This is a genomic window from Streptomyces sp. NPDC057950 (assembly GCF_042887295.1).
GTDB classification, from domain to species: domain Bacteria; phylum Actinomycetota; class Actinomycetes; order Streptomycetales; family Streptomycetaceae; genus Streptomyces; species Streptomyces kaempferi.
This window is the reverse complement of record NZ_JBHVPP010000011.1, coordinates 1-55,573: the sequence shown is the minus strand read 5'-3', so window position 1 is coordinate 55,573 and position 55,573 is coordinate 1. Positions and strand designations below refer to the sequence as shown.

Sequence of the window (55,573 nt, the reverse complement as noted above, 5' to 3'; positions counted from 1 at the left end):
AAGCTCATCACGATGCCGATCACCATCGGCACCAGATGGACGAGGAGTTCGAGGAGCAGGGCGGGCAGGAGCAGCAGGTAGGGCAGTCCGATGCGACGGATCCGCCCGGTGCGGCGCGGGCCGCGCGCCGCACCGGGGGAGTCCTTGCGCACCGTCCGCTCGCCGGAGTCGGCAGAGGCGGCGGTCGTGGTGGTCATGAGGGTGTCCGCACTCACTTCTTCGGCATCTGCTGCTGGGCCTTCTCGAGCTCGGCCTTCACCGAGGCCGTGGTGACCGGGTGTCCCGCCGCGGCGGCCGCGAACAGCTCCTTCACGGCGGTTCCGACCGCGGTCTCGAACTGGGACTCGTCGGCGACCTGCGGAAGCGCGGCGGCGCTCTTGGCCAGGGTGTCCTTGAGGACCACGTTCGAGGGGGAGTTGAAGGCGCTGTCGCCCTGGGCGGTCTTGACCGGCGGGATCGAGCTGTACGCCGTGTTGAGGATCTTCTGCTCCGCGTCGCTGGTCATGAACTTCACGAACTTGGCGGCGCCGTCGAGGTTCTTGGAGTTCTTGAAGACGGCGAGGTTGATGCCCGCGACCATCGAGTTGACGTTCGTGCCCGTGCCGGGGGTGCCGGACTGCACGGGGACCGGCGCGATGCCGTACGCGTCCTCGCTCATGCCCTGCGACTTGAGGTTGGCGGACGCGGACTGCCACAGCAGCATGGCGTTCTTGCCCTTGGCGAAGTCGCTGACGGACTGGTTCTGCGCGTACTCGGCGTTGCCCGGCGCGATGATCTTGTCCGTCGCCATCAGCCCGACGTACTGCTGGACCGCCGCGACCACGCCGTCGTTGGTGAAGTCGGCCTTGCCGTCGGCGGTGAAGAAGTCGGCCCCGTGCTGCTTGGCGAAGACGAAGACGTGGTGGATGTTCTCCGACACGTTCGAGCCCTCGGCGCCCAGGCCCCACTTGCCGCCCTTGGAGAGCTTCTTGCCGTCGGCGACGAGCTCGTCCCAGGTGGCCGGCGGCTTCGCGATGCCGGCGTCGGCGAACGACTTCTTGTTGTAGTACAGCGCGTACGCCATCGAGTACAGCGGCACCGCGGCCGGGTCCTTGCCCTCGGCCCCGGTCGAGCCGAGCGCCGAGTCGACGAAGCGGTCCTTGCCGCCGATCTTGGCGAAGTTCTTCGCGTCCCACGGCAGCAGCGCGCCGGTGGCCTGCAGGGAGGCGCTCCAGGTGTTGCCGATGTTGAGGACGTCCGGGCCCTGACCCGAGGTGGTCGCGGTGAGGATCCGGTTCAGCAGGTCGGACCAGGGCACGACCTCGACCTTGACCTTGACCCCGCTCTGCTTCTCGAACTTGTCGAGCTCGGGCTGGAGGACCTTCTTGTCGATCTCGATGCTGGCGCCCTGGTTGGACGCCCAGTACGTGAGCGTTTTCGGCGAGTCGTTGGACCCGCCGTTCGACGAGCCGCCGCCACAGGCGGTCGCGGCGGTCAGCAGGGAGATGGTGACCGCACCGGCGGCCGCGGCTCGGATTCTGCGCATGGCTGCGTATGTCCCTTTCCCGGAGGGAGCCAGGAGGGTCGGGTCCGTTCACTTCTCGAACGACCCTCATGGCTTAATTTAGGACGTGAGTTAAGACCCGGAAGAAAGTCGCGTCAAGGGATCGCGCAGCTGTATCTTGCAGGTCGGGCAGGCCGGAAGGGATTCACATGGCGGGGCGCAACGGTCGGACAGTGCGTGACCTGCGGCGGGGCAATCGCACCGCCGTACTGCAACGTTTGTATTTCGATGGCCCGATGAGCCGCTACGAACTGGGCCCGGCCACCGGGCTGAGTTCCGGTTCCATCAGCAACGTGGTCGCCGAACTCGTCGCCGACGGACTGGTGGAGGAGGCCGGAAGCGTCGAGTCCGACGGCGGTCGGCCGCGCACCCTGCTGCGGGTGGCGCCCGGCAGCGGCCACATGATCGGCGTCGATGTCGGCGAGACCCGGGTCCGCGTCGAGCTGTTCGACCTCACCCTCACCGAACTGGCCCGCACGGAACGGCCGTTGGAGCGCCAGGGGTTCGAGGTCGACCGGCCCTCGCAGCGCCGGGAGTACGACGTCGACGTCATCGTCGGGCACATCCGCGACGGCATCGCCGAGGTGCTCGCCGAGGCGGGGATCGACCCGGAGCAGCTCCTCGGCGTCGGCATCGGCGTCCCCGGCATCGTGGCCCGCACCCCCGAGCGTGGCGCGGTGGTGCACGGTCAGACGATCGGCTGGGACGCCGTACCGCTGGAGTCCCTGCTCCGCTCGACCTGCCGACTCCCCGACTCCGTCCCGTACTTCGCGGACAACGGCGCCCGGACCCTCGGCCAGGCCGAGATGTGGTTCGGCGCCGGACGCGGCGCGCGCAACGCGGTCGTCGTCCTCTTCGGCTCCGGTGTCGGCGCCTGCCTGGTCACGGAGGACGTGGAGAACGGCCGGTCCGTCGAATGGGGGCACCTCACCGTACGGGTCAGGGGGCGCCGCTGCCGCTGCGGTTCCCTGGGTTGCCTGGAGGCATACGCCGGTGCGGAGGCGCTGCTCGACCGCTGGCGCGAGGAGGGCGGACGCCCGCCGGAGGGCACCGATGAGGAGACCGCGCTCACCGCGATGCTCGCCGCCGCGTACCCCGACGGGGACGCCGAGCACGATCCGGTGGCGCTCTCCGTTCTGGAGGAGACCGCCGAGTACCTGGGCGCGGGCCTGTCCGACCTGATCAATCTGTTCCAGCCCGAGCGCATCCTCATCGGCGGCTGGGCCGGACTCCAGCTCGGCACCCGCTTCCTGCCCGCCGTACGCCGGTACGCCACCTCGTACGCCCTGCGGTATCCCGCCGAACGTGTCTCCATCGACCTCGGCCGGCTCGGACCGGACGCGGTGACCGTCGGCGCCGCGATCCTTCCTCTGGCCGACTTCTTCGCCCGGGGCGGCAGGCGCGCCGAGCCGGTGAACGAGGGGCCCTCGCCGGCCTGGCGCGCGGCCCTGGAGGAGCGCGCGCCGCACTGACGTACCGGGGTGCGCGTCGAGCCGGCGCGCGCACCGGCTCACCGGCCCGCGCGCCTTCATGACGTCCGGGGTGATCGACCGGGCAGCCGCCTCCCGGAACCACGAAGGACGTGCCCGGACGCAACCCCGCGTCGTGACCGGATCCCGGGAGGCTTCCCATGCCGTACCGAGAGCGCGGGGGCGGCCCTCAGGGAACTGGCCACCACCCCGGACCTCCCCCTTGAACTGCCGAGGACCGATCTTCCCGCGCTCGTCGTGCACGGCACCCACGACGACACGTCCGCGTCGGGCGGGCCGGTGACCGGGCCGGCCCGCGCTGCGGCCGCCGCGAACACGCGTCGGCCCGAACACGCGTCGGCCAGAGGTCAGGTCAGGCGAACGCGTTCACCCCGGTCAGCTCGGCCGACAGCTGCCACAGCCGGGCGGCCTGCTCGGGGTCGATCGCGTACTCCCGTACGCCGGTCCGCTCGCCGTCCACGGGAGTGACCTCGGCGATGTCGCAGTCCTCGCAGTACACCCCGCCCAGACCGGCCAGTTGCGGCGAGGTCGCGGCCCATACCTGGGTCGCGGCGCCCTGGGCGGGCGACTTGAAGGCGTCCGGGTTCAGCGGCACGCCGTTCTCGTCGATCCAGCCGCGCTCCATCATCTCCTCCTTGGCGAGGTGACGCTGGAGCGGAGTGAGGATGCCGCCGGGGTGGAGGGCGAAGGCGCGCACGCCGGAGTCCCGGCCGAGCCGGTCGAGTTGGACGGCGAACAGGACGTTCGCGGTCTTCGCCTGTCCGTACGCCTCCCACTTGTCGTAGCCCTCGCGCCAGTGCACGTCGTCCCAGCGGATGCCCGAGTTGTGGTGGCCGGTGGAGGACACCGAGACGACCCGCGCGCCACCGGGCGCGATCGCGGGCCAGAGCCGGTTGACGAGCGCGAAGTGGCCGAGGTGGTTGGTGGCGAACTGGGCTTCCCAGCCGGGCCCGACCCGGGTCTCCGGGCAGGCCATGATCCCGGCGTTGTCGATCACGATGTCGACGGTCCGGCCCGAGGCGAGGAACCGCTCGGCGAAGGCGCGGACGCTGTCGAGGTCGCCGAGGTCGAGCTCGTCCACCTCGACACCGTCGATGCCCGCCACCGCTTCCCGGGCGACGTCGGGACGCCGTGCGGGGACGACGACGTGGGCGCCGGCCCCGGTGAGCGCGCGCGTCGTCTCCAGGCCGAGCCCAGAGTATCCGCCGGTGACGATCGCGAGCTTCCCGGTGAGGTCGAGGCCCTGGAGGACGTCGTCGGCGGTGCTGCGGGCGCCGAACCCCGAGCCGATCTTGTGCTGTGCAGTGGTCATGCGACGACGGTACGGATTGGAGAGCACTCGAAGTCAAACGTGCGCCGCCGCCGTGCCGGGGGCCGGTGCGGGTGCCGGCGGCCCGCCCCGCGGCGCCCGCCATGGGCAGGGGAAAGGCCCCGACCGGACGGGGGAATCGCGGTCGGGGCCGTCTGTGGTGGGCACGGATGGCGGTCGCCTCTCGGCGGAAGGCTCCACAGGGCATCAGCCGAACGATCATCCCTGTGGGCTATAGGTGAGGCCCGGGGACACTGTCCCATCCATACCCACGGTTGGTTCAACGGGGAACTACCGGTGGGTGTTCCCCCGATGGCAGGGCGGGGGCGGTGATGTGGGTCACCCAGAAGGGGAGACGGCGGGACCGGTGGCGCCGGCCACCGTGCCCCACGACCACCGGCGTCAGGCACCTGTCGCGCGCGACGGGGGCGTCCGGTCCCGGGTCCAGGTCAGCAGCTCGTCCGCGGTCCAGGTGGTGATCACCCGCCCGGCGGGCACTCCGCACTCCTGCGCCCGCGCGCAGCCGCGGATCTGCCAGTCGAGCTGACCGGGGGCGTGCGCGTCGGTGTCGACGCAGAAGAGCACGCCCGCGTCGACCGCCCGCCGCACCAGTCGGCGCGGTGGGTCGAGCCGCTCGGGGCGGCTGTTGATCTCCACGGCCGTACCGGATTCGGCGCAGGCCGTGAAGACGGCGTCCGCGTCGAACTCCGACTCGGGCCGTCGGCGCTCGGTGAGCAGACGGCCCGTGCAGTGTCCCAGCACGTCCGCGAGCGGATTGCGCACGGCGGCGATCATGCGGCGGGTCATCGAACGCGCGTCCATGCGCAGTTTGGAGTGCACCGACACCACCACGACATCCAGTTGGTCCAGCAGCTCGGGCTCCTGGTCCAGCGCCCCGTCGTCGAGGATGTCGCACTCGATCCCCGTGAGCAGCCGGAACGGAGCCCACCGCCGGTTGAGTTCCCCGACCACCGTCAGCTGTTCGCGCAGGCGCTCGGGGGACAGGCCCCGCGCCACGGTGAGTCGCGGCGAGTGGTCCGTGAGCACCGCCCACTCGTGTCCGAGCCGGGCCGCGGTCCGGCCCATCGCCTCGATCGGGCTGCCGCCGTCCGACCAGTCTGAGTGGAGGTGGCAGTCGCCGCGCAGCAGCGCCCGCAGCGCCTCACCACCCTGGGCGAGCGGCTCCCCGGCCGTCCGTTCCAGCTCTTCCAGATAGCCGGGCACCCGGTCGTCGAGCGCCTCCCGTACGACCTGTGCCGTCTTCGGACCGATGCCCTTCAGCGACTCCAGGGTCCCGTCGGCCGCGCGTCGCCCGACCTCGTCACCCGGGAGCCCGGCCAGCAGGGACTCGGCGGTGCGGAAGGCCCGTACACGATAGGTGGGGGCCTGGGACCGCTCCAGCAGGAACGCGATCCGGTCCAGGGCCTCGACGGGATCCATCGGCGCCACCTTCCCCCGTCTCCACGGGCCCTTCCAGCCTCGCCCAGGCGCCGTGCGCGCGCACGGCGGGAGGCTCACCCGGCTGGACGCGCGCCCCCGCCCACGTGCGCGAATCGATCTACGCTCTACTCATGACCGAAATCGCGAGCCCCCACATCTCCCAACCACGAATCCTGGTGCTCGGGGTGCAGCCGGGCACGCCGCCGTTCCGGATCATGGAGATCGACGGCGAAGTGGTCTGCGAGGCGAGGGCGATCACCGACGTACTCGTGACGGCCGCCGCCTACGGGATCACCGTCCACGATCTCGACGATCCGGACGTGGTCCGCTGGGTGGGCGGCGACAAGTTCACGTGGCTGCCGCGCCATTAGCAGCGGTGCGGTACCGGCACGGGCGCCGGTACTGACAACGGCACCGGCGGCGCCACCGGTCGAGGGCGTGGGGGAGCGCGCGGACCTGCGGGTTCCGCGCCGGTGCGAGCTGTTTCAGGAGGAACGGCCCCGCACCCCGTAAAGATCATCAGCGGTCCGGAACCGGGCATCCGCCCGCGGTCACGAGGGCACGGTCGATCTTGCCGGGCGAGCAGCAGCCGCTCCGGGGAACCCGTTCGTCTCCTCGGGAGTCCTCGTGTTCGGTGGCTGCCGACCGGCCGCCGACCCGCGCGGTCCGCCCCAGGTACGAGGCCATGGGCGGACCGCCGGCGGCGCGTACGCCCCGGACGCCGAGCGTGCGGAAATGTACGTGGGGCATGCAGGGGGGCGTCTGCCGGGTCTTGGGGGGACATGTACGGGGGGTCCGGCCGGGGTGCGAACCCCCACCGGACCCCCCGTCCCCCCGTCCCCCGAGGTGGAATCTCAGCCCACGGCCCACTTCTGGTTGGCGCCGCCCGAGCACGTCCAGATCTGCAGCCGGGTGCCGTTGGCCGAGCTGTTGCCCGTAACGTCCAGACACTTGTTGGCCTGCGGGTTCACGATGTCGTGGGCCGCGCTGACGGCCCACTTCTGGTTGGGCCCGCCCGTGCAGTCCCACAGTTGGACGGTCGAGCCGTCCGCCGTGCCACCGCCGGTGACGTCCAGGCACTTGCCCAGCGCGCGGATCGTCCCGTCGGACGAGACCGACCACTGCTGGGCCGCGGTGCCGTTGCAGTCGTAGAGCTGTACGGGCGTGCCATTGGCCGAGCCGGCCCCTGCCACGTCCACGCACTTGCCGGCCAGGCCGGTGATCCGGCCGCCGGTGGGCCCCGAACCGTCGCTCGTCGTCACCTTGACCTCGTCCACCACCAACTGCTGCGGGAAGGCGGTGGAACCGTCGGGGTCGCCCGGCCAGTAGCCGCCGACCGCGAGGTTGAGGATCATGAAGAACGGCTTGTTGAACACCCAGGTCCTGCCGCCCAGGTCGGCGGGCGTGCGCCGCTGGTAGACGTTGCCGTCGACCGACCAGGTGATCGAGTCGGGGGCCCAGTCGATGGCGAAGGTGTGGAAGGCGTCGGCGAAGGCCTGGCCGCCCGGCAGGGTGTAGCCGGCGCCGATGCCCCCGGAGCCGGAGTACCCCGGCCCGTGGATCGTGCCGTGCACGGTCGAGGGCTCGAAGCCGACGTTCTCCATGATGTCGATCTCGCCCGAGTCCGGCCAGTTGACCGGTGTGCCGAGCATCCAGAAGGCGGGCCACATGCCCTGCCCGCGCGGGATCTTCATCCGCGCCTCGACATGGCCGTAGGTGCCCGTGAACTTCCCGGACGTGTTCATCCGGGCCGAGGTGTACTCACAACGGCCGTACCAGCACTGGTAGTTGCCCGGGTTCTCCCGACGGGCGGTGATCACCAGATGGCCCTGGCCGTCCAGCTTCGCGTTGTTGTTGCCGGCCGTGTAGTACTGGCGCTCGTGGTTGTTGACGTTGTCGCCGGTCTCGACCTGCCACTTCGAGGAGTCGACGCCGGCGCCGGAGGCACCGTCGAACGTGTCCGAGAAGGTGGTGACGGCCGCGACCGCCGTCGGGGGATCCGCCTGGGCGGGAACGACGGCGGCCGCGGTGACGAGCGCTGCGGACAGCACTGCCAAGAGGCATCTGCGGAGCAGGCGTGGGGAGTTCAAGACTCTCCCTTCCGTACGGTGCCCCGGGGAAGGGGGCGCCGACTGAGGTGGGGGGTGCGTGCTTCGCCTCTTGATTTAAGGAGTGAGGTAAGGGGGTGTCAATACTTTGGTCCGGACCAGCACTTCGGGTTCGGCTCAGGCCTCCCGGGAATCGCGCCGGTTGCGGAAGCGACGGCGTGGATGCACGGCCCGGCCCATCCGCCGCCCGAGCAGCAGATAACCCACCAGCGCGCCGGTGGTGTTGAGGATGACGTCGTCGATGTCGAAGGCGCGCCCTGTGATGAACGCACCCTGGGCCAGTTCCACGAGCAGCATCACCGTCGCGGTGAGCAGCACCACCCGCAGGATCCCGCGGGTGCGGGGGACGAGGACCGGCAGCAGCACGCCGAAAGGCACACCGAGCAGGACGTTCCCGCCGATCTGTTTCACGGCGTCACGCAGCGCCGGCTGGTCGAGGTAGGCGCGCAGGGACCGCCCGGGGTGCAGATTGGTGTGGATCAGAGCCTTCGACGCCGGAGACGGCTCCAGCGTCAGCCGGGCCAGTGCGACCGCGAACGCCACCATGGCCACGAAGGCCAGCAGCATGACCAGCAGCCGGACCAGCAGCGGGAGCGACCTGCGCTGCTCCTTGGCCGGTGCCGTGCGCGTGTCCCTGGCCGTCTTCCCCGGACGGCGGCGGAAGGCCTTCGCCTTGTCCCCGGACGGTGTCTTGCGCTTGCCCTGTGCGGACGTCTTTGCCTTGTCCTGTGGGCGGCCGGATTTCCCGGCACGCGTGCCCAACGCCGTACGGATCACTCGATCCTCCACGATTCAACATTTCCCTGGTCGAAGGCTGTTACCCGCAATGCCGTGCACCACTCGTGTCAGGTGCCGTAGGTGACGGTCACATCGGTGAAGCCGAGAGAGCGCAGCAGGCCGTCGAGCATGCTGGTGGTGTTCCGCTCGGCCCGTGCCGTCAGACGGCTGTCCTTCGCGGCGTCGCCGATGTGCTTCGCCGCGAGTTTCTGCACGGACCGCTCGCTGTTCGGGTTGTCGGAGAAGAAGTCGCCGAGCCGGTCCAGCAGACCGCGCTGTTTGGAGACGGCGTACGAGCGGTTGGGGTCGAGGGCGGGTTTGCCGAGCACCGCGTGCGGCAGCCGCAGGGTGGCCGAGGTGCGGTCGGAGTTGACCGTCACGTCGTTCTTCGCGAGCGACCCGAGGTCGACGTACGCGTCGACCGTCCCGGCGCCCACGTAGAGCGTGCGGGAGCCGCGGATGGCGTCGGGCAGGAACTTCGCGTCCTTCTCCAGGTCCACCACCACCTGGAAGTTGCCCGACGCGGCGTCGTAGCGGCTCATGTCCTGGATCGACTGCAGGAGCGCGGGCCCGGAGCGGTCGTGCGTCTCCGTGCCGAACAGATCGCGCAGCCCCGGGAGAACGGCCAGCCGCAGCCCGGCGAACAGCACCACGAGCACCAGTACCACGGCGGTGATCACCTTGGCCCACACGGGCATGCGCTTGATGGACGTCGTCATGTCGACGGCCCTCCTTCCTGCTCCTCGGATGCCCGCCAATCCCGTTGCTAGACCCTCCGGTTGGCGGCCCAATATCGGTGCGGGGGGCACGGGTTTCCGTGACGGGGCGGACGCCGGGGCAGGAAGGGCGAGCTCCCCGCCTCGCGGCGAGCTCCCCGCCCCGCGGCGACCGCCTGACTACACGCGCCGGTCGCCCGACGGGCGCGACCACCAGACGCCTTCTCCGTGGGTGAGCCCCGGCAGCCGCAGTTCCATGTCACGCACCCGCCGGGCCGGCAACTCGCCGGTGACCAGCCAGGAGACGCGCCCACCGGTGGTCTCCCCGAACTCGGCACCCAGCGAGGCGAGTTGCGCGCTCACCGGGGCCAGTGCGTCGAGCGGCACCTCCACCTCGAAGGTGTGACAGGGCTCGTACACGCGCGTTCCCGCCCGCGCCAGCGCCCGCCGCAGCACGAGCGGGGTGAGGCCCCGGAAGTCGGCGGCCGTACTGAGCGGTGCGACGAATCCGGAGCGGATCAGGGTGACGCGGTAGTCCGTCACCGGCCGGTCGTGCGTACCGGCGAGCAGGGTCGCGTGGACGGTGTCCTCGATCGCCTGGTGGAAGGCGCGCGGAAGAGCGCCGAGTTCGGTCTCGTAGGTGAAGACGCCGCCCGAACCGAGCGGTCCCGGCCCGATGCGCAGGCCCACGGTCGCCCAGTACCCGAGGTGGCCGTGTCGCTGGATCTCCTCGCACGCCTCCCCGGTGCCGTCCGGCCGCTCCACGAACCGCACCCGGCTCGGTTCGAACTCCGCCTCGATGCCGAAGTCCTGGGCGAGCGTGGCCGCGAGGACTTCCAGCTGGACCTCACCGTAGAGGAGCAGCGAGGTGGCGCCGGAGGGGGCGGGGCGGGTCCGCAGCAACGGGTCCTGGTCGGCCAGGGCGAGCAGTGCCGAGCGCAGCGGGGCGGCCTGGTGCGGGTGCTTCGCCCGGACCACCGTCTCCAGCGTCGGCGCGGCGAACTGCGGCGTACGGTCGGTGACGTCGCCGAGCCGGTCGCCCACGCGGACACCGCTCACGCCGCGGATCGCGGCGATGTCGCCCGCGGTGAGGGCGGCCGCCCCGGGCCGCCCGACGACTTCCAGTTCACGTGCGCGGCCTGGCACCGTGCGGGTGCGTCCGTCGGCCTCGCGTCGCACGAACGTGAGCCGCTGACGACGTGTCACTTCTCCGCCGTACAGGCGCAGATACGCGGTGCGCTCACCGCCGGGGCCGGGCCGTACGGCGAAGACGGTGCCGCGGGGCTGTCCGGAGTCGGGAGCCGGCGGCCGTGGCACCGTCCGCACCAGCGCCTCGACGAGCTCGGGAACACCCTGGCCGCCCAGGGCGGATCCGAAGAGGACCGGATGGAGGGAGCCGTCGGCGGTGCGGGCGGTGAGGGCGGCGTCCAGCGCCTGCGGGGTCGGCGCGGGACCGTCCACGACCCCGGCGAGCACGTCGGCGTCCACCTCCGCGAGTGTGCCGATCGCCGACTCGTCGAGCGGACGCGGTACGACACGGGCGTGGGGCCCGCCGATGTCCCGCACACGGGTGAGCGGGACGACGTACGGGGTGAGGCGGCGCCGGACGTCGTCGAGCAGTGCCTCCTCCCGCGCTCCCGTCCGGTCGATCTTGTTGACGAAGACGAGCGTGGGCAGCCGGAGCCGTCGCAGGGTCCGCATGAGCACGCGGGTCTGCGCCTGCACGCCCTCCACGGCGGAGAGCAGCAGTACGGCGCCGTCCAGGACCTCCAGGGCCCGCTCGACCTCGGCGATGAAGTCGGAGTGCCCGGGGGTGTCGATCAGGTTGATCTGGACGTCACCGACGGTGAAGGCGGCGACGGCCGAGCGGATGGTGATGCCGCGCAGGCGCTCGATCTCGCCGTCGTCGGTGCGGGTGTCGCCCGCGTCGACGCTGCCGAGCCGGTCGAGGGCGCCGCCGTCGAACAACAGCCGCTCGGTGAGGCTGGTCTTACCGGCGTCGACGTGGGCCAGAATGCCGATGTTCAGGGTGTGCATGCGTGGTGAAGTCCTCGGGAATGGTCGTCCGGCAGGGGTGCTGAGACGTTCCGAGGAATCGGCGCATGTCGTTCTCCCGAGGGTGAGCAGTGCGGGGCGGGGCCATCATGGCGTGCGGACGGTGACCGTGCGCAACCGGTTTTCCCCGGTGGGGCACCCGGCCGGGGCCCAGTACGATGAAGTACGCATCCCGGCGATCATGCCAGCCGGCGGCGCACCCGGTTCGATCTTGCGAGGAGCGGTCGTGCGTGACATCGCCGTGTTCAGCGGTAGTGCCCATCCCGAGCTGGCGGCAGAGGTCTGCGCGCATCTCGGCGTGCCCCTCAGTCCGACCCGGGTCAGCCGGTTCGCCAACGACTGCCTGGAGGTGCAGCTCCAGGCCAATTGTCGTGAGCGTGACGTGTTCCTCGTGCAGCCGCTCGTCACCCCGGTGCAGGAACACCTGGTGGAGCTGCTGATGATGTGCGACGCGGCCAGGGGGGCGTCCGCCGGGCGGATCACGGTGGTGATGCCGCACTACTCGTACGCGCGTTCGGACAAGAAGGACATGCCGCGGATCTCCATGGGCGGGCGGCTGGTGGCCGACCTGCTGGTGGCGGCCGGGGCGAGCCGGGTGCTGGCCATGACGTTGCACTCCCCGCAGGTCCACGGATTCTTCTCGGTGCCGGTCGACCACCTGCACGCGCTGCGCGAGCTGGCCGCGCACTTCCGCAGACACGACCTGTCCCGTACTACGGTGGTGTCGCCCGATCTTGGCAATGCCAAGGAGGCGGCTGCCTTCGCGAGGCTGATCGGCGCGCAGGTGGCTGCCGGTGCCAAACAGCGGTTCGCCGACGACCGGGTGAGCATCAGCTCCGTCATCGGTGAGATCGCCGGACGCGATGTCATCGTGCTCGACGACGAGATCGCCAAGGGCAGCACCGTTCTCGAACTGCTCGAGCGCCTGCGGGAGTTGGGGCCGCGCTCGATCCGGGTCGCCTGTACCCACGGGCTGTTCGCGGCGGGCGCGCTCAAGCGGCTCAGCGAGCAGGAGGACGTGCTGGAGATCGTGTGCACGAACACCGTGCCCGTGCCGCGCGAGGAGCACACCGAGAAGCTGAGCATCCTGTCCATCGCCCCGGCACTCGCGGAGGCCGTGCGGCGCATTCACAACGGCGAGTCCGTCAGCGCCCTGTTCGACGCGCCTCAGAGCGAATAGGCGCGAGAGAGCGGGACTTGGCAATCGAGCCTGTCTCTCTGGCACACATCAGCCGGGGTGGCGCGTGATCTTGAGGGACGGGCAGTCCGGCGGGCGGCGCGGCCCGGCGTGCGGTTCGCCGTCATGACCGGCCTGCTCCGGGCGCCTCGCCCGGCACACCTGCTCGCGTCGCGGCTTGCCGCGCGCAAGGGGAGCTGAGGCGGGACCGTCGCCCGGGCCGTGGTGGAACGGCGACGGCGGCCGCGGGGTGGTGTTGAATATGGCGCCATGAGCGGGAGCGGGCGGGCGGCGAGCCGGACGGCGGTGCTGGTCTGCCAGGGGCGGGCGGCCGCGAACGGGAGGGCCGCTACGGGCCGGTTCGCGGATCCGGTGGCCGTACGGCTGCTGCGCGTCGCGGAACGCAAGCCCGTGGACGAGGTGCGCGCGAACACTCCGCCGCAGGGCTGGCGGGAGCGCACCGTGTACGAGAGTGTGCGGGCGTGCGCCGAGGTGCTCGTGGAGCGGACGGTCGCGATCGACGACGCCCTGCGCGCCCACGTGACCGGCCAGCTCGTGATCCTCGGAGCCGGTCTGGACACGCGCGCGTGGCGTCTGACCGAGCTCGCGCGGACAGATGTGTGGGAGGTCGACCATCCGGCGTCCCAGCAGGACAAGCGCGCCCGCCTCGCCGAGGCCACGTCAGCCAGCGGGGAACCGGATGAGAGCGGTGGCCCCGCCGCCGAGCTGTCGGCCGTCGCCCGTTCCGTGCGGTTCACGCCGGTCGATTTCGCCGTCGATGACCTCGGTGCGGCGTTGGATGCCGCCGGGCACGACCCCTCCTCGCCGACGACCTGGCTGTGGGAGGGCGTCGTCCCCTACCTCACGCGCGACGAGGTGCGCGCCACGGTCGCCGCACTCGCCGCCCGGACGGTCCCGGGCAGCGCACTCGTCGTCAACTATCAGGCGCCGTCGGCGAGGGCGGCCGCAGGCCGGCTGCTGACCCGCGTGCTCGGCGGTTCCGTCACGTCGGGCGAGCCGTGGCGCTCGCTGTGGAGGCCGCAGCGGATGGCCGCACTGCTCGCGGAGCACGGCCTGCGGGTGGTGTCGGACGACAACCTGCTCGCCCTCGCACACGCCCTCGACAGCCCGGCACGCGGCCGGAGATCCTTGCGGTCGGGTCGCGTAGCCGTCGCGGAGAGCCACTGACGTCGGTTCGATCCGACCCGCCACCACGGCCAGGAGGCAGCCTCTGGAGGCGTGTTCGGCCTCTTCCCCCCGGACGGCCGCCGACGCGTGCGGCCCGGGGCCGGCGGTGGCCGCCGTCATACGGTGCCCGACGCCGCCTCAGGCTGCCCCAGTGCCTCGTCGAGCGACGCGGAGGGCGGCAGGAGGCGGTCCAGGCCGGTCACCCTCAGCATGCGCAGCGTGAGTGGACGGTCGCAGACCAGGTGCAGCCGTCCGCCCCGGGCCAGCACCCGGCTCCTGGCCCGGTACAGCAGGCGCAGCCCCGAGCAGTCGAAGAACTCGACGGGCCGCAGGTCGATCACGACCTGTGGCTCCGGTCGACCGGTGGCCGAGTCCAGGTACGGCGTGATCGCCAGGGCGGTGAGGATGTCGATCTCCCCGTGGAGTTCCAGCACGGTGTGGCCGCGGTCCCGGCGGACGCGCAGATGCCGGTGCGGCGGCGCGGGGTCGTGGGTCACGACGACATCGCCTCCAACCGGCTGCTGAACAGTTCTTGATGGCCGGGGACCCACAACTCCGGCCCCTGCTCTGCAAGTTACTCTCGTTGGAGTGAATTTCAGCATGTTCGATTGACATATGTCTTCGATTTGGGCGACGAGTCGTCCGTCCGGTGCGCACGTCGGGCGGTGGGGGACCGGCTGACGCGGTGGAACCACGGGGCGTGGGCACGGGCGGGATGATCGCGCCCGTGCCCACGTTCCGCGTCAGTCGGCCAGCAGGACCAGCTTGCCCACGGTCCGGCCGGTGTCACCCAGCGCGTGCGCCTCGGCGGCATCGGCCAGGGGGAACGCACCGGCGATCGTCGCGTGCAGCAGGCCCTTGTCGACGAGATCCGCGATCGCCCGCATGCCCGCCTGGTCGGCCTCCACCAGCATCCGCGCCGCCCGTACGCCCAGCCGCGCGGCCTCCTCGTACAGCTCCTCCGGGCCCACCGGCAGGATCGACACCACGATCCCGCCCTCGCGCAGCACCCGCAGTGACTTGAAGGTGTTGTCGTCGCCGATCGTGTCGAGGACCACGTCGACGTCCCGGACGACCTCGGTGAAGTCGGTCTCCCGGTAGTCGATCAGCTCGTCCGCGCCCAGCTTGCGCAGGAAGTCGTGCTTGCCCGCGCTCGCGGTGCCGATCACGTACGCGCCCCGCGCCTTGGCGATCTGCACGGCCACATGTCCGACTCCGCCGGCGGCCGCGTGGATCAGTACGCGCTGGCCAGGCCGTACATCGGCCGTCTCGACGAGTGCCTGCCAGGCGGTGAGCGAGACCAGCGGCAGGGCGCCGGCCTCCGCGTGGTCGATGCCGGCCGGCTTGCGCACGAAGGAACGCGCGGGAGCGGTCACGTACTCGGCGTGCGAGCCGTGCCCGAACGGGTACGGCAGCATGCCGAAGACCTCGTCGCCCGGCGCGTGGACGGTGACGCCGATACCGACGGCCTCCACCACGCCGGACACGTCCCAGCCCAGGACGAAGGGCGGCTCGCCCAGGAACAGGCCCGTCGCCCGGTGCTTCCAGTCGGTCGGGTTGAGCCCGGCCGCCCGCACCCGCACCAGCACCTCGCTGGGCCCGGGAACCGGTCGCTCCACTTCTACTTCCTTGAGGACCTCGGGTCCGCCGAGAACGTCCTGACTGATCGCGCGCATCGTGTTCTTGTCACTCATGGCTCCCAGCCTGCCGGGGCCGGACGCTCCGTGAAATGGCACGATTGCCAATCTCCGATAGGATCGTGCCATGCGGCATGTGGAGAGAGTGGTCGTCCTGGCGCTCGACGGCGTCTACCCCTTCGAGCTCGGCATCCCCAGCCGGATCCTCGGTGCGGCAGACGGCCGGTACGAGGTGCTGACCTGCACGGTCGACGGACAGCCGGTGCGCAGCAACGCGGACTTCTCGATCACCGTCGAGCACGGCCCCGAGGTGCTGCGCACGGCGGACACGGTGGTGATCCCGGCCATCACGCCCTCGAGCGTCACCGCGGAGCTGCCCGCCGAGGTCGCCGCGGCGCTCGCGCTCATCCGGCCGGGCACCCGTCTCGTCTCCATCTGCACCGGCGCGTTCGTGCTGGCGGCGGCCGGGCTCCTGGAAGGCCGGCGGGCGACCACGCACTGGCAGCTCGCCGACGAGTTCCGCCGCACGTATCCCGGGGTGGACCTGGATCCGGACGTCCTCTTCGTGGACGACGGCACGGTCCTCACGTCCGCCGGTGCCGCCTCCGGGGTCGACATCTGCCTGCACATCCTGCGCAAGGACCACGGCAGCGAGCTGGCCAACAGCGTGGCCCGGCGCTGTGTGGTGCCGCCCTGGCGCGACGGCGGTCAGGCCCAGTACATCGAGCAGCCCGTTCCCGACCCCGTGGCGACCAGCACGGCCGCGACCCGTGTGTGGGCACTGGCCCGCCTGGGTGATCCGCTGTCCCTGGCCGACCTCGCCGGTCACGCCCGGATGAGCCTGCGCACCTTCGCCCGGCGTTTCCAGGACGAGGTGGGCCTCAGTCCCGGCCGCTGGCTGATCCAGCAGCGTGTCACCCGGGCCCGCCATCTGCTGGAGGCCAGCGACCTCTCGGTCGACCAGATCGCCGGCGAGGTCGGCTTCGCGACCGGCACCTCCCTGCGTCAGCACCTGCACGCGGCGATCGGTGTCTCGCCGCAGGCCTATCGACGTACCTTCCACGCGGCCCGTTGACCTGACCGCCGAACGGCCCTTCGCCGTACGAGCCACGCGCGCGGCTCGTACGACGAAGGGCCGTTCGGCGTGTCCTGACGCGATTTCCTGCCGATGTTCCCTCTTCGCGTCCGAGTCGACGCCCTCCTCGTCGGTGAGCCGCCCGTGCCGGCCCAGTCATGTGTGGAGCCACGCGGCACGGTCCGGCGATTCCGGATGATGCGCATCACGCTCCCTGGGTGACGCGCGTCATGCGCCCCTCTCCCGGGGCGGACCCTTCCGCGATCTTCGGTTGACTTTCACGGCGACAGGCGTCATTTTGATTTCTGGATGTTAAGCATCATCCACAATGGAGTGGAAATCCTCGTCGCCCAACGCATGCGCCGCCCTGGAGACAGGTCTGCCGGCTGCCCTCCTCGAGGGCGAGGCCCGTACGGACCGCGGGGGTGTCGCGCACCGCCGGCCGCGGCGGAGCGCCTCTTCGGCGGGCAGCCGCGGTCCGCCTGTCAGCGATCGCGTCTCCGCCTGTCACAGCAGTGAATCCCGCACATGAGGACCAACCCCATGACCAGTGCAGCCACCCGCCCGGACGTGAAGCGGGGGACCATCCCCGTCTTCGCCACGGCGACCGCCATCACCGTTTCCAACATCTACTTCACCCAGCCGCTCCTCGACGAGATCGCCCGGGGCTTCCACACATCGCCCTCGACCGCCGCGCTGGTGGCCACGACCGGGCAGATCGGCTACGCGCTGGGCATCATCGCCATCGTGCCGCTCGCGGACGGCGTGCGGCTTCGCCGCCTGTCGACCCTGCTGCTGGCCGTCACCGCCGCGGCCCTCCTCGCGGGCGCCGCCGCCCCGTCGATCGCCCTGCTGAGCATGGCCACCCTCGTACTCTCCGCCAGCACCGTCCTCCCGCAGGTCATCATGCCGACCATCGTCTCCATGGCGACTCCGGGCCATGCGGGCCGGGTCCTCGGGGCGGTGGGGACCGGCCTGACGATGGGAGCCCTGCTCTCGCGCACAGCGGCCGGCCTCATCGCCGAGGCCACCGGGACCTGGCGGGCCGGCTTCGCCGTCGCCGCCGTGGCCACCAGCGCCTTGCTCCTGATCCTCCCGCGCTACATGCCCGCCGAGCCGCCGGCCCCGGCCGGACCACGGCAGAGCTATCTCCGCCTGCTGGCCTCGCTTCCCGGGCTGGTCACCGAGCACGCGCCGCTGCGGCTTTCGGCCGCGTTGGGAGCGACGGTCTTCGCGGCCTTCTCCGCCTTCTGGTCGTCACTCGCCTTCCACCTCACCGAGGCCCCGATCGCGCTGGGACCCGCGGCGATCGGCCTCTTCGGCCTGTTCAGCGTCCCCGGAGCGCTGGCCGCCCGCTACTCGGGGCGGCTCACCGACCGTTGGGGCGCTCGAAGAGTCAACGCCCTGGCGCTCACGTCGACGCTGCTCGCCTTCGCCCTGTTCGGGTTCGCCGGCCAGTCGCTGGTCGCCCTCGCCGTCGGCTGCAACCTGCTCGGCTACGGGACCACCAGCGGCCAGATCGCCAACCAGGCGCGCATCTTCGGCGCGCGGCCCGCGATCAGGGCCCGCCTCAACACCGTCTACATCTTCGCGGTGTTCGCGGGAGGCGCCCTCGGATCCGCCGTCGCCGGGGTGATGTTCTCCGCTTTCGGGTGGGGCGGCGTGGTGGGCAGCGGACTGGGCTTCGTCCTGCTCGCCGGAATCGTCCTCGTCCGGCACGCCCTGCACGTCCGTCGAGACGCCGACGGTACGGCCGTGGTCGCCGGTGCCGTACCGGAGGAGGACATCCGCAACCAGCGGGTTGTCAGGGCGAGTTGGGAATGAATCCGCGGTGGCCGCACGTTGACCACCGCCGACCGACTCTCCTCCCCAGGGAAGAAGGCAGGCCCGTGACGTACGCGCCGACCACCATGCGCGCTCTCCAGCTCTCCGCCCCCGGCCCCGTGGACAATCTGCGTCTGATCACACTCCCGCTCCCGCCCCGTCGGGACGGCTGGGTACGCATCCGCGTCGAGGCGTTCGGCCTCAACCGCTCGGAGCTGAAGCTTCGACTGGGTCTGAGCGTGGGCGTCGGCTTTCCCCGGGTGCCGGGTATCGAGGCCGTCGGCACCGTCGACGCGGCTCCGGCCGGCAGCGGGCTGACCGTGGGGCAGAAGGTCGTCGCGATGATGGGCGACATGGGGCGCACCTATGACGGCGGCTACGCCGAATACACGTCCGTGCCGCTGTCCCAGGTCATCCCCGTCGACACCGACCTGCGATGGGAGTCGCTGGGCGCCCTGCCGGAGATGGTGCAGACCGCGTACGGCTCACTCACGGTCGGTCTGGACCTGCGGCCCGGTCAGTCCGTGCTGATCCGCGGCGGCACCTCCTCGGTGGGCCTGGCGGCCGCCGCGCTGGCCGCCTGGCGCGGCGCCACGGTGCTGGCCACCACCCGGCGGCCCGGCCGCCTGGCCTCGCTGAAGCGGCACGGTGTCGACCACCCGCTGCTCGACACCGGCGAGGTCGCGCCCGCGGTGCGCGAACTGTATCCGGACGGCGTCGACGCCGCCCTCGATCTCGTCGGCACTCCGACCCTGCCCGACACCCTGCGCGCGGTGCGCGTGCACGGCACGGCCTGCTTCGGCGGCAGCCTCTCCAACCAGTGGACGGTGCGCGACTTCTCCCCGAACGAGTACCTGCCGAGGGGGGTGCGCCTGGCGGGTTACTTCGGCGACGCCGCCGACCTGCCCCGGGAAGCCTTCCAGGAGATCCTCGACGCGGTCGCGGCGGGCCGGCTGGCCTTCCCCGTGGACCGCGTCTACGACGGCCTGGAGCAGGTGCCGCGGGCCCACGACGACATGGAGCACGACCGCGCCACCGGCAAACTCGTCGTCCGGGTCCGGCACGAGCGTCCCTCTCCCCACCTCTGACGACCCGGACCGGAGCTCCCTTTCCACGGCCGCCGGGGCGTCCACCGGTCCCGGATCCTGCTCCACGGTGAGGTGGCGTCGTCCATGTACGGGGGGCGTCTCCGGCTTGGGGAGCCAGTCCACCGCGAGAGTGGCAGCGGCGAGGTGGTGGTGGACGTCGCGGTCAGGATTCCGTGGGCCGAGCGGCCAGGATTCCGCTGAGCAGACCCGTGGACTGGCCCACCTCGACGAGGTAGCCGTCCGGGTCGCGCAGGTAGCAGCGGAGTTCCGACGCCCGGTCGAGGGGCTCGGTCAGGAAGCGCGCGCCGTGCGCGACGGCGTGCGCGTGGAAGGCCGGCATGTCGGCCACGCGCACGTTCAGGAATCCGGACACCCGCTCGGTGCTCCGCGGCACTTCCAGCGTGACGTCCGGCTTGTCCGGGGTGGGGCCGCCGCCGGGGTTCATGATGATCCAGCTGTTCGCCACCTTGACGATCGCCGGGTTCTCCTCCATCACGACCTCACCGCCGAAGACATCGGCGTAGAAACGTCGCGAGACCGCGACGTCGCTCACCGTCAGGAAGTGGGTGAGGAGAAGACCGTGCTCAGGTACGGGGAGGTCACCGTGAGAGGTCATCGGTTCCCCACCTCCAGGCAGGGGGGCGGCTTCCCCGCGCCTTTCAGCCGCTCCTCCGCCCCCGTGTGACCGCAGCTCTCGCGGGCGTTCTGAATCCCTTTCGGACACCGTGTCGCACCTTCCCGTAGGTCCACCACGTCACAGGGCGGGCGCGCCACCTTCATCGGTGGAGTCGCACGTCCGGTCCTGTGACCGTCGTACGCGATGACCGGGTAGGCCGTGGATCTGTGACGACCGGACATCGGGGCCCGCTCGGCGGCCCGGCCGAGCAGGCCCCGGCGGCAACCGGCCGAGTCCTACGGCGTGATGGGCCGCGGCAGACGTGTGCCGTCGACGTACAGGTCGACGTGTTCGTTGTAGAACGCCGTCATGCCCGCGACGCGGCTGGCCTGGATCGTGGGGAAGTCGTACATCCAGGCGATGTCGTCATGGGTGGCGACGTCGCCGTCGAACGACCAGTAACTGCTGGTGGTTCCCTTGTACGGGCAGTGGGTCACGGTGTCGGAACGGCGCAGCAGGGTCCAGTCGACATGCTCGCGGTCGAGGTAGTACCGGGTCGGCAGGCCGGTCTCGAACAGCTTCACACAGTTCGGCGCGTCCGCCAGCACGACGCCGTCCAGCTCCACGCGGACACCGCTGGACGAGCGCAGGGCGTCCATCCGGGAGTAGGGACTGCGCGGGTGGACGAAGACCGGCTCGTCCTCCTCGAACCAGGAGTCCAGCGCCTTCCATTCGAAACGGACGGTGCCGCGCAGGGGCCGCGGAGCGTCCTCGCCCCAGACCCACGCCGCGCCCGCGCGGACCTCGGACCCGATACGCAGCGAGTGGCGTCGCGCGGGCCCGGCGCCCAGCACTTCGACGTGGTCGTCGTCCGTCAGCACACCCTCGGCCATGTCCTCGACCGGGATGCTGAACTGGGGATAGGCAGGCCACTCCCACACGTACAGTGCACGCCGGGTGTCGAAGACGGTGCGGCCACCGATCAGCCCGCGGATGCGCCGCGGTACGGGCTCCACGTGTCCGATCGGGGCGAGCGGGCGAGGGTAGGACACGCTTTCTTCAGCCATCGGCTTTCTCCTCGGGTCAGTTGATACGGGGTACGCCCTCGGCGCGGGGTGTCACCGGTCTCCGCCGGCACGGACGCGGGTGTGCGTCGCAGCCCTGGCGGACGCGGCCGTCCACGGCGTGGTGACGGGTCGCCCCCGAGGCGAAGGCCGCCGCCGCATCCGCCGTGCGGCGCGGAAGCGGCCTTCGTGGGAGGCAGGGGCCTGGCGGTGGGCCATTGCGGGGCGGGACTACTGCTGCTGGGCGACCCAGTCGGCGAAACGCACCTTGCCGATACGGACGTCGGGGCCGGGGAGCAGGGTGGTCTCCCGCAGCTGGGCACCGAAGTAGGGAGCCCTGGGATCCGCGACGACCGTACGGGGGTCGTTCTTGGCGGCGAGGCCCTTGCCGATCAGCTCGTCCAGCTGGAACGTGTCGGGACCGGCCACCTCGACCACGCCGTTGACCGGTGTGCCGACGGCGGTGGCGCCCACGGTGGCGGCGACGTCGTCGGAGTGGACGGGCCGGATTCCGACCGGGGCGAGATGCACGGTGTCGCCCCGGGTGCCCGCCTCCGCGATGCCCTTCATGAACTCGAAGAACTGCGTGGCGTGAACGATGGAGTAGGGAATCCCGGACTCCTCGATCAGCTCCTCCTGCACCTGCTTGGCACGGAAGTAGCCGCTCTCCTGCAGGCGTTCGGTACCGACCACGGACAGCGCGACATGGTGGGTCACGCCGGCCTCCCGCTCGGCCTTCAGGAGGTTGGTGGTGGAGGTACGGAAGAACTCCATGACGTCGTCGTCCGCGAACGAGGGGGAGTTGGAGACGTCCACCACCACCTGGGCGCCGCGCAGGACTTCGGCCACGCCCTCACCCGTCAGTGTGTTCACACCGCTGTTGGGAGAGGCCGGCACCGTCTCGTGGCCGTGTTCGGCGAGTCTGCCCACCAGCTTCGATCCGATGAGTCCGGTTCCGCCGATGACTACAACCTTCATGATGGGGTCCTCTCGGATAGGTGCCCCTGTGCGGCGCGCCGCAACCGGCGACGCGGTTCCCCCGGACACGGGGTCGTTCGCACAGGTCGGCAGTGTCTGTACGAACAGAGACAGGGCAACGGCGGTCCGTGTGGCACCGCACTCGCAGCGCTCGCTCGGTGGAGTGGGGCCGGCACGCCGCGGCGCCGCGTCACGCGCTCGACCACACGGACCCGGACACCACCGGGCCCCGACCCATGTCACAGATGCGCGACTCACCCGGACATCACGAGGAGACGGTCATGGCGACCGGACGCGGGGCCTCACGGCCGGCGGACGGTGTGCCGCCCATGGCCATGTGGATGATCTACGGAAGGCGCGGCACGATGTCGGACAAGGACTCAGCGCACGACCACGGACACGGCGGGCACGGACACGGGAACGGCGGGCACGGACACAGGAACGGTGAGGACGGGCCGAGTTGGACGCGGGCCGCGAAGATGCTGCAGGACGCGTCACCGATCACCGTCCCCGAGGGAGCCTCGGCGATGACGATCCACGTGGAATGGGAGCCCGGCGACCCGGGAACCCCTCCGCACCGCCACTCGGGCCCGGCGTTCGGGTACGTCGTGGAGGGGGCGGTCCGCTTCGAGCTCGAAGGTGAGCCGGAGCGCGTGATCGAGGCCGGCGGTACGTTCTGGGAGCCAGGCGGCGACGTCGTCCACTACCAGGACGGCAACGCGCTGGCCGACGCCCGCACCCGCTTCGTGGTGACCATGCTGTGCGCGCCCGGCAGGCCCATGCTCGACCTGGTCGACGAGGCGGAACTCGCCCGGCGTGCCCATCTGCGCGCCCCGCGCCCCACCGCCTGACCCCGTGCCCTCCTGACACGGACCGAGGGACCCGTCCGCTCGTGGGAGGGCGCGGCGGAGATGCCTTCACGAGGGCATCACTTGTCGAGTGATGCCACGTAGGGGTGTAGTTTGTCGGGGTTCATGACCCACATGATGCGTTCGATGCCGTGTTCCGACGCGTCCACGGTGAGCAGGACCATCGGGTTTCCGTGGGACGAGACGAGGACGGCCGGGCCGCCGTTGCTCTCGACCCAGCGGATGTCGGTCTGGGGCCAGAAGCGCGGTGCGAAGGCGACGAGGTATTTGGACACGTGGGGACGGCCGACGACCGGGATCTTCGATGCGCCGCGGATGCCTCCGCCGTCGGTGTAGCTGACCACGTCGGCGCTGAGGACGTCCTCGAGTGCCGACAGGCTGCCTGTCTGGGCCGCGACGAGGAAGACCTCCAGGAGTCTGCGGTGGGCGTCGGGGCTGGCGGGTTCCCTGCGCTCCGCCGAGAGGTGTTTGCGGGCGCGGCTCACGAGCTGGCGTGTATTGGGTTCGCTGGTCTCGAGGATGTCCGCGATTTGTGCGTAGGGGTAGTCGAAGGCTTCCCGCAGGACGTAGGCGGCCCGTTCGACGGGGTTGAGCTTCTCCAGGAGGAAGAGGACGGCCATGTCGAGTGCCTCGGCCCGTTCCGCGCCCAGTTGGGGGTCGACGCTGGTGTCGACGGGTTCCGGGAGCCAGGGTCCGATGTAGGTCTCACGCCGTACCCGGGCGGACTGGGCGAGGTTGATGGCGAGGCGGGCGGTGATCGTGGCCAGGAACGCGGCGGGTTCGCGGATGTCGGTGCGGTCGGTGTTCTGCCACCGCAGCCAGGCTTCCTGGACGATGTCCTCGGCTTCCACGGCGCTGCCGAGCACGCGGTACGCGATGCCGAAGAGCTGGGGACGGGCCGCGACGAAATCCCTCGTTGCCCGGTCGAGGGCGTCTGCGTCATCCCCGGCGGACATGGATCTCCCTCAGTCAGTTCGCGGCTGCCACGACGCAAATGTTCTCACGGATAAAAGATGTCCGAGTAAGGGGGGTGGGCTCTTCCGGTCCGCGGCGCTCACCGGAGCCGGCGCCGCCCCATGGCGGGGGGAGTCGGGTCCGTCCCGTGCCGTCCGCGTCGGCCGGGCGGCACGGGACGCATCTCGCGGCGAGCGGCGTCAGTCGAAGAGGGCTACGAGTCCGTTCACCCAGATCGCGAGGAACGCGAGGACCGCCACCAGGCATCCGGCCCCTGCCAGGAATCCGGCGAAGCCACTTCGCCCGCTGTCCGCCTTCGAGCCGGACGGCACCGTGTCCCAGTCGACAGGGCGTCCCATGTCGTCGGAGCAGGCCGCCCGCACCGCCGCCAGTTGCTCCATCGCAAACGTCGATCGGGCAAGCGACTCGGGGCCGCGCCAGGCGAGAGCGCGCATCCGCTGCGGAGCCGTGCGGTGTCTCGCCTCGAAGGCGGAGGTCTCAGCGGCGTCCCGGTCCTGCTCGAGATACATCCAGCGGCCCGCTTCCGCGGGGTCCCCGTACAGGCGGTACACCTCGGCCAGACGGCGGCGAAGCTTCAGGTCGTGCGGAAACGACGACACCAGCCCGCGCAGGCGCTGGCGCGCTACCGGAACCCGGCCGGCGGCGAGGTCCGCGTCGACCTGGGCAAGGGTGTCTCTCAGAGGCATACGCGCATGATCGTGTACCACGCCGACCGCCGGCGACCTGTTTTCCCCGCTCAGCACCTGCCCGCGCGCCCCCGTCGGTCACATCGCGTGGCCACGGGCTTCGTACGGGTGAGGGGCCCGGCCCGACGGCGTGCCGCCGGGCCGGGCCCCTCAAGGAGCGGGCGGGGGCGGTCAGTTCGCGCCGTCCTCCCAGTGGTGGACGGCGGTGGTGGCGGTGACGTCGTCGGCGTAGACGAGTGCCACGCGGTGGTTGTACTGGATGGTGTACATCTTCTTGGCGCCGATGACGACCGCTCCGGAGGTGAAGTAGTCGTCGGTGGCGGCCGGGGGCCGGGTGGCGACGTAGGCCTGGCCTGCCGGGACGGTGTACATGCTGAGGGGTGCCTGGGTGGAGGCGCCGAGGCCGGCGGGGTATTCCGACTTGTCGGGGTAGCTGGAGCCGTAGACGGCCGCCGGGGTGGCGCCCGCGGCCTTGATGATCTTCACGCCGTAGGCGCACTTGGTGTTCTGGCCGCCGGGGTTGTGGAACCACACCTCCGCGCCGCCGTACCAGATCGCGGTCCAGTCGCCCTGGACGTCGGCGACGACGAACTGCTGGCCGGTCTGTGCGGTGCTGCCCCAGTCGTTGATCCGGTCGGTGCCCGCGCCGGTGGGGTGGATGGCCTGGTCACCGAAGAGCGGGGCGGTGGCGTCGGGGGCGGTGCGCAGGTACACGAAGTTCGACGCCTGCTGTTTGTCGGTGCAGGCCGGGGTGGAACCGGTGGGGTCGTCGGCGGGGCAGACGTTGACGCTCTGCACGTTGTCGGCGAAGGACGGGTCGATGGTCACGACCGAGCCGACGGAGGGGACGGCGTGCACGCCGCTGAGGGGATGGCCGAGCAGGCGCATGAAGTGGTCCCAGTCCCAGCCGTTGCCCGGGTCCCAGTGCATGCCGGAGACCAGGGAGGAGTTGGGTCCGGCAACGTTGTCGTGCCCGATGATGTGCTGACGGTCCAGGGGTATCTGGAACCGGCCGGCGAGGTACTTGACGAGGTCGGCGGTGGCCTCGTACTGGGCCTCGGTGTACCAGGTGGCGCCCTCGGCCGCGTAGCCCTCGTGCTCGATGCCGATGGAGTGCAGGTTCGTGGAGTAGTTCCCGGCCTGGAAGGCGATGTCCTTGGTGGGCACCATCTGGGTCACCGCACCGTCCGAGGACCGCATCACGTAGTGCGTGGAGGCGGCGTTCTTCGGGTCGGCGAGGGTGTTGATCCCGGCCTGGTAGGTGGACTCCAGGTCGTGGATGACGATGGTGTCGATCCTGATGCCGTTGGCGGGCCGGTTGGAGACCTGGCCGCCGGCCGCGGAGCCGGGCACGAACGTGCAGTCCACGGTCGGCGGGCACTCGGTGTCGGCGGTGGCCACGGTCTTCAGGTGCAGCCGGTCCACCTGCGCGTCCTCGGGACGCACCTGCGGGGTGGCGGCCAGCCGGAGCCGCCGGCCGTTCTCCGTGACACCGGCCGCGCCGTCGCGGATGGTGTCGAAGACCCGGTCGGCGAAGCGAACCGCCGCCTGCTTCTGCGTCGACTGGCTGTAGCGGGCCACGGCCCCGTACCACTGGGAGGCGTCCGACGGCGTGCTGCCGGTCAACTTCGCCTGGTAGGAGGCGAGAAGTGCCGCGCCGCCGCGGATGTTCGCGGCCGGATCCTTGCGCAGCGTCTCCGCGGACAGGCCGGTCAGCTTCGCGGCGGCCTGCAGGGTGTGCAGGGCCGGCTGTGCGGCGAGCGCGGCGAGGTCGTCGCGTCCGGCGGCGCCGGCGTCGCCGCCGGCCATCATGGCGGGGGTGACGTCGGTGAGGTGCATGGGCCCGAAGCCGCCGTCGGCGCTGGGCAGTTCGCCGTGCGACCGCCACCCCGACTCCTGGTAGGCCACGCCGAGAAGGACGTTGAGGGGGATGTGGTACTGCGCGGCGGCGGACGCGAAGTCCTGCTGCCGGGAGGCGTCGGCCGCGTCGCCGGTGGTGTCGGCCAGCGCGGTGAACGGCAGGGTGGCCAGGCCGCCCGCGGCCAGTGCGCTGACGGCGATCACGGTCGAGAGCCGCAGCCGCTTCTTCCTCTGATGCAAGATGCTGTTCCTTACGGAAAATCGAGATGAGTGGTCGTCAAGTAGGCCACGACCAGGCGATCGAGCAGGAGGACAGATGTCGCCGACTCGATGCGCCGACAACTCTATGACCGGCGGACTGGGCCGGTTGTGACATCTGCGGTAGTCGATCCGGAGGTTCAGGACGTGCTGTGAATGGTCGTCGGTTCCACGTCCGGCGGTCGGACGTGCGGGTCCGGCCCGATCCGTGATGCGGGTGGTGCCGCGACGCCGTCCGCGCGGCAGGCGTCCGGGCTTCGAGAGCGGCGTCGGCCTGCTCGCCGACGGCTGGGGGACCGGGTGATGCCGCTCGGCGCTCGACCACACCGACTGGGAAGGGTTCGAGATCCCGCGCCGCCACCAGGGGTTCGCTGTCCGGGCAGTCCCCGTCGCGCGGTTCAACGCGCCACCCATTGATGTGACGGCTGTCACAAATCAGCGTGCCGTCCAGTCATTCAGGTATACGCAGAAAATCGAGTCAGCCCGATGTGCAACCGCAACTTGGACTGAACGCCGTGACACCCCCGGTGCCGCGAGAACCCCAGGACGGGAGGCGAGACGCCATGTTGATCGAGGCCGACACATGCATCTGTCGAGGTGCGTATGTGACTGTTTCCTCCGCATCGGAGCATCCACGGGATGTCGGTGGCTCCCTCTCCGACGCCGGGTGCTCCGTCGACGGCCGGGCCGCCGAGGAGTGGCCCCCGCCGCCTCCCCCCGAGATGTGGCTGGTAGGTCTTGAGACACGCACCACGGATGGTCCGCCTGTCTGGCGGTACTACGTCGTGGATCACGCCCGCAGTTCCTGCCAGGCGTCCCGGGCGGCACTTCAGCGCGCCGACAGCGCTCCGGAGAGGGCTGCCTGGGGACGGCCCGGTGAGACCGGTCGGATCGAGCGTGTCGAAGTCCAGCGGATACTGCAGGACGTACTGGGGAACGTCACGCTCGCACGCCGCTCCTGAATTCCCCGACTCCCCGACTCCCCGGCGAGAGCCTTCTCCGCGAGGACGTGCTGTCGGGGGTGGGAGGGGGCCCGGAATCCGCGTAGGGCCCTGAGCCCGGCGGTGCTCGGGGCATCCGGATGGCCCGATCCGTGGCCCCGATGTCCTGGACGCACCGGGCGGGCGCCGAGGCCGCCCCGCATGATGGACGAGAGCCGGTCGGAGAGGTCTTCCTCGAAGGGCCCGAAGCGTCCGAAGCGGCCGGCTCGGTCTCGCGGACGGCGTACGCCGGTCCTCCCCCGCACGGCAGCGCGCGGAGGAGGGAGCGGGGGAAGGCGGATGGCGGAGGCGGGATCCGTGCGGCACGCGGTCGGGGGAGTTCCCTGGCACGCACGGCAAGCGCGTGGTCGGACGGGGAACGAATCGCTGGTCCTCGGAACGGCCCGGGTCCGGAACGGCGCGCGGATCAGGAGGAATCCGTGGTGGTGGACGATTCCAGGCACCGGGACGGGACGCCGAAGTCGGGGAATGCCGCTCGTCCCGCGGTCCTGGGCACGCCGGCCGGGCGCGTGGTGCGGAAGCGGTCCCGGTAGATGCCGGGGCTCACCCCGAGTTGACTGCGGAAGGTCCGCCGCATGGTTTCCTCCGTGCGGAATCCGCTGCGTCGCGCGACGGTGTCGAGCGGTTCGTCGCCGCCTTCGAGGAGCGCTTGGGCCGCTTCCAGACGGATGCGTTTCACGTACTCGCCGGCCGTGGTGCCGATCTCCGTACGGAACAGCCGGGTCAGGTGCCGCGAGCTCAAGGCCGCTCTGTCCGCCAGCGCCCGCAGGCTGTGGTCACCCTGAGGGTCGGCGGCCACACGGTCCAGGACGTCACGCAACGGCGAGTTCTCGGGGCGAGGGGATTGCTGACGCACGCTGAACTGGGACTGTCCGCCGGGCCGGGCCATGAAGACCACCAGGTACTTGGCGACCGCGCGGGCGACGTCCGGACCCAGGTCGGACTCGACGAGCGACAGCGTCAGATCGATGCCGGCGGTGATCCCGGCAGAGGTGATGAACCTGCCGTCCCTGACGAAGATCGCCTCGGAGTCCACCTGGACGTGCGGGTAGCGGGCGGCGAGGTCCGCCGCGAGCTTCCAGTGGGTGGCGGCCCGGCGCCCGTCCAGGAGCCCGGTTTCGGCCAGGGGGAACGTGCCGGCGCAGACGGCCGCGACCGTGGCGTCGCCGGACCTGTCGGCGAGCCGGGTGATGCCCTCGACGAGCGGTGTGTCGGCGACCGCGTTCCACCACTGGGGACCTCCGGGGACGACCAGCGTGTCGAAGCCGGAATCGAAGTCGCCGAGCGCCATGTCCGGTACGAGCCGGAGCCCGGCGGTGGTGCGCACCGGCTGCCCGTCGGGGGAGACGGTGGTCAGCCGGTAGTCGCCGCCGTACTCGTTGGCCGCCGCGTACACGTCCAAGGGCCCGGTGACGTCGAGCGACTGCACACCGTCGAACATCAGGACAACGACGCGATGGCGCGCCGCGTGCCGGGCGGCCCCCGTGGACCGATCATCGGACGGCTGGGCGGGAACCGTGTGTCCATTCCTCATGTGTCTCTCCGTCGTCGCGGGTGTGGGCAGGGCCCGCGGTGAGCGGGGAGCGGGGTCGCCACGGTCGTCCGCACGTGCCTGGGCCGGTGTTCCGGCTCCTTCCGGTTCACGTACCGGGGGCGTCGTGGAGCCGGGGGCTCGCTGGAGGGCGATCATGGCGGCGTCGTCGCCCAAGGGACCGCCGGTGTGCTCGGAGAGGTCGCCTTGGACGTACCGGAGGAGTTGCTCCGGGCCGGCGCCGCCCCAGGAGGCGACCCGCTCCCTCAGGGGGTAGAAGGTGCCTGCCCCGTCGCGGGCCTCGGTGATGCCGTCGGTGTACAGCATCAGGACGTCCTCGGCGGCGAAAGGGAAGGTGTCCTGGTGGTGGTCGCGAGCGGAGAAGCTCCCCAGGCCCAGGGGCGGGCTGCATCGCTGAGGCTTGAGGAGGGTGGTGCGGCCCCCGCCCGAGAGCAGGGGCGCGGGATGGCCGCAGCTGACCGCGTGGACCACCCGGTGGTCGTCGGGGATCTCCAGCAGCAGAGCGGTGACGAAGCGCTCGCCGGCCTCGTGGTCGTTTTCGATGGCCTCGTCCAGGTGGCTGCGGATACTGGCCTCGAGGTGGGCGGCCACTTCGGGGAGGGTGGGGTAGCAGCGGGCGGCTTCCCGGAACGCGCCGAGCGCGGCCGCCACCTCGTGGATGCCCTGGAGCCCCTTGCCGCGGACGTCGCCGATCAGGACGCGCGTGGCACCGGGGATGCGGACGGCCCCGTACAGGTCGCTGCCGACCATGGCATGCGCGTCGGACGCCTGATAGGTGGCCGCGATACGCAGCGGGCCGAGCTGATCGGGAAGGGGGCGCAGAACGACCCCTTGAGCGATCTCCGAGACGGCGCGCAGGGCGTTCACCTCCACGCGGTGACGCTGTCGCAGGGCGCAGAAGACGATGACGACCGCGCAGACGGCGAGCATGGTCACGGACTGCGAGGCGGTGGCGAACAGCAGCCGAGGGCAGCCGAGGCCGAGGCCGATTCTCACCGCGCCCGACACGAGGACGACTCCTGAGGTGAGCGTGGGGCCGGCGAACGTCGCTGCCGCCGCCGAGACCGCGGCGAACAGGGTCGCCCAGCCCATGGCGGGGACGTACGCCCCGTCGAGCACGATGACGCCCACCAGGACCAGGAGTACGGCGACCAGCCGCAGACGCGGCCGCGGGGAGCCGTGGGGGACGCCGGCCCGGCCTGCGCCGGGGACGGTGGCCCGCCGGAAGGCCGCGGAGGGGTGGGGGAGAGTCGGAGAAGTGATCACGCACTGTTCCTAACGGAGTCGGGGACCACTGCCCGGCATGTCGAGCGCGCGGGGCGGTCGACGGGCAGTCTCTGCGGATCCCGTGCGAGGTCCCCGGGCGTGGGAACGGCGTTCCTGCCGGGAGAAGCGGGCTCCGCTCGCGAACCGATCAGAGGAAGCGCCGCACATCGCCGCCATGTGGTGTCCGTGTGCGCTCCGAGCAGGTCACAGTCGCGGCCTTTCCAGGTATGACCGCTTATGCTCCTAATTCGTGACATCGGTGACGGGTCGATCGGATGAGGTCCGGCGACTCGGGGCCCGTCGACCGCTCCCTCGGCAGCCCCCCGGGGGTGGCCGCTGGCGCGAGCCGGGACATCGCGATCTCCGGGTCCCCACTGTCATGTGCTTGCACGGCGTCCAGTGGGGTGGGAGCCCGTGGGCCGGGGTGTCACCGGCTCATGTGCAGGGTCACCAGCAACTGCCACACCTGGTGGGCGACTTCCTCCGGGGTGCCCTCCAGCAGACCGTGCAGCCAGTCCGCGAGCACCCCCGCGAAGGTGGCGGCGACCGCGGAGGCGACGAGGGCGGCGTCCGGGGCGCCCGCGAGAGTCCGCTCGGTCAGGCTGCGGGCGCGCAGATCCCGGTGCAGGACGTGGCCGAGCGGGCCGCCGCCGCCGGGACTCAGGAGGGCCCGGTAGAGGCCGGCGTGCGGTGCGAGGCCGGTGAAGAACGACCGGAGCGCGGGCGGCGCCGACACCGGGTCGGGCCGCCCGCGCCACGCGTGCAGCGCGTCCACGGCCTCTCGTACGACATCGGCGCAGGCGTCCACCGCGAGCGCCTCCAGGTCGGCGTAGTGCACGTAGAACGTGGCCCGGCCGACCCCGGCGCGCCGCACCAGCGTGGCGACGCCGACCTCCTCCAGCGGGCGCTCCGCGCACTCCGCGAGGAGAGCCTGCCGCAGCCTCTCCCGGGTGCGGGCCGCCCGGGGATCCTCCGTCGTCACCGGGCGACGAGGACGGCGGCCAGGGCGAGCGCGCCGGGCAGCGCCTGCGCGAAGAGGATGCGCCGGTTCGCCGTGACCGCTCCGTACACCCCGGCGACCACGACGCACACGAGGAAGAAGACCTGCACGCGGAAGCCGGTCGGATCGGCGGCGAGCAGCCCCCACACCAGGCCCGCGGCGAGGAAGCCGTTGTAGAGCCCCTGGTTGGCGGCCATCGGCGCGGTCGCCCGGGCCATCTCCGGATCGAAGCCGTGCAGCCCCCGCCCCGGCTTTTTCTCCCACAGGAACATCTCCATCACCAGGATGTACGCGTGCAGCGCGGCCACCAGGCCCACCAGTACGTTCGCGACCGTCTCCATCGTCAGCATGCTCCCTCGTACGAACGGAATTCCTGGACAGGTGTCCACTATAACTGGACACCTGTCCAGGAAGTCTGGGGGTACCCCTGGTTGCCCCGTGCGCCCCCTGGGTAGAGCGATGCAGCGGTTTCCTTTGCCGGAGGGGGAGTTCACGTGTCGGGCAGCCTCGCGCCAGGGGGATGGAGCGGGAGTGAGCGGGGAATGTGGGCCGCCTTCCGGAGGGGCGAGTGGTACGCGGACGGGGGAGAGGTACGGGCCGCGGTCGTCCGCAGGCTGCTGCTCGCGCCGCCGCCGGCGGAACCGGGCCACCTGCCCCGGCTGCGGATCAGGGACGTACGGATCACCGGACGGCTCGACCTCGCCGAGGCCGTCGTCGCCGGGACCCTGCGGCTGCGCAACTGCCGTTTCGAGCAGGTCCCGTGTCTCGACGGCGCGGCACTGGGCGCCCTCGAACTGCGCGACTGCGTGCTGCCCGGACTCTCCGGGGTGGGCGTCACCATCGGCGGGAAGTGCGAGATCACGGGGTGCCGGGTGGAAGGGCCCACGGATCTCTACGGCGCCTCGATCGGCGGCACCCTGCACCTGGAGAACAGCCGTCTGACCGGGCACGGTGAGCGACGCGGCGAACGCGCCCTGCATCTCCTGTGTGCCACGGTCGGAGGCGACATCCAGGCCGGTTCGGGCTTCGCCGTCGACGGCCGCACCGACCTGCGCGACACCTCCGTACGCGGCAGCGTCGTGCTCACGGGCGCCGAGCTGCGCAACCCGTCGGGCACGGCGCTCAAGGCCAACCGGCTGCACATAGGCGGGAACCTGAACTGCCGCGGCGGGTTCGTCGCCGAGGGCACCGTCGACCTGTGCGACGCCAGGGTGGGCGGCGGTGCGCTCTTCGAGGACGCCTCGCTCCGCGCCGGGCACGGGCCGGCCCTGCGTGCCCACGGCATAGACGTCGGGGCCGAGTTCAACCTCTGTGACGGGTTCACCGCGCTCGGCAGGCTCTCCATGAGCAGCATCACGGTGCGCAGCCGGTTCTGCTTCAAGGACGGCCTCATCGACGCCCCCGCGGGACAGCCGGCCCTCATCAGCCGGCGCTCCACCGCCTCCGAACTCGACCTGCGCTTCCGGGAACCCGTCAAGGGCTGGGTCTCCCTCAGCCACACCCGGGTCACCGTACTGAACGCCACCCCGGAGACCTGGCCCGCAGCAGTGCGCATGGACGGCATGGTCTACGACAGCCTGCTGCCCCAACTGCCCGCCCGGCAGAGGCTTCCGCTGCTCGCCCGGGACCCCGAGGGGTTCACCCCGCAGCCGTACGAACAGCTGGCGGCCACCTACCGGCAGCACGGCCACGACCGTGACGCCCGCACGGTGCTGCTCGCCCAGCAGCGCAGGCTGCGTGGCACACTGCCGTGGCCGGGACGGGTGTGGAGCGGCTTCCAGGATCTCACCGTCGGCTACGGATACCGGCCGATGCGCGCCGTGTGGTGGCTGTGCGCGATCATGCTCAGCGGGATCCTGCTGTTCACGCGCTGGCCGCCGCAGGCGGTCGACCCGGGCAAGCCGCCCCGCTTCCAGGCGGCCATCTACACCTTCGACCTGGTGCTGCCGCTCGTCGACTTCGGGCAGGAGCAGGCGTTCAGCCCACGGGGTGGCCTGCAGTGGGCTGCCGTGGTCCTCGTCTGCCTGGGCTGGCTGCTCGCGACGACGGCCGCCGCGGGCGCCAACCGCGTCCTCCGCAGGAACTGACACACCCCCGAGGCGGGTCCGGGCCGGGGCCGGGGTGACGGGGCAGACCGGCAGGATGCGGTGCGCGCCGGACGCGGCGGGCTCGCGATCGGCTCCCGGACGGCCTCCGCTCGGCTCGCCGGCCCCCGCCCCCGCGGACGTACGATCGCGGACGGCGCTCGGCAGCCCGAACCGTGCGCACCGCCCACCGTGCGCACCGCCCACCGCGACCGCCGTGGCCCGCCGCCGTCAGGCGTCCGGTGCCTCGTGGACGCGCTCACCGCCCACATAGGTCAGCGCGACCCCCGTCGCGCCGATCTCCTCGGGCGGCCCGGCGTACGGGTCGCGGTCCAGCACCACGAGATCGGCCAGCGCTCCCGCGATCACGCTGCCGGTGTCGTCGAGATGGTTGGCGTACGCGGACCCCGCGGTGTACGCCGTGAACGCGGCCGTCAGCCCGAGGCGTTCGGCCGGCAGGAACACCGGCTCCGTCCCGTCCGGGGCCGTCCGGTTGACCGCGACATGGATGCCCTGGAGAGGGTCGGGACTGCTGACCGGCCAGTCGCTGCCCGCCGCGAGTCGCGCCCCGGACCGCAGCAGCGAGCCGAACGGGTACTGCCGGCCGGCCCGTTCGGGCCCGAGGAAGGGAATGGTCAGCTCGTCCATCTGCGGTTCGTGCGCGGCCCACAGGGGCTGGATGTTGGCCGTGGCGCCGAGCCGCGCGAAGCGGGGTACGTCGTCGGGGTGCACGACCTGGAGGTGGGCCAGGTGCGGACGCGTGTCGCTCGGGCCGTTCGCCTTCCGTGCCGCCTCGACCGCGTCCAGGGCGTCCCGTACGGCCCGGTCGCCCAGCGCGTGGAAGTGGCACTGGAAACCGAGGGCGTCCAACTCGGTCACGTACGCGGGAAGCCGGGCCGGATCGATGAAACTGGTGCCCCGGTTGGCGGTGGCGCAGCCGCACGTGTCGAGATAGGGGTCCAGCAAGGCGGCGCTGCCGTTCTCGGCGACCCCGTCCAGCATCAGTTTGACGCTGGTGGCGCGGAACCGGCCATGGTTCAACGCGGCCCGGCGCTCCACGAGTTCGGGGATCTGCTCGGCCCCGCGTTCCCGGTCCCACCACAGCGCGCCGACGACCCGCGCGGTCAGCGAGCCCTCGCGGGCCGCCGTCAGATACGCGTCCGACGGGTCCTCCATCCCGAGGAAGGCGCCGACGAGCGCGTCCTGCCAGGCGGTGACGCCGAGCGCGTGCAGATGCCGCTGCGCGTACAGCAGTGCGGCGAGCCGGTCCGCCGGGGTGGCCGGGGGAGTGAGCCGGCCGACGTACCGCATGGCTCCTTCCTGGAGCATCCCGGTGGGCTCGCCCGAGGCGTCCCGCTCGAAGCGCCCGTCGGCCGGGTCCGGGGTGTCGCGGGTGACACCCGCGAGCTCCAGGGCGCGGCTGTTGGCCCAGGCGCCGTGGTGGTCCCGGTTCGGCAGGTACACCGGCCGGTCGGGGACGACCGCGTCCAGTGCCTCCTTCGTCGGTGTACCGCCCTCGAACGCCTCCATGGACCAGCCACCTCCCGTGATCCACTCCCGGCCGGGGTGTGCGTCGGCGTACGCCCGGACGGCGCGTACGGTCTCCTCGGCGGTCCGCGCGCCCGTGAGATCGCACTGGGCGAGTTCCAGTCCCGCCGGGACCGGGTGGAGGTGCGCGTCCTGGAAGCCGGGCAGCAGCAGCCGTCCCGCGAGGTCGACGACCTGGGTCCGGGGGCCGGTCAGATCGCGCGCCGCGGCCCCGACGGCGGTGATGCGGTCGCCGGTGACGGCGACCTCGGTGGCAGTGGGGCCCTCGGGGGTGAGGACCGGTCCACCGGTGAACAGCAGGTCAGCGTGCATGAGTCCGTTCCTTGGTCGGGGGTCGGGGATCGGGTCGGCAGTGCGGGGGAGGGGTCAGCGTGGTGCGGTCAGCAGCCGGGGCGCGTCGGCGTCGGTGCCGCGGCCGGTGCGGAAGTACGGGGATCTGCGTACCCACTTGGCCCAGGCGGCCGCCAGGCATCCGGAGGCGATCATCAGGGCGGGCACGAGCAGCAGGAACCACCCGTTGTCCGCGCTGACTTCGAGATGGTCGGTGGAGGTGTAGAAGGACCAGGCGAGGTAGCCGCCGAGGCCGAGCAGGGCCGCGGCGCTCAGGGAGGGGAGCACCACGGCCCGTATCCCCTGCCGCCAGTCCTCGCGCAGCAGACCGCGGAAGCGCGCCGCGGCCGCGAGAGCGGTGAGCGCGTAGGACAGGGCGACGACGATCCCGACCGCGTTCACCGTCGCCATGATCATGTCGGCGAGCCGGGGGATGACCAGGGCGAGCGCCGCCACCGCCGCCGCCAGCGCGCCGATCAGCAGGGTTCCGGCCGCCGGAGTCCCGTACCGGGAGCTGACCTTGGACCACACCGGACCCAGCGTGCGGTCCCGGCTCATCGCGAACATCCCGCGAGCCGTCGGGATCACCCCCGCCTGGAGTGAGGCGACGGCCGAGAACATCAGCGCCACCAGAGGCAGCGCGGCGAGCGGCCGAGAGGCGAGACGGTCACCGAAGTACGCCAGCCCCTGGGCGCCGTGACCCGCCAACTCGTCCACGGACAGCACGCGTTGGAAGGCGACCGAGCCGAGGAGGAAGAGTCCGAGCATCGTGACCAGCGTGATGGTCCCGGCCCGTGAGGCGTCCTTGGGGTCGCGTACCTCCTCGTTCACGGTGAACGCCGCCTCGAACCCCCAGTAGCAGAACACCGACAGCAGCATGCCCTGCGCCAGGGCCGAGGCCGAGGGGATGGCGAACGGGTCGAACCAGCTCAGGCGGAAGGCGTGCGGACCGGTGACGATGCCGTATCCGCAGAAGCCCAGCAGGACGACGTACTCGAAGACCAGCAGCCCGCCCTGCAACCGGGCGGCGGTTCTGACCCCGGTGACGGCCGTGAGGGTGACGGCGACGAGGACCACGACGCCCATCGCGGTCGTCTGGGCGGTGGAGCCCGGGTCCAGCGCGAACCCGGCCACCTCGTGCACGCCCGCCTCACCGGCGAGTTGCAGCATCGCCGAACCGGTCACGGCGGTGGTGTAGGCGAGAAAGGCCACCGTGGCCACGATGTTCACCCAGCCGACCAGGAAACCGAGCCAGGGAGTGAGTGAACGGCCCACCCAGACATAGCCGTTGCCCGCGTTCGGCTCGACCCGGTTCAGCCGGGAGTAGGCGCCCGCGATCCCCAGGACCGGGAGGAAGGCCAGCAGCATGATGGCGGGCAGATGCAGACCGACCACCCCCGCCGTCACGCCCAGCCCGATGCCGATGCTGGTCGTCGCCGCCGTACTGGACGCGGCGATCGCGATGCCGTCCACGACACCGAGGGACTTGCGCAGGGACGGGGGATCCACACCGTACGGCTTCTGCGTCATGGCCTGCTCCGATCGCACCCGGGGCCTGGTTCCGGCCCGATGAGCGGAAATGAAACTGCCCGGGGCCTTAACAGGTCAACGCCGTTGACATAAGGTGCCCGCACCGGAGGGAGAGCCCATGGCCGAACGAGTCGTCCCGCCCGCCGCCCGGCGGCGCCGACGCCCCACCAAGACGGGTGTCGTCCTCTCCGAGGGCCTCATCGTCGAGACGGCGCTGCGGCTGCTCAAGGAGCACGGCGCCGACGCCCTCACCGTCCGCCGCCTGGGCCTCGCCCTCGGTGCCGATCCCACTGCTCTCTACCGGTACTTCCGCGACACCGACGACCTGCTGCTCGCCATCGCCGACGAACTCATCGGCCGTACGCTGCGCACCTGGCGCCCCACCGGCGACTGGCGGGTCGACCTGCGCGACCTCGGCCTGCGGATGCACTCCGGATCGCTCGCCCATCCACAGGCCGCGGTGCTCAGCGCGTACCGCGTCACGGGCCGGGTCCATGAGATCGCCGCGGTGGAGACGATCCTCGGCGTGCTGCGCGGCGCCGGATTTCCCGACGTCGAGGCAGTGCGCGTCTACCACGCGTTCGTCGACCAGGCACTGGCCTTCGCGGCGCTCGACGCGGCGAGCGTGGCCCTTCCCCGGGCCGCGCGTGAGGCCGAGGCGGGGGTGTGGCGGGCGACGTACGCGCGACTGTCCCCCGACACGCACCCGCACATCGCGGCGACGGCGCGTCATCTGGTGGCGGACATGCGGCGCAGCGCCTACCCGGCGGCGCTCGACCTGCTGCTGGCCGCGGCGGCGGCCCGGCTGGAGGAGATCCAGGAGCTCCCTGGGACGTGAGCGACACCCCGGCCGCCGACGCGAGCGGAGGGCCCCGCCTGTCACACCGACGGGCGCTCGCCCGTCGTTCCACCGGACCTGTCCGCACCACGGCCCCAGGAGGCTGACCGCACATGACCCCGCCCGCCCGTACCTTGAAGCAGCGCACGCGGGACACGCTCCGCCGGCTGGAGCAGGACGTCGACGTCTGGGTGTCCACGGCGGGCCCGGACGGGGCGGCGCCCCATCTGATCCCGCTGTCCTACCTCTGGGACGGCACGACCGTGCTGCTGTCCACCCCGGGCGCCAGTCCGACGGGCCGCAACCTGCGTGTGACCGGCACGGTACGGCTGGGCTTCGGGCCGACCCGCGACGTGGTCATGGTCGAGGGCACGGTCGAGACGCTGGAACCCGCCGGACTGCCCGCCGGTGTCGGCGACGCCTTCGCCGAGCGGACCGGCTTCGATCCACGCCGCCTGACCACCGCGTACCTCTACTTCCGCGTCACTCCACGACGGGTACAGGCATGGCGCGAGGCCGACGAGATCGCCGGCCGCGACCTCATGCGGGACGGCGGGTGGCTCGTGGACGACTGATTCCGTGGGACGGGGTATCCGGGAGGCGCGGGGCAGCGACGGCTCGGCCGACCGCGCCCCCGATCCCCGACGGAGGAACCATGGCACTCGTACTGGCAGGCGTGGTGGTGCTGGACTGCGCCGAGCCCGAGAAGCTCGCCGCGTTCTACAAGGAACTCCTCGACGGCGAGGAGACGGACACGAGCGCGAACCGCATCGACATCAGGGGCGCGGACGGGACGCGGATGGGTTTCCGCAGGGACCTCACGGCGACGCCGCCGAGCTGGCCGCGCCCCGAGAACTCCCTCCAGGCCCATCTGGACTTCCAGGTGGCGGACCTGGACGAGGCGGAACGCCGGATCGTCGGTCTCGGCGGGCGCCCCATCGAGACCAAGGACGCCGCGGGACCGTTCGAGGAGCGGGGCTACGCCGACCCGTCGGGGCACTCGTTCACCCTGTGCCTCACGCCCATCATGGCGCCGAAGCTGGGCTGAATCCGCCCGCGCCCCGGCCCCTCCCGGCGAACACGGTCGTCAGCTCCGGCCACCCCGGGTGATCTTGGCCTTCCCCTTCCCCTTGTTCGGGGACGGCCAGATCCCCGTCGATCGCTCGACGGCCTTCGCGCCCGTACGGTCCGCCGCGCTGCGGGCGACGGCGAACAGCGCGCCCTGGAGGGCCGCGGCGAGCAGCACCTCACCCCAGCCGCGGTCCTTGTCCAGCGCGTCGGGGGCGTCCTCCTCGTGCCGCACCGCCTTCCACGCCGCCTCGAACGCCAGCCCGGCCAGGGCTCCGCTCGCCCAGCCCAACGCGAATCCCAACGGCTTGTAGGCGAGAGGGAGTTTGAGTTTCTTCGGTTTCCTGGGCATGTGGGTCTCCTTCCGTGGTCCGAGTCGACGGTGTCACCGAATCCGGACGCCTGGTAGTGGGCCGTACCATCCGCCGATGTGTGAGGTGCGCGGGCCTGGGCAGCCGGACGGGGTGAATCGGACATCGCAGGACCGGTCGGACCGGGCGAAGCCGTCGGCGCCATCCACGGAGCCCAAGGAACCTGGGGAACCGGCGCGGTCGGAACCGTCGCCGAAGCCGAAAGGGCAGGACCACGGGACGCGCCTGACCGTATTCGTGGCCCTCGGAGCCAATCTCCTGATCGCCGTGGCCAAGGCGGTGGGCGGACTTCTCACGGGTTCGCCCGCGCTGCTCTCCGAGGCCGCGCACTCGGTGGCCGACAGCCTCAACGAGGTCTTCCTGCTCGCGGCCCTGCGCCGCAGCCGCCGGCCGGCCGACCGCCGGCACCCGTTCGGCTACGGCAAGGAGAGGTTCTTCTGGTCGCTGCTCGCCGCCGTCGGCATCTTCGTGATGGGCGGCTGCTTCTCGTTCTTCCAGGGCTTCGAGGCGCTGAGGAGCGGCAGCGAGGAGTCGTCCAGCGGCTATGTGGCGGGGCTGGCGGTCCTGGCCGTCTCCCTGCTCGCCGAGGGCGCGTCCCTGTTCCGCGCGTTGCACCAGGTGCGCGGGCAGGGCGGCACCGGAAGACTGCGCGACCCCGCCCTGCGCACGGTCGTCGCCGAGGACGGCACCGCCGTGCTCGGCGTGACGCTCGCGATCATCGGCATGGCGCTGCACATGATCACCGGGCAGATCGTCTGGGAGGCCTCGGCGTCCTTCGCCATCGGAGGACTCCTGGTGGGTGTCGCCTACTGGCTCGGCCGCGACGCGCGCGAGCACCTCATCGGCCGGGCCGCCGACCCCGAATCGAGCGGCCGGATACGGGCCCTGCTGGAGGCGCAGCCCGAGATCGACAGCGTGGAGGCGCTGCTCACCATGGAGATCGGCCTCGACTCGACCCTGGTCGCCGCCCGGATCGACCTCGTGCCGGGCCTGGACAGCGAGGAGGTCGAGGAGGTCGCCGTCCGCATCAAACGCTCCGTCGCGAACACCGTGCCGGAGGCCGACCAGATCTTCCTGGACGTGACCGACGCGGCGGCGGCACGGGCCGCGTCGCGCGGGGACGGGACAGCGGAAGACCCCGCCGCGACGGGGGAGCGCGGCGGGGCCTGAGGTACGGGTGCCCAGCGGGCGACGGCTCATGCACGGCAGGTCCGCGGGATCCCGGCGGCGGACTCGCGCCCCCTTCGGGGACCTCGGCCGCAAACGCGGCCGGGGCTCCGGTCCCGCGCGGCCGGGTCTCCGGTCACGCACCGCGCGTCGGCGCCCGAGCGCCCGCGCCGCTCAGTCCGTCGGCTCCAGCACGAAGACGGGGATCTCGCGGTCCGTGTTCTTCTGGTAGTCGGCGTACGAGGGGTACGCCGCGACGGCGCGCTCCCACCACTGGTCCTTCTCGGCACCGGTGACCTCACGGGCCCGCAGGTCCTGGCGGTTGGCGCCGTCCTGGAGTTCGACGTGCGGATCCGACTTCACGTTGTAGTACCAGACCGGATGCTTGGGGGCTCCGCCGAGCGAGGCGACCGCCGCGTAACGGCCCTCGTGCTCGACGCGCATGAGCGGGGTCTTGCGGATCTTGCCGCTCTTGGCACCGCGGGTCGTGAGAATGATGACCGGCAGTCCCGTGTCCTGCAGTGTGGTCCCCTCGGTGCCGCCGGAGCTCTCGTACAGCTCCACCTGCTCGCGCACCCACTGCGTCGGGCTGGGTTCGTACTCACCCTCAAGAGGCATGACTTGCGTCCCATCTCGCGTCGTACCGGACCTGTCTCGCCATGATTCAACACCAGTGGGGACACGATTGATCCGCACCATGACACCGCGGGTCATCGCGGACGCGGGACGCGCGCGCGACGGTGGGGACGTTCCCGTACGACGACCACGACGAGGCCGCCCCCATGGCAGCGGTCACCGCACACGTTCCGACGACCCGCGCCGTGACCGGGGAGTCGTTGCGCCGATCCGGCGCCGGCGTCCCCGAAAGGATCGCCGAGCCGTACGCCGAACGGATCGACCGGAAGCCCGGTCGGCCGCCGGACCCGGTCGGACGCCGGACCCGGTCGAGGGCGGTCTCGTCGTGCGGCGTCACGTCCACGAGGACAGCCTCGCGGTGGCCCGCGCCTTCGGACCCGGCGCGGGCGTCCGACCGGGCACCACGACCACTCCGTCCGCCCCTCGCCGCGACCGGTGACCTGGTGCCGTGGCAGGTCACCCCGGTCATGCCCGTCCCGGCAGGTCCGCGTGCTCATGGTGAGGGGACGAGCATCCGCAATGCGAGCACCATGATCACGACGCTGGACGCGAGCGCCGTGACCAGCCGCCCCCGGTGTCCCGTCAGGACCCGGCCCAGCAGTGCGCCGCTCCCGGCGATCAGCAGTTGCCAGCTCGCGGACGCGACGAACGCGGCGAGCACGAACACCCCCTGCTCCAGCGGCCGTACGGCTTCCGTCGTACGGCTGCCGAGGACCAGCGCGGCGAAGTAGACGATGGTGGTGGGGTTCAGCAGGGTGATCCCCAGCAGTGTCAGATACGCCCTCGCCGGATGCGCCGGATCCTTCGTGGAGCGGGCGGTGAGCCGCCGCTCGCGGTACTGGCGCAGTGCGCTGACGGCGCCCCGTATCGCCAGGGCGACCAGCACCAGCCCGGACACCCAGCGCAAGGGCACCAGCACCGGCTGGAGCGCGGCGGCGAGCGCGGCACCCCCGAGCGCGGCGACCAGGGCGTACACCCCGTCGGCGGTCGCGACGCCCAGCGCGGCGGACCCGCCGATCCGCAGTGAGGTACGAGCGGTGAGGGACACTAGATAAGTCGCGACCGCTCCGACGGGGATGGCGATGCCATAGCCCGCGAGCAGCCCCGCGACGAGCGCGGCGGTCATGATCGGGGAAGCGAGGGCCTCCGCGGTCGGCCGGGCTGCTGCTGGACCCGCACCGGACGAGTGGCGGCGGAGGTCGGCGGCAGGAAGGCTTCGTTCATGGACATGCGCAGATCCTTGGGCCTGGGCGGCGGCCCGTGCAACCGAATTACGGGGGCCGTCGACGGGATCACGAGGGACACCGCCGAGCCACGTGGAGCGGGTGTCCACCGTGGCGGGAGCGGGCGGTTCGAGCCACGGCCACGCCTCCGCGCGGCCCCGCCGTCCGCCGGGCACCCGGTCGGCGCCCCGCCGGGCGACGGCGTTCGGCCAGACCGCCCGACCGGAGCATCTGGCCGAACTTCGAGTGGCTCTGTAGATGCCTGGGGCATCTAATGAGGAGCGGCAAGATCGGCAAGAGGGAACCATCGCATGCGAGGTCACTCATGACAGAAACCGTTGCCTTCCCCCAGGACCGTACGTGTCCTTACCACCCGCCCACCGCCTACGATCCCCTGCGTGAGGCGCGCCCCCTGTCGCGGGTCTCCCTGTACGACGGCCGCAGCGTCTGGGTCGTCACCGGCCACGGCACCGCCCGCGACCTGCTCACCGACCCACGGCTGTCGTCCGACCGCACCCGTCCGGCGTTCCCGATGCCCACGGAGCGGTTCGCCTCCGCCCGCGACCGCCGGGTGGCACTCCTCGGGCTCGACGATCCCGCGCACCACACCCAGCGCCGCATGCTGGTCCCCAGTTTCACCCTCAAGCGGATCGGGACCCTGCGCCCCCGCATCCAGGAGACCGTGGACCGGCTGCTCGACGTCATGGAGGCGAAGGGCCCGCCCGCCGAGCTGGTCGGCGACTTCGCGCTGCCCGTGCCGTCCATGGTGATCTGCGCACTGCTCGGTGTCCCGTACGCCGATCACGAGTTCTTCGAGGAGCAGTCCCGCAGGCTGCTGCGCGGCCCCGCCGCCGCGGACACCCAGGACGCCCGCGACCAGCTGGACGCGTACTTCGGGTCGCTCATCGACCGCAAGCAGAAGGATCCGGGCGACGGGCTCCTCGACGAGCTCATCCAGGACCGGTTGCGCGAGGGCGCGGTCGACCGCGAGGAACTGATCAGCCTGGCGACGATCCTGCTGGTCGCCGGCCACGAGACGACCGCGAACATGATCTCGCTCGGCACGTTCACCCTGCTCAGGCACCCCGAGCAGCTGGCGGAGCTGCGCGCCGAGCCGACGCTCATGCCCGCCGCCGTCGAGGAGCTGCTGCGCTTCCTCTCCATCGCCGACGGGCTGCTGCGGGTGGCCACCGAGGACATCGAGGTGGCCGGGGCGACGATCCGCGCCGATGACGGCGTCGTCTTCTCGACCTCCGTCATCAACCGTGACGAGCACACCTTCCCCGAGCCGGACGCCCTCGACTGGCACCGTCCGGCCCGTCACCACGTCGCGTTCGGCTTCGGCATCCACCAGTGCCTCGGCCAGAACCTCGCGCGCGCCGAGATGGAGATCGCCCTGCTGTCGCTGTTCGACCGGCTGCCCGGACTACGGCTGGACGCGCCGGCGGACGACATTCCCTTCAAACCCGGAGACACGATCCAGGGGATGCTGGAACTCCCCGTGACCTGGTAAGAGGCTTACCGGCATGACCATCGACATCGCAATCGACAAGGACGTCTGCATCGGCGCGGGGCAGTGCGCGCTGACCGCGCCGGACGTCTTCACGCAGGACGACGACGGATTCAGCGAGGTGCTCCCCGGCCGTGAGGACGGCGGCGGTGCCCCACTGGTCCGGGAGGCCGCGCGGGCCTGCCCGGTGGGCGCCATCACCGTCTCGGAGGCCTGAGGGCACCCCCGCGGACCCCGGGGCAGACCTCCCGCGGACCCGAGGACGCCGTCCTCGGGTCCGTCCGTCGCCGCTCCGGCGGGGCTGCTCCGGCGGGTCCGGTCGCCGTGGTGTCCGGCTAGCCGGCGTGCCGGACGGACGAGATGAGCGCCGCTGCCGCCGTGGCCGCGTGCCCGGCGGCCGCCGCCTCGCGTGTGATGCCCGCGGTGACCATGGCTCCCTCGGCGAGCAGATACACCTGATCGGCGAGGGAGTCCGGCAGCCCCGCGTCGGTCACCAGGCCGCCCAGATAGTCCCTGAACGCCTTCTTGTGGGCGCGGACCTGGACGGTCACGCGAGGTGAGGTGGCGCCGAGTTCTCCGTAGGAGTTGATCCAGGCGCACCCGCGGAAGTCCGGTTCCCCGAACCACAGCCGGAGCCAGTCGAACACGGCCAGAATCCGCCGCTCGGGCTCCGTGGACCGGTCGACGTGTTCGGCCAGCCGGCGCCGCCAGCGGATGTCGCGCCGCTCCAGATATGCCTCGACCAGCAGCTCCTTCGCGGGGAAGAGCTGGTAGAGCCGCTTGAGGGAGACGCCCGAGGCGCCCCTGATGTCGTCCATCCCGACGGTCTGGATGCCGCGGGCGTAGAACAGCTCCTCCGCGGCGTCCAGCGCCTGTTCCCGGGCCTGCGCGAGGGCCTGTTCGCGAGCACTCGTGATGTCCATGGGCAGGGGGCTCCTTGACGCGAGAACCAACGTTCTCTAGGTTATCAGCCAGCCTGGAGAACGGCCGTTCTCCGCTTTGCCGCCCCGCGCGCCCGAATCGTCCCGCGCATCCGAGTCGTCCCGCGCATCCGAGTAGCCCGCGCATCCGAAAGGGAAGCCGCATGTCCCCACGCCCGCCCCTGCCGCCCTTCACCCGTGAGACCGCCCTCCAGAAGGTCCGGGCGGCCGAGGACGCCTGGAACACCCGTGATCCCCACAAGGTCTCGCTCGCCTACTCCGAGGACTCGGTCTGGCGCAATCGGGACATCTTCGTCACCGGCCGCGCGGCGATCGTCGAGCTGCTCACCGCGAAGTGGGCGCGCGAGCGGGAGTACGCCCTGCGCAAGGACCTCTGGTCCTTCGACGGCAACCGCATCGCCGTCCGCTTCCAGTACGAGTCCCGCGACGCGGACGGCCGGTGGTGGCGCTCGTACGGCAACGAACTGTGGGAGTTCGACGATCAGGGACTGATGACCCGACGTGAGGCGAGCATCGACGACGTGCCCATCGAGGAGCAGGATCGCCGGCTCTTCGGTCCGCGCTCCGACGCCGAACGCGGGGCGTCCCTGCCTCTCCGTTAGGGGACTCGGCTCCGGCGGGTTCCCGCGACTTGGGCGGGTTCCCGCGACTCCGGCAGGGTTCCGCGGTTCCGGCCCGGGTCCGCAGGTCGTCGCGCGCCGCTCCGGGGCTCCGGGTCGGCCCGTAGGGTTCCCGGATGACCGAACGCACCGGGCGGGCCCCCGCCGTGAAGCCCTTCCTCTACGTCGTCGTCTGCGCGGCCGGCATCGCGCAGGACGTCGGCGCGCTGATCGCCGCCGCACAGGAGCGGGGCTGGGAGGTCGGCGTCATCGCCACCCCGCAGGGGCTCGGGTTCTTCGACGCCGAGGCCGTCGGGGCGCGGACCGGCCGCCCGATCCGGTCCGCGTGGCGGGTCCCGGGCGAGGCGCGCCCCTTCCCGGCCCCCGACGCGGTGGCCGTCGCGCCGGCCACCTTCAACACCGTGAACAAGTGGGCGGCCGGCATATCCGACACCCTCGCCCTCGGCACCCTGTGCGAGGCGTACGGTCTCGGCGTCCCGATCGCCGTACTGCCCTGTGTGAGCGACGCGCTGGCGGCTCACCCCGCGTACCGCGCGAGCCTGGACCGGCTGCGCGGCATGGGCGTCCGTTTCGGGGACCGGTACTCGGGGGAGCCGGACGCGGACGGTCGGCGTGCGGAGTTCCGCTGGGAGCGGGTGCTCGACCTGCTCGCCGCCCGCACCTGACGGCGGACGGGGCGACGGGCAGGTCCGCCGCCTACGGCCTCCGGAAGATCGTGATCGAGTGGCCGACGTCGTCCACGGGTGTACTGCCGTCGAGCAGCGCGGCGAGGCGGCCGTCCGCCTTCGCGACCGAGGAGTCCGAGACGGCGAGCAACCCGTGCACCTCGCCCGGCGGCGCCTTGCGCGGATCGGCCGCCTCGATCCCGTAGGCGGAGGGCACGCCGCTGCCCTTGTAGACCAGCCAGACCCGCTCGCGCGGATACCGCTCGGCCAGCCGGTCGGCGAGCCTTCCCAGGTCCTGCCCCCAGTCGACGTTCGAGTCGTGCAGCCGCAGACGGGTCTTCGACGGTCCGCCGAACGCCTCGTTCGAGTACGGCAGGTAGTACGGGAACGCGCGCAGCGAGCTGACCGCGACGAACAGCACCAGCGCCGCGGCGGCGAGCGGCGCCCGGCGGGGCCGCAGCGCGAGGACCCCCGCCGCCGCGACCGCCAGGAACACCGGGACGAACAGGGCGTACCGGACCCCCAGATCACGGGATCCCGTCATGGCCACGGCGAGGAGCACGGCCGGCGGGAGGAGGACGTACGGGGCGGCGGCGCGCAGCCGGGGGACGCGGACCATGGCCGCCGCGCCGGTCAGCCAGAGCACCAGCATGCCGAGCGGAGTCTTCACCAGCAGCGCGGCCGGCAGGTAGTACCAGAGCGCACCGCGGTACACCCGGCCGAAGAGGAAACCGCCCCACGTCGCGTCCTCGAACCCGAACTGGACGCGCATCCCGTCGCGGTACGGCCGGGGGACGGGCAGCCAGTGCAGGGCGAGCCCGCGCAGACCGTGCACGGCCGGCACGTCCGCGGGCGTGGCCCAGCGCAGTCCCGGGTCGACGACGAGGTAGCTGGCCCACACCACGGCGAGGGCCAGCAACACCATGCCGGCCGCCACCGCCACGCTCGGCGCCAGGAGCCGCCGCTGGGCGTGCGGGTCCGGGCCGGCGACGCGGCGCGTGTGCCGGAAGGAGAGGACCGCCAGGAGCAGCAGCACCGGGGCCGCGGGCAAGGTGCTCATCTTGGTGGCGAGCGCCGCGCCGAGCGCCACCCCCGCGAGCGCGAGGTGCGGCAGCGGCCGCCGGCGCCGCGCCCGCCACACCAGCCACGCCGACGTCAGCACGAATCCCGCCGCCGGTACGTCGAGGGTGGCCAGCGACCCGTTCGCGATGACGTCGGGAGACAACGTGTACAGGGCGAGCGCCACCAACCCGCCTACGGCACCGACGAGTTCACGGGCGAACGCGAGAACGACCAGGCCGAACAGCAGCGTCAGCACGATCACCGGCAGCCTCGCCCAGAACATCACCCGCCAGGGATCGTTGCCCGACCCGTACAGCAACCGCCGTCCGAGCGCCGTCTGGTCGTCGGTGGCGTGGGCATCGAGGTGGGGGTGGGCGAACACCAGCCCGGCGCCGATGATCAGTTTGCCCAGCGGCGGATGCTCCGGGTTGTAGCGCAGGCTGTGTTCGCGCGTGTAGACCACCGCCGTGCCCACGTACACCGGCTCGTCGATCGTCGGTGTCTGCCGCGCGGCGGCCGTGACCATCGCCACCGCCATCTGCGCCAGCAGGGCGGCCACGGCGAGCGCGAGCAGCCACCGCCGGTGCCGCCGCAGTCGTGCGTATCGTCGCGGCGGCTCGGTGGTGCTCGTCGGCAGGCGGCTTTCCCGCCTGTCCGCCATGGAGGTCGACATGCCTCTTGATACGCCCGTCGGCGGCCGGCCGCTCATCCGACACGGCCCGGGTTCGGCGCGGGCGCCTCCCCCGGGCCGTCCGGCGTCGGCGGAAGGCGTGCCGGGCGGGTGCTCAGTGGCCGAGCTCGGCCCGCAGTTCCGGCTGGAGCAGGGCGCCGTGGGCACGTACGAGGTCGTCGCACAGGTCCCAGATCCGTTCGACGGGCAGCGCGGCGGCCGTGGCGGGATCGGCCATGGCGGCGTGCCGGATGTGGCGGGGGTCGTGGTCGGTGGCGGCCCGCACGACCAGGTCGTTGACGGCGACATAGGCACTGTTGAGGGCCGCGCACTGCGGCGGAAGCGAGCCGACGCGGGTCGGCTGGACGCCCAGCGCGTCGGTCAGACAGGGGACTTCGACCACGGAGTCGGCGGGCAGGTTGTCGATCAGACCGCGGTTGGGGACGTTCCCGTAGATCGTGCGCGGGGTGCCGGTGAGGGTGCTGTGGATGATCTGCGGAGCGTACTCCAGGGTGCCCTCGACGGGCAGCGGCGCGTTCCTGGCCAGCGCGTCGCGGGTCTGCTCGTAGCTCGCCGTGTTCTCCTCGATGATCTTCAGATAGGCGCCCACCGGCAGCCGGAGGCGTTCGATCTCGCTGTCGTGGTGGAGATACCAGGGCACGTACTCCGAGGAGTGCTCGCTGGTCTCGGTGGGGTAGTGGCCCAGCCTGCGGTACATGTCGACGCGGACCCGGCGCAGCAGTCCGGGATCCTTGGCGATCGCCTCGTCCAGCAACGGGTGGAGGTCCTGGCCGGCGCGTTCGAAGCGCAGCACCCAGGCCTGGTGATTGACCCCGGCCGCCAGATAGGACACCTCGTCGAAGGGCACGCCGACCAGCGCGGCGAGGTCGTGCATCGTCCAGTGCACCGAGTGGCACAGGCCCGTCACACGCAGGTCCGGGGCGATGCGGCTGAGGTAGAGGACGTTCATCGCCATGGGGTTGGTGTAGTTCAGCAGCAGGGCGTCCGGGCACAGTTCGGCCATGTCCTCGGCCAGCGCGCGCAGGACCGGGAAGGTGCGCAGCGCGCGGAAGATACCGCCGATGCCGAGCGTGTCGCCGATGGTCTGGCGCAGGCCGTGGCGGGCCGGGATCTCGAAGTCGACGCGTGTCGCCTCGTTCATGCCGACCTGGACGATGTTGATGACGAAGTCCGCGTCGGCCAGGGCCGCCCGCCGGTCCAGGTGGGCGGTGATCACCGGTTTGACCCCGCGGGCGGCGGCGATGCGCAGGGCCGCGCCCTCCGCCGTCGCGAGCCGCTCCGGGTCGATGTCGTGCAACGCGATCCTGGTGTGGGCCAGTTCGGGGAAGGCGAAGAGGTCCGCGAGCAGTCCTTGGGTGAACACCACGCTCCCGGCCCCGATGAAGGCGATCTTCGCGGCGGTGACGTCGTACATCAGTGAATTCCTCTTTCCGAGTTGTCCGAGGCGGCGGCCTGGGCCTCGTCCCACGTGGGCTGTGCCGCGGTGCCGCCGTGGCCGCGCGTGGAGAGCGAACCGCGGGCCACGGCGAGGGCCATGGCCCTCGCGAGGTCGAGCCCGCGCAGGGGCGCGGCGACGAATGCGGCGTCGAAGCTGTCGACGGCGCCAACGCTGTCGACGGCGCCAACGGTGTCGAGGGCGCCAACGGTGTCGAGGGCGCCAACGGTGTCGAGGGCGCCAACGGTGTCGAGGGCGCCAACGGTGTCGAGGGCGCCAACGGTGTCGACGGCGCCGACGGTGTCGGCGGCACTCACGGTGTCGACGGGCGCGGCGGGCGCGTGCGGCAGTCGTGTCCCGTGCAGGACCAGGAGACTCACGTCGGCCCCTCGTCCCGCCGGCGCGTCACGCACGAACACACCCGCGGGACCGGCGCCGACCCGGCCCGCGAAGGCGACCCGCAGCCCCAGCCGGGCGGCCCCGCACGCCATGAGCGCCGCGGGTCCGCGAGCACCAACCCGGCGTGTGCGACGAGTTGTTCGCGCTGCCCGGAGGCATGGGGACCGGACAGCGGACCGGCCACCACGTCCGGATGCCCGTCGCCGATCACCACAGGGTCGAAAGCCCGCACCGCCGTCACCCCTTCAGGCCGCTCGACGTGAGCGACTGCACGAACGTCTTCTGCGCCAGCAGGAACGCCACCAGCACCGGCAGCACGGTGATCACGTTCCCCGCCATCACGGCCGACCACCGGGTGTGGTGCTGTCCCTGGAAGGTGGTCAGCCCCAACTGGAGGGTGTACCGCGTGTCGTGGTTGAGCGCGATCAGCGGCCACGACAGGTCGTTCCAGGTCGACAGGAACGTCAGCACCGCGACCGTGGCCAGCGCGGGGCGGGCCAGCGGCAGCACGATCGAGAAGAGGACCCGCAGCCGCGAACACCCGTCGATCCAGGCGGCCTCCTCCATCTCCCGCGGCAGCGAGAGGAAGAACTGGCGGAACAGGAAGACCGCGAACGGGGTGACCAGCGACGGCACGATCAGCGCGCCGAGCGTGTCGATCAGACCCAGCTCCTTCATCACCAGGAAGGTGGGGATCATGGTGAGCTGGAACGGGATCACCATGGTCGCCAGCATCAGCCCGAGCAGCAGCCGCGACCCGGCGAACCGCATCCGCGCGAACGCGTAGCCGCCCAGCGCCCCGAACAGCAGATTCGATCCCACCGCGACCGACGCGACCAGGAAGGAGTTGGCGAACCACCGTGGGAACAGCGCGTTCCCGAGCACATACCGGTATCCGCCCAGATCGATGCCCTTCGGCCACAGCGCGGGCGGGAACCGGTTGATCTCCACGTCGGTCATCACGGAACTGAGCACCAGCCACACCAGCGGCAGCGCGAAGCACAGGGCCAGCGGCGCCAGCAGCAGATGCCAGCCGCTCACCTTCGGCATCCTCATCGGACGACTCCTTCCGTACGGTTCTGGCGGCGCCGCACGACCCGCAGCGCCGCGCCCACCACCATGAGGGCCGCCGCCAGGACGTACGCCGCCGCTGCCCCGTATCCGGCCGTGAACGTCTGGAAGGCCTGCTGCCAGACGAAGTAGACGACGACCGTGGTCGAGCCGAGGGGGCCGCCCTTGGTCGTCACATAGATCAGGTCGAAGACCTGGAGCGCCGTGATCAACTGCCACAGGAGCAGGAACACGGTGACCGGTGTGAGGGTCGGCAGCACGATGTGACGCAGGATCAGCGTGCGGCCCGCTCCGTCGATGCGGGCGGACTCGACGAGTTCGGGCGGCACGTCCTGGAGCGCGGCCAGGTAGACGACGACGCAGAAGCCGACGCCGCTCCACAGCGAGATGAGGACCAGCAGGTAGATCGCCTGGTCGGGATCGGAGAGGAAGCCTTGCGGTGAGATGCCGAGCTGGTGCAGCAGGGAGTTGGCGACCCCGAACTCCGGGTCGAGGATGAACGAGAACAGGACGCCCTGGGCCGTCGCCGACACCACGAACGGGATGAAGACGAGCGTCCGGTACAGACCGATGAGCCGCAGCCGACGGTTCAGCGCCAGGGCGAGCGCGAGTCCGCCGACCAGACTCAGCGGAACGTAAAGGGCCGTGTACAGCAGGGTGTTGCTCACGGCCGTGTGGAACTCGGGGTCCTCGGCCAGGGCCCGGTAGTTGTCGAGACCGACCCAGCGGCCCGGCGTGACCAGGTCGTCGGCCCGGAAGGACAGCAGCAGGGACCACAGGACGGGGACGATCCCGAGGCCGAGGATCACGACGACCGCGGGGCCGATGAACCCCCAGGCGGTGGCCGTTTCACGACGGGCGCGACGGCGTGCGGCGCGCCGTGCGGCGGCCGTGGGCACCGCGGCCTGCGGGGCGAGCGTGATGGCGCGGGGCAGAGTGGACAAGACGGCCTCCCTCACCTGGAAGTCACCTGAGAGTCACCTGGACACGGACGGCGGAACGCGGGGAACACGAAGAATGCGGCGAACACGAAGAATGTGGAGAATGTGGAGAATGCAGGGAACACGGGGAACGCGTCCGTGGAGGCCGGAGGTTCTGGGATGCCCGGCCCGGGTCACCGGGGGATGAGCAGGGCGGCGTCGGACCGTTCCGCGCACCGGCGCAGGGCGCCGGCGGGGGAGTCCTTGCCGAGCAGCACCGAGACGATCGCCTCGCCGAGTGCCTGGGAGATCTGCGGATAGGCCGCGTGCACCGGACGCACCCGGGCGGAGCCCAGCGCTTCGGTGAACACGTCGAGGCCCCTGGTCCGTCGGGAGTGCAGGCGCCACTCCGGCCGGGCGGCGGTGGCCGAGCTCAGCGGAAGGCTGCCCGCCGAGAGGTCCCAGCGGGCGTCCTGGGCGGGCCGCATCATCCAGCGCACGAACTCGACGGCCGCCCGTGAACGGGCCGAGCCGTTGTCGAACACCGTCCAGGTGTCCGGGCCCGAGATGGTGACCGGCCGTCCGCTGTAGGTCGGCAGCGGCACGACGTCGTAGTCGACCCCGGCGCCGACGATGTCCGGGAGCTGCCAGGGCCCGGTCCCCACCATGGCCATCCGACCGGCCATGAAGACCTGGTACATCTGCTCGCCGCCGGGCTTCGGATCCACGTACACGCTCTTGTCGCGGCTCAGCCGGGCGAGGGTCTCCAGGGCCCGTACGCCCTGGTCGGCGAAGCCGATGTGCTTGCCGTCGGCGGCCACCACGTCACCGCCCAGGTCCCAGATCATCGGCCACAGCCGCCACACCGTGTCCTCGTCGCCGGTCCCGGGCCAGCCCGTACCGAAGACCCCGCGGCCGGGCTCGGTGAGTCTCCGTGCCGTGTCGGTGAACTCGTCCCAGGTCCAGCCGGCCCGCGGGAAGTCCACGCCGGCCTGCCGGAACAGCTTCCTGTTGTAGACGACGGCCAGGGAGTCGAGCAGCGCCGGGGCGGCCCGCACCCTGCCGTTGACGGTGACTCCCTCCCGCACCGGGGCCCAGAGGGACCGCCACGGCGTGGGGCCCGCGTGCAGCGCGGACGTCAGGTCGACGACGCGGGGACTGCGCGCGATGCTGGCCAGGTCCGAGCCGAAGATGTACGCGATGTCGGGATAGGAGCCCGAGGCCAGCGCGGCCGTCACCTTCTGGAGCATCGCGTCGGCCAGCACTCCGCCGCCCGCGCTGTCGACGCGGATACGCGGATGGGTGCGGTTGAACTCGGCGACGAGCGCCTCCACCGCCTTCCTGCCCGTGTCGTTCTGCCCGTGCCACAGCTCGACGGTCACCGTGCCGTCGGCGCCGACGCCGTCGGAGGCGCCACCACCGCAGGCGGCGAGGAACGGGGCGGCGGCCGCGCCGGCCAGCAGCCGGCGACGTGCGATCGAGGAGGTCATCACGGCCCCTGTCAGTGCGTCCGGCGGACGTAGTCCGCGCTGCCCGGTGTCGAGACGTCCACGTCCCGGCGCACGATGCTCAGCCTTTTCCCGTACCGCGCGCGGGCCTTGCGCAGCCCGCTGTCGGTGTACTCGATGACGACGACCCGGTCGTGGAACGCCTTCGCGTACGTCCCGCACTCGTCGTACTCGCCGCACTCCTCCGCCACCGCGAAGTCGAGGCCGGTCCGTGCCCTCTGTCCGGCCAGTTCCGCGGTGTTCTTCTGCCCGATGGCGAGCCTGCGGGCGTGCGCGCGGGCGGAGAGCAGCGTGATGAACGCGGTGGCGTCGTCGGCGTCCAGCAGGTGCCGGGACCGGGTGTAGCTGTCGTAGTTGTCCGGCTCCACCGCGTCGAAGCCCTTGTCCGCGCAGCCGTCGATCCACCGGCCGACCCGCGCGGCCACCCGCTCGCGCTTGTCCGGCGAACCGATGTCGAGCAGCGCCTCGTCCCAGTCGCGGTCGACGACCACCTCGCCGTGCGCGTCCCGCAGCAGCAGGTCGGCGGGCCACTGCCGCTCCTCGCCCGGCTGGACCTGGAAGGCGTTGACGTAACAGATGTTGTAGAGGCCGGGCGCGGGCGTCGCCGTACGGTCGCGGCTGACGATGCGGACACCCGACGGCGGCCGGTAGGCGCCGCCGATCTGGTAGTCGAAACCGGCGTGGAGCGGGGGGAGCCGCACGGTCCGCGGGCTCGGTCCCGAGGTCCCGTGCTTTCGGGGCGGAGTGGTCTTCGCCGGATCCGAAGCACAGCTCACCAGTGTCGCGAGCGCCACCAGGGCAGCGGCTGCCCCCGGACCGGCGACGCGGAGAACACGTTTGACGGGCATGTCCGCTCCATCAATCGCGAGTACGACCCCGCCTCGGACGCTTCCCGCGATCCTGGCGACTTTGGCCGGACTTGAACCGTGTCCGTTACCGGCTGGGCGCACCTCTGGGTGCCCGGCTGCACGCGCCACGGCACGCCAGGATCAAAGCGCCTCGACGCCGCCCGCGTCAAGGCCACGCCGGCGCGGGAGGACTCCGGTACGGCCACCGACACACGATGTCCTCCGGGAGCGGCCCCGACCCGGGCCCTATGGTCAGGACATGACCGGAGACCGTATCGCACTGGCCGTCCACGACCACGGAGGCGACGGGCCGCCGCTGCTCCTGCTGCACGGAGCCGGCCGCACGCTGGCCGACTGGGCCGCCGTCGCGCCTCTCCTGACACCCCGGCACCGGGTGCTCGCCGTCGACCTGCGCGGGCACGGTCTCTCACCTTCCGGGACCTGGACCCTGCCCCGGGTGATCGAGGACATCGAGGGAGTCCTTGAGGAGTACGGCCTCCCCGGCGCGCTCCCGGTCGGACACTCACTGGGCGGGATGATCGCGGTGCGGTACGCGCTGGACCACCCGGAGGTGACGCCCGGCGCGGCGAACCTGGACGGATACGGGTGGGGCCGCCCCGACCAGTACGTGGGTCTCGACCCGGCCTATGTCGACGAACGCCTCGTCCAGGTCAGGAAGTCGGCGACGGCCGCGCTGCCGGGCGGCCCGCTGCCCGTCGACGGCCTGCAGACCCTGCTCGCCCAGCAGCGCGCCCTGTCCGGGCAACTCGGCGTACCCTACGAGCTGTTGGAGACGGCACTGCTGCGCTCCGTATGTCACACACCGGACGGGCGGCTGGAGTTGAGGCCGCGGCGCGAGCACGCGCTCGAGATGCTGGCGGCGATCGACTCCCTCGACCTGTTCGGCCTCTTCGCGCGGATGGACCGACCGCTGCTGCTCGGGCGCGCGCTGCGCCCGACGCCCCCGGTGCCGGGCAGGGAGTGGTTCGACGACCTGATGAGGGCCTACGGGATGGGGCTCGCCAGGGATCTCACGGCACTGGCCGCACACCGCCCGCACGTGCGCGTGGTTGGGATCGACGGCACGCACGCGATGCTTCTGGAGAGCCCTGGCGCGGTCGCGGCCGCGGTCCTCGCGTTCGCCGCCGAAGCGCTCCCCGGATCGGCTTCGGCCCCACTCCGGCACGCGCTGCCCGAACCGCGGGAGTGAGACCGTTGAGCGGCTGGTGCCGGACGAGTTGTGGGAGTCGTTCCAGCGGGTGGTGCCGGAGTCGCCGACCCGTCCGCGAGGGGGAGGACGACGTCGGCACGGGGACCGGGACGTCCTGGCCGCGCTCGCAAGGGCACAGACTCCAGGGCACACCCACCCTTGCCCTCGACACCCACCGCAACGCCCATCTCGTGCTGAGTGCGGCGAGTTGGCGTGGGGTGAGCGTGTCGCGCCTCGATCCGGTGGTCGAGACCACACGCCAAGGGCTCCTGGCCGGCGACGCCTGGGCCCGGGACGATGTCCCGGGCCCCCGCGGCGCCCGCCCCCCCAGCCCGTCGCGCCCGGG

51 protein-coding genes (1 of these 51 cut by a window edge) are annotated in these 55,573 nt (G+C 71.7%); 18 read left to right on the top strand and 33 right to left on the bottom strand.

What is annotated here, in order from left to right:
• Together ACFVTC_RS19455 and ACFVTC_RS19450 are read right to left on the bottom strand one after the other, a co-directional pair.
• Positions 1-197, bottom strand: partial view of a carbohydrate ABC transporter permease gene (locus tag ACFVTC_RS19455; RefSeq protein WP_390128513.1) — the beginning only. The gene continues 805 nt to the left of window position 1, outside the view; 197 of the gene's 1,002 nt are visible here — the first part of the coding sequence; the start codon lies at positions 195-197; the stop codon falls past the left edge of the window.
• Between the two features lie 14 nt (positions 198-211).
• The gene (locus tag ACFVTC_RS19450; protein WP_390128511.1) at positions 212-1,525 is read right to left on the bottom strand and encodes an ABC transporter substrate-binding protein; all 1,314 of its coding nucleotides are present in this window, start codon (positions 1,523-1,525) and stop codon (positions 212-214) included.
• Between the two features lie 167 nt (positions 1,526-1,692).
• Here ACFVTC_RS19450 and ACFVTC_RS19445 point away from each other — a divergent pair, with 167 nt between their 5' ends.
• Positions 1,693-3,015, top strand: coding sequence for an ROK family protein (locus ACFVTC_RS19445; protein WP_390128509.1), 1,323 nt, complete (start codon positions 1,693-1,695; stop codon positions 3,013-3,015).
• A 370-nt stretch (positions 3,016-3,385) separates the two neighbouring features.
• Here the strand turns inward: ACFVTC_RS19445 and ACFVTC_RS19440 are convergent, their stop codons facing one another.
• Both ACFVTC_RS19440 and ACFVTC_RS19435 read right to left on the bottom strand, forming a co-directional pair.
• Positions 3,386-4,345 carry an SDR family NAD(P)-dependent oxidoreductase gene (locus ACFVTC_RS19440; protein ID WP_390128506.1) on the bottom strand — a complete coding sequence of 320 codons (960 nt, stop codon included), beginning with the start codon at positions 4,343-4,345 and terminating at the stop codon, positions 3,386-3,388.
• A gap of 399 nt (positions 4,346-4,744) precedes the next feature.
• A complete protein-coding gene (locus ACFVTC_RS19435; RefSeq protein WP_390128504.1) occupies positions 4,745-5,782 on the bottom strand; it encodes a PHP domain-containing protein in 1,038 nt (345 codons plus the stop codon).
• A gap of 131 nt (positions 5,783-5,913) precedes the next feature.
• Here ACFVTC_RS19435 and ACFVTC_RS19430 point away from each other — a divergent pair, with 131 nt between their 5' ends.
• Positions 5,914-6,153, top strand: a complete 240-nt coding sequence (locus ACFVTC_RS19430; protein WP_148011937.1) for a hypothetical protein — start codon at positions 5,914-5,916, stop codon at positions 6,151-6,153.
• A 148-nt stretch (positions 6,154-6,301) separates the two neighbouring features.
• Here the strand turns inward: ACFVTC_RS19430 and ACFVTC_RS19425 are convergent, their stop codons facing one another.
• From ACFVTC_RS19425 to otr(A), 5 genes are all read right to left on the bottom strand, one after another.
• Positions 6,302-6,532 (bottom strand): hypothetical protein, encoded by a 231-nt coding sequence (locus ACFVTC_RS19425; protein ID WP_390128502.1) that lies wholly within the window; start codon positions 6,530-6,532, stop codon positions 6,302-6,304.
• Between the two features lie 104 nt (positions 6,533-6,636).
• Entirely contained in the window at positions 6,637-7,872 is a 1,236-nt protein-coding gene (locus tag ACFVTC_RS19420) for an RICIN domain-containing protein (protein ID WP_390128500.1), read from the bottom strand.
• A 135-nt stretch (positions 7,873-8,007) separates the two neighbouring features.
• On the bottom strand, positions 8,008-8,679 hold the full coding sequence (locus tag ACFVTC_RS19415) for a VanZ family protein (RefSeq protein ID WP_390128498.1): 672 nt from the start codon (positions 8,677-8,679) through the stop codon (positions 8,008-8,010).
• 56 nt (positions 8,680-8,735) lie between these two features.
• The gene (locus tag ACFVTC_RS19410) at positions 8,736-9,386 is read right to left on the bottom strand and encodes a DUF4230 domain-containing protein (RefSeq protein ID WP_390128495.1); all 651 of its coding nucleotides are present in this window, start codon (positions 9,384-9,386) and stop codon (positions 8,736-8,738) included.
• Positions 9,387-9,563: 177 nt separating this feature from the next.
• Positions 9,564-11,420, bottom strand: a complete 1,857-nt coding sequence (gene otr(A) / locus ACFVTC_RS19405; protein WP_390128493.1) for a tetracycline resistance ribosomal protection protein Otr(A) — start codon at positions 11,418-11,420, stop codon at positions 9,564-9,566.
• A gap of 244 nt (positions 11,421-11,664) precedes the next feature.
• Between otr(A) and ACFVTC_RS19400 the strand changes: the two genes are divergently transcribed.
• Complete coding sequence (locus ACFVTC_RS19400; RefSeq protein ID WP_390128490.1) at positions 11,665-12,618, top strand: ribose-phosphate diphosphokinase; 954 nt, start codon at positions 11,665-11,667, stop codon at positions 12,616-12,618.
• 267 nt (positions 12,619-12,885) lie between these two features.
• A complete protein-coding gene (locus ACFVTC_RS19395) occupies positions 12,886-13,803 on the top strand; it encodes a class I SAM-dependent methyltransferase (RefSeq protein ID WP_390128488.1) in 918 nt (305 codons plus the stop codon).
• A 116-nt stretch (positions 13,804-13,919) separates the two neighbouring features.
• On the opposite strand, the gene ACFVTC_RS19390 is transcribed toward ACFVTC_RS19395, so the two are convergent.
• Both ACFVTC_RS19390 and ACFVTC_RS19385 read right to left on the bottom strand, forming a co-directional pair.
• Positions 13,920-14,300 (bottom strand): anti-sigma factor antagonist, encoded by a 381-nt coding sequence (locus tag ACFVTC_RS19390; protein ID WP_390128485.1) that lies wholly within the window; start codon positions 14,298-14,300, stop codon positions 13,920-13,922.
• A 246-nt stretch (positions 14,301-14,546) separates the two neighbouring features.
• On the bottom strand, positions 14,547-15,497 hold the full coding sequence (locus ACFVTC_RS19385; protein ID WP_390128483.1) for an NADP-dependent oxidoreductase: 951 nt from the start codon (positions 15,495-15,497) through the stop codon (positions 14,547-14,549).
• A 70-nt stretch (positions 15,498-15,567) separates the two neighbouring features.
• On the opposite strand from ACFVTC_RS19385, the gene ACFVTC_RS19380 reads away from it, so the two are divergent.
• The 3 genes from ACFVTC_RS19380 (at position 15,568) to ACFVTC_RS19370 (ending at position 19,427) form a co-directional block, all read left to right on the top strand.
• Positions 15,568-16,515: a GlxA family transcriptional regulator gene (locus ACFVTC_RS19380; RefSeq protein WP_390128481.1), complete on the top strand. Its 948-nt coding sequence runs from the start codon at positions 15,568-15,570 to the stop codon at positions 16,513-16,515.
• 543 nt (positions 16,516-17,058) lie between these two features.
• Positions 17,059-18,339 (top strand): MFS transporter, encoded by a 1,281-nt coding sequence (locus ACFVTC_RS19375; RefSeq protein ID WP_390128479.1) that lies wholly within the window; start codon positions 17,059-17,061, stop codon positions 18,337-18,339.
• A gap of 86 nt (positions 18,340-18,425) precedes the next feature.
• The gene (locus ACFVTC_RS19370; protein ID WP_390128874.1) at positions 18,426-19,427 is read left to right on the top strand and encodes a zinc-binding dehydrogenase; all 1,002 of its coding nucleotides are present in this window, start codon (positions 18,426-18,428) and stop codon (positions 19,425-19,427) included.
• A gap of 163 nt (positions 19,428-19,590) precedes the next feature.
• On the opposite strand, the gene ACFVTC_RS19365 is transcribed toward ACFVTC_RS19370, so the two are convergent.
• The 3 genes from ACFVTC_RS19365 to ACFVTC_RS19355 all read right to left on the bottom strand — a co-directional run bounded on the left by ACFVTC_RS19365 (position 19,591) and on the right by ACFVTC_RS19355 (position 22,085).
• A complete protein-coding gene (locus tag ACFVTC_RS19365; protein WP_390128477.1) occupies positions 19,591-20,043 on the bottom strand; it encodes a VOC family protein in 453 nt (150 codons plus the stop codon).
• A gap of 296 nt (positions 20,044-20,339) precedes the next feature.
• The gene (locus tag ACFVTC_RS19360) at positions 20,340-21,110 is read right to left on the bottom strand and encodes a DUF427 domain-containing protein (protein WP_390128475.1); all 771 of its coding nucleotides are present in this window, start codon (positions 21,108-21,110) and stop codon (positions 20,340-20,342) included.
• A gap of 228 nt (positions 21,111-21,338) precedes the next feature.
• On the bottom strand, positions 21,339-22,085 hold the full coding sequence (locus tag ACFVTC_RS19355) for an SDR family oxidoreductase (RefSeq protein ID WP_390128472.1): 747 nt from the start codon (positions 22,083-22,085) through the stop codon (positions 21,339-21,341).
• 365 nt (positions 22,086-22,450) lie between these two features.
• Here ACFVTC_RS19355 and ACFVTC_RS19350 point away from each other — a divergent pair, with 365 nt between their 5' ends.
• The gene (locus ACFVTC_RS19350) at positions 22,451-22,936 is read left to right on the top strand and encodes a cupin domain-containing protein (protein WP_390128873.1); all 486 of its coding nucleotides are present in this window, start codon (positions 22,451-22,453) and stop codon (positions 22,934-22,936) included.
• Between the two features lie 77 nt (positions 22,937-23,013).
• On the opposite strand, the gene ACFVTC_RS19345 is transcribed toward ACFVTC_RS19350, so the two are convergent.
• From ACFVTC_RS19345 to ACFVTC_RS19320, 6 genes are all read right to left on the bottom strand, one after another.
• Positions 23,014-23,910: an RNA polymerase sigma-70 factor gene (locus tag ACFVTC_RS19345; RefSeq protein ID WP_390128470.1), complete on the bottom strand. Its 897-nt coding sequence runs from the start codon at positions 23,908-23,910 to the stop codon at positions 23,014-23,016.
• Between the two features lie 198 nt (positions 23,911-24,108).
• Positions 24,109-24,615 carry a DUF6584 family protein gene (locus tag ACFVTC_RS19340; protein ID WP_390128468.1) on the bottom strand — a complete coding sequence of 169 codons (507 nt, stop codon included), beginning with the start codon at positions 24,613-24,615 and terminating at the stop codon, positions 24,109-24,111.
• A gap of 171 nt (positions 24,616-24,786) precedes the next feature.
• A complete protein-coding gene (locus ACFVTC_RS19335; RefSeq protein WP_390128466.1) occupies positions 24,787-26,715 on the bottom strand; it encodes an N-acetylmuramoyl-L-alanine amidase in 1,929 nt (642 codons plus the stop codon).
• 1,425 nt (positions 26,716-28,140) lie between these two features.
• The gene (locus ACFVTC_RS19330; RefSeq protein ID WP_390128464.1) at positions 28,141-30,552 is read right to left on the bottom strand and encodes a SpoIIE family protein phosphatase; all 2,412 of its coding nucleotides are present in this window, start codon (positions 30,550-30,552) and stop codon (positions 28,141-28,143) included.
• Positions 30,553-30,979: 427 nt separating this feature from the next.
• Positions 30,980-31,534, bottom strand: a complete 555-nt coding sequence (locus tag ACFVTC_RS19325; RefSeq protein WP_390128462.1) for a TetR/AcrR family transcriptional regulator — start codon at positions 31,532-31,534, stop codon at positions 30,980-30,982.
• Positions 31,531-31,893 (bottom strand): DUF1304 domain-containing protein, encoded by a 363-nt coding sequence (locus tag ACFVTC_RS19320; RefSeq protein WP_390128871.1) that lies wholly within the window; start codon positions 31,891-31,893, stop codon positions 31,531-31,533. Before ACFVTC_RS19320 ends, ACFVTC_RS19325 begins: the two co-directional genes overlap by 4 nt.
• Before the next feature lie 201 nt (positions 31,894-32,094).
• On the opposite strand from ACFVTC_RS19320, the gene ACFVTC_RS19315 reads away from it, so the two are divergent.
• Positions 32,095-33,639, top strand: a complete 1,545-nt coding sequence (locus ACFVTC_RS19315) for an oxidoreductase (protein ID WP_390128460.1) — start codon at positions 32,095-32,097, stop codon at positions 33,637-33,639.
• A 228-nt stretch (positions 33,640-33,867) separates the two neighbouring features.
• Here the strand turns inward: ACFVTC_RS19315 and ACFVTC_RS19310 are convergent, their stop codons facing one another.
• Together ACFVTC_RS19310 and ACFVTC_RS19305 are read right to left on the bottom strand one after the other, a co-directional pair.
• On the bottom strand, positions 33,868-35,496 hold the full coding sequence (locus ACFVTC_RS19310) for an amidohydrolase (protein ID WP_390128458.1): 1,629 nt from the start codon (positions 35,494-35,496) through the stop codon (positions 33,868-33,870).
• 54 nt (positions 35,497-35,550) lie between these two features.
• Complete coding sequence (locus ACFVTC_RS19305) at positions 35,551-37,044, bottom strand: APC family permease (RefSeq protein WP_390128456.1); 1,494 nt, start codon at positions 37,042-37,044, stop codon at positions 35,551-35,553.
• 118 nt (positions 37,045-37,162) lie between these two features.
• Between ACFVTC_RS19305 and ACFVTC_RS19300 the strand changes: the two genes are divergently transcribed.
• The 3 genes from ACFVTC_RS19300 to ACFVTC_RS19290 all read left to right on the top strand — a co-directional run bounded on the left by ACFVTC_RS19300 (position 37,163) and on the right by ACFVTC_RS19290 (position 38,930).
• Complete coding sequence (locus ACFVTC_RS19300) at positions 37,163-37,882, top strand: helix-turn-helix domain-containing protein (protein WP_390128454.1); 720 nt, start codon at positions 37,163-37,165, stop codon at positions 37,880-37,882.
• A gap of 113 nt (positions 37,883-37,995) precedes the next feature.
• Positions 37,996-38,457: a pyridoxamine 5'-phosphate oxidase family protein gene (locus tag ACFVTC_RS19295; RefSeq protein WP_390128452.1), complete on the top strand. Its 462-nt coding sequence runs from the start codon at positions 37,996-37,998 to the stop codon at positions 38,455-38,457.
• A gap of 80 nt (positions 38,458-38,537) precedes the next feature.
• A complete protein-coding gene (locus ACFVTC_RS19290) occupies positions 38,538-38,930 on the top strand; it encodes a VOC family protein (RefSeq protein WP_390128450.1) in 393 nt (130 codons plus the stop codon).
• Between the two features lie 39 nt (positions 38,931-38,969).
• Here the strand turns inward: ACFVTC_RS19290 and ACFVTC_RS19285 are convergent, their stop codons facing one another.
• Positions 38,970-39,302, bottom strand: a complete 333-nt coding sequence (locus ACFVTC_RS19285) for a DUF4235 domain-containing protein (RefSeq protein WP_390128448.1) — start codon at positions 39,300-39,302, stop codon at positions 38,970-38,972.
• A gap of 76 nt (positions 39,303-39,378) precedes the next feature.
• On the opposite strand from ACFVTC_RS19285, the gene ACFVTC_RS19280 reads away from it, so the two are divergent.
• Positions 39,379-40,491, top strand: a complete 1,113-nt coding sequence (locus ACFVTC_RS19280) for a cation diffusion facilitator family transporter (RefSeq protein WP_390128446.1) — start codon at positions 39,379-39,381, stop codon at positions 40,489-40,491.
• A 171-nt stretch (positions 40,492-40,662) separates the two neighbouring features.
• On the opposite strand, the gene ACFVTC_RS19275 is transcribed toward ACFVTC_RS19280, so the two are convergent.
• Both ACFVTC_RS19275 and ACFVTC_RS19270 read right to left on the bottom strand, forming a co-directional pair.
• Positions 40,663-41,106, bottom strand: a complete 444-nt coding sequence (locus ACFVTC_RS19275) for a nitroreductase family deazaflavin-dependent oxidoreductase (RefSeq protein WP_390128445.1) — start codon at positions 41,104-41,106, stop codon at positions 40,663-40,665.
• Between the two features lie 511 nt (positions 41,107-41,617).
• Positions 41,618-42,250: a LysE/ArgO family amino acid transporter gene (locus tag ACFVTC_RS19270; RefSeq protein ID WP_390128443.1), complete on the bottom strand. Its 633-nt coding sequence runs from the start codon at positions 42,248-42,250 to the stop codon at positions 41,618-41,620.
• 422 nt (positions 42,251-42,672) lie between these two features.
• Here ACFVTC_RS19270 and ACFVTC_RS19265 point away from each other — a divergent pair, with 422 nt between their 5' ends.
• Together ACFVTC_RS19265 and ACFVTC_RS19260 are read left to right on the top strand one after the other, a co-directional pair.
• The gene (locus ACFVTC_RS19265) at positions 42,673-43,860 is read left to right on the top strand and encodes a cytochrome P450 (protein ID WP_390128441.1); all 1,188 of its coding nucleotides are present in this window, start codon (positions 42,673-42,675) and stop codon (positions 43,858-43,860) included.
• Positions 43,861-43,879: 19 nt separating this feature from the next.
• Positions 43,880-44,074: a ferredoxin gene (locus ACFVTC_RS19260; protein ID WP_390128869.1), complete on the top strand. Its 195-nt coding sequence runs from the start codon at positions 43,880-43,882 to the stop codon at positions 44,072-44,074.
• 118 nt (positions 44,075-44,192) lie between these two features.
• Here ACFVTC_RS19260 and ACFVTC_RS19255 read toward each other — a convergent pair whose 3' ends face one another.
• The gene (locus ACFVTC_RS19255) at positions 44,193-44,780 is read right to left on the bottom strand and encodes a TetR/AcrR family transcriptional regulator (RefSeq protein WP_390128439.1); all 588 of its coding nucleotides are present in this window, start codon (positions 44,778-44,780) and stop codon (positions 44,193-44,195) included.
• 161 nt (positions 44,781-44,941) lie between these two features.
• Here ACFVTC_RS19255 and ACFVTC_RS19250 point away from each other — a divergent pair, with 161 nt between their 5' ends.
• Entirely contained in the window at positions 44,942-45,400 is a 459-nt protein-coding gene (locus ACFVTC_RS19250; protein ID WP_390128438.1) for a nuclear transport factor 2 family protein, read from the top strand.
• 134 nt (positions 45,401-45,534) lie between these two features.
• Positions 45,535-46,083 (top strand): flavoprotein, encoded by a 549-nt coding sequence (locus tag ACFVTC_RS19245; RefSeq protein WP_390128436.1) that lies wholly within the window; start codon positions 45,535-45,537, stop codon positions 46,081-46,083.
• A gap of 31 nt (positions 46,084-46,114) precedes the next feature.
• Here the strand turns inward: ACFVTC_RS19245 and ACFVTC_RS19240 are convergent, their stop codons facing one another.
• The 7 genes from ACFVTC_RS19240 to ACFVTC_RS19210 all read right to left on the bottom strand — a co-directional run bounded on the left by ACFVTC_RS19240 (position 46,115) and on the right by ACFVTC_RS19210 (position 54,017).
• On the bottom strand, positions 46,115-47,818 hold the full coding sequence (locus tag ACFVTC_RS19240; RefSeq protein ID WP_390128435.1) for a glycosyltransferase family 39 protein: 1,704 nt from the start codon (positions 47,816-47,818) through the stop codon (positions 46,115-46,117).
• Between the two features lie 112 nt (positions 47,819-47,930).
• A complete protein-coding gene (locus tag ACFVTC_RS19235; RefSeq protein WP_390128433.1) occupies positions 47,931-49,250 on the bottom strand; it encodes an alpha-glucosidase/alpha-galactosidase in 1,320 nt (439 codons plus the stop codon).
• Complete coding sequence (locus ACFVTC_RS19230) at positions 49,250-49,651, bottom strand: PfkB family carbohydrate kinase (RefSeq protein WP_390128431.1); 402 nt, start codon at positions 49,649-49,651, stop codon at positions 49,250-49,252. Before ACFVTC_RS19230 ends, ACFVTC_RS19235 begins: the two co-directional genes overlap by 1 nt.
• Before the next feature lie 256 nt (positions 49,652-49,907).
• On the bottom strand, positions 49,908-50,726 hold the full coding sequence (locus ACFVTC_RS19225; RefSeq protein WP_390128430.1) for a carbohydrate ABC transporter permease: 819 nt from the start codon (positions 50,724-50,726) through the stop codon (positions 49,908-49,910).
• Positions 50,723-51,685, bottom strand: a complete 963-nt coding sequence (locus ACFVTC_RS19220) for a carbohydrate ABC transporter permease (protein WP_390128428.1) — start codon at positions 51,683-51,685, stop codon at positions 50,723-50,725. Before ACFVTC_RS19220 ends, ACFVTC_RS19225 begins: the two co-directional genes overlap by 4 nt.
• Positions 51,686-51,855: 170 nt before the next feature.
• Entirely contained in the window at positions 51,856-53,151 is a 1,296-nt protein-coding gene (locus ACFVTC_RS19215) for an ABC transporter substrate-binding protein (RefSeq protein ID WP_390128426.1), read from the bottom strand.
• 11 nt (positions 53,152-53,162) lie between these two features.
• The gene (locus ACFVTC_RS19210) at positions 53,163-54,017 is read right to left on the bottom strand and encodes an endo alpha-1,4 polygalactosaminidase (protein ID WP_390128424.1); all 855 of its coding nucleotides are present in this window, start codon (positions 54,015-54,017) and stop codon (positions 53,163-53,165) included.
• Positions 54,018-54,276: 259 nt separating this feature from the next.
• On the opposite strand from ACFVTC_RS19210, the gene ACFVTC_RS19205 reads away from it, so the two are divergent.
• Positions 54,277-55,227 carry an alpha/beta fold hydrolase gene (locus ACFVTC_RS19205; protein WP_390128422.1) on the top strand — a complete coding sequence of 317 codons (951 nt, stop codon included), beginning with the start codon at positions 54,277-54,279 and terminating at the stop codon, positions 55,225-55,227.
• Positions 55,228-55,573: the final 346 nt, after the last annotated feature.

Coding starts and splice junctions, on each gene's coding strand:
- ACFVTC_RS19235 (WP_390128433.1), bottom strand. CDS start 49,250: ATGTACGACGTCACCGCCGCGAAGATCGCCTTCATCGGGGCCGGGAGC.
- ACFVTC_RS19315 (WP_390128460.1), top strand. CDS start 32,095: ATGTGGGCCGCCTTCCGGAGGGGCGAGTGGTACGCGGACGGGGGAGAG.
- ACFVTC_RS19370 (WP_390128874.1), top strand. CDS start 18,426: ATGCGCGCTCTCCAGCTCTCCGCCCCCGGCCCCGTGGACAATCTGCGT.
- ACFVTC_RS19340 (WP_390128468.1), bottom strand. CDS start 24,615: ATGCCTCTGAGAGACACCCTTGCCCAGGTCGACGCGGACCTCGCCGCC.
- ACFVTC_RS19245 (WP_390128436.1), top strand. CDS start 45,535: ATGACCGAACGCACCGGGCGGGCCCCCGCCGTGAAGCCCTTCCTCTAC.
- ACFVTC_RS19350 (WP_390128873.1), top strand. CDS start 22,451: ATGTCGGACAAGGACTCAGCGCACGACCACGGACACGGCGGGCACGGA.
- ACFVTC_RS19365 (WP_390128477.1), bottom strand. CDS start 20,043: ATGACCTCTCACGGTGACCTCCCCGTACCTGAGCACGGTCTTCTCCTC.
- ACFVTC_RS19310 (WP_390128458.1), bottom strand. CDS start 35,496: ATGCACGCTGACCTGCTGTTCACCGGTGGACCGGTCCTCACCCCCGAG.
- ACFVTC_RS19360 (WP_390128475.1), bottom strand. CDS start 21,110: ATGGCTGAAGAAAGCGTGTCCTACCCTCGCCCGCTCGCCCCGATCGGA.
- ACFVTC_RS19215 (WP_390128426.1), bottom strand. CDS start 53,151: ATGACCTCCTCGATCGCACGTCGCCGGCTGCTGGCCGGCGCGGCCGCC.
- ACFVTC_RS19410 (WP_390128495.1), bottom strand. CDS start 9,386: ATGACGACGTCCATCAAGCGCATGCCCGTGTGGGCCAAGGTGATCACC.
- ACFVTC_RS19205 (WP_390128422.1), top strand. CDS start 54,277: ATGACCGGAGACCGTATCGCACTGGCCGTCCACGACCACGGAGGCGAC.
- ACFVTC_RS19270 (WP_390128443.1), bottom strand. CDS start 42,250: ATGACCGCCGCGCTCGTCGCGGGGCTGCTCGCGGGCTATGGCATCGCC.
- ACFVTC_RS19250 (WP_390128438.1), top strand. CDS start 44,942: ATGTCCCCACGCCCGCCCCTGCCGCCCTTCACCCGTGAGACCGCCCTC.
- ACFVTC_RS19300 (WP_390128454.1), top strand. CDS start 37,163: ATGGCCGAACGAGTCGTCCCGCCCGCCGCCCGGCGGCGCCGACGCCCC.
- ACFVTC_RS19210 (WP_390128424.1), bottom strand. CDS start 54,017: ATGCCCGTCAAACGTGTTCTCCGCGTCGCCGGTCCGGGGGCAGCCGCT.
- ACFVTC_RS19345 (WP_390128470.1), bottom strand. CDS start 23,910: ATGTCCGCCGGGGATGACGCAGACGCCCTCGACCGGGCAACGAGGGAT.
- ACFVTC_RS19240 (WP_390128435.1), bottom strand. CDS start 47,818: ATGTCGACCTCCATGGCGGACAGGCGGGAAAGCCGCCTGCCGACGAGC.
- ACFVTC_RS19255 (WP_390128439.1), bottom strand. CDS start 44,780: ATGGACATCACGAGTGCTCGCGAACAGGCCCTCGCGCAGGCCCGGGAA.
- ACFVTC_RS19280 (WP_390128446.1), top strand. CDS start 39,379: ATGTGTGAGGTGCGCGGGCCTGGGCAGCCGGACGGGGTGAATCGGACA.
- ACFVTC_RS19430 (WP_148011937.1), top strand. CDS start 5,914: ATGACCGAAATCGCGAGCCCCCACATCTCCCAACCACGAATCCTGGTG.
- ACFVTC_RS19275 (WP_390128445.1), bottom strand. CDS start 41,106: ATGCCTCTTGAGGGTGAGTACGAACCCAGCCCGACGCAGTGGGTGCGC.
- ACFVTC_RS19285 (WP_390128448.1), bottom strand. CDS start 39,302: ATGCCCAGGAAACCGAAGAAACTCAAACTCCCTCTCGCCTACAAGCCG.
- ACFVTC_RS19445 (WP_390128509.1), top strand. CDS start 1,693: ATGGCGGGGCGCAACGGTCGGACAGTGCGTGACCTGCGGCGGGGCAAT.
- ACFVTC_RS19320 (WP_390128871.1), bottom strand. CDS start 31,893: ATGGAGACGGTCGCGAACGTACTGGTGGGCCTGGTGGCCGCGCTGCAC.
- ACFVTC_RS19375 (WP_390128479.1), top strand. CDS start 17,059: ATGACCAGTGCAGCCACCCGCCCGGACGTGAAGCGGGGGACCATCCCC.
- ACFVTC_RS19355 (WP_390128472.1), bottom strand. CDS start 22,085: ATGAAGGTTGTAGTCATCGGCGGAACCGGACTCATCGGATCGAAGCTG.
- ACFVTC_RS19295 (WP_390128452.1), top strand. CDS start 37,996: ATGACCCCGCCCGCCCGTACCTTGAAGCAGCGCACGCGGGACACGCTC.
- ACFVTC_RS19425 (WP_390128502.1), bottom strand. CDS start 6,532: ATGCCCCACGTACATTTCCGCACGCTCGGCGTCCGGGGCGTACGCGCC.
- ACFVTC_RS19435 (WP_390128504.1), bottom strand. CDS start 5,782: ATGGATCCCGTCGAGGCCCTGGACCGGATCGCGTTCCTGCTGGAGCGG.
- ACFVTC_RS19385 (WP_390128483.1), bottom strand. CDS start 15,497: ATGAGTGACAAGAACACGATGCGCGCGATCAGTCAGGACGTTCTCGGC.
- ACFVTC_RS19380 (WP_390128481.1), top strand. CDS start 15,568: ATGCGGCATGTGGAGAGAGTGGTCGTCCTGGCGCTCGACGGCGTCTAC.
- ACFVTC_RS19450 (WP_390128511.1), bottom strand. CDS start 1,525: ATGCGCAGAATCCGAGCCGCGGCCGCCGGTGCGGTCACCATCTCCCTG.
- ACFVTC_RS19225 (WP_390128430.1), bottom strand. CDS start 50,726: ATGAGGATGCCGAAGGTGAGCGGCTGGCATCTGCTGCTGGCGCCGCTG.
- ACFVTC_RS19305 (WP_390128456.1), bottom strand. CDS start 37,044: ATGACGCAGAAGCCGTACGGTGTGGATCCCCCGTCCCTGCGCAAGTCC.
- ACFVTC_RS19395 (WP_390128488.1), top strand. CDS start 12,886: ATGAGCGGGAGCGGGCGGGCGGCGAGCCGGACGGCGGTGCTGGTCTGC.
- ACFVTC_RS19290 (WP_390128450.1), top strand. CDS start 38,538: ATGGCACTCGTACTGGCAGGCGTGGTGGTGCTGGACTGCGCCGAGCCC.
- ACFVTC_RS19440 (WP_390128506.1), bottom strand. CDS start 4,345: ATGACCACTGCACAGCACAAGATCGGCTCGGGGTTCGGCGCCCGCAGC.
- ACFVTC_RS19265 (WP_390128441.1), top strand. CDS start 42,673: ATGACAGAAACCGTTGCCTTCCCCCAGGACCGTACGTGTCCTTACCAC.